Genomic DNA, 57,671 nt, shown 5'->3' on the forward strand with positions numbered 1-57,671 from the left:
TGATATAGGTGGAAAAACTCTTGAGTTTATGGAAACACCTTATCTTCATACAGAAGAAACTATGATAACTTTTGCTAAAGAAGATAAAATATTATTTCCATGCGATATATTTAGTACTCATATAGCAAATTATGAATATTTCAATGATAAGGCTAAAAAGGATATATTAGAAGATTTTAAAACATATTACAGCTTAATAATGCATCCTCACAGAAGATATGTACAAAATATGATAAAGAAAATAAGAAGCTTAGATATAGAAATTATAGCACCATCTCACGGGTTTATATTAAGAGAGAATGCTAAAAAGTTTATAGATATTTATGACGAAATGAGCAAAAATACAAATGTAGATAAAAAAGTCTTAATTTTATATTCTACAATGACAAACAATACTAAAAAGATTTCGGAATTAATCAAAGGACATTTTGAAAAAGACAATATAAATGCAGAATTAATTAATGTTAATAAGACATCAGATGAGGACATTCTGAAAAATGTTAAAACATCAGATGCAGTACTTGTTGGAACATCTACAAAATATGGAGATATGATTGGAAGATTAGAAGATGTCTTAAAAAGTTTAAAGGACATGAACTTAGAAAATAAGATAGCAGCAGCCTTTGGATCTTATGGATGGAGTGGAGAAGGTATTGAAGTTGTACAAGATTATTTAAAGGAAACAAACATGAAGGTTTTAAGCACTTCATACATTATAAAATCTACAGGAATGACAGATGTGAAATTTCCAATAAGAATTAAATTTTCACCAGAAGAAAATGATAAAGAAGAAATAAAGAAAGCAACTATATTTATAGCAGATTTATTATTAAATTCAATATAAGGATTATGATAAGTAATTATTAGAAATAAATTAGTTACTTTAATTTAGGAGGAATTGTTATGAAAAACACTATTAATGTAAATCAAAAGATTGGGGAAGTCGTTTCTATATTCCCAGGATCAAGTAGAATATTCAATGATGTAAAAATAGATTATTGCTGTGGTGGGCATGGTACTTTAGGAGAAGCTTTAAAGGAAAAAAGAATAAATTCAGATGAATTCATACAAAAACTTAATGAAGAATATGAAAAGTTTGTAGAATCCAATGAAGAGTATATAGATTGGAGAAAAGAAAGACCAGTAAATCTTATGAAAAATATAGTAGATACTCATCATGATTATACAAAAAGAGAGCTTAAAGAAATAGATGGATTATTATCAAAAATATTAAAAGTTCATTTTGGACATCATGGAGAAGAATTATTAAAAGTTCATAGATTATTTGGACTTTTAAAAATAGAATTAGAGGAGCATTTGATAAAAGAAGAAGAAAATTTATTCCCATTAATAGAAGAGTATGAATTAACTAAAGATGAAAATGTAAAAAAAGAAATAGACAAATTTATAAAAGAAACAGAAGATGAACATGATAAAGCCGGAGATATATTAAAAGAATTAGAAAAAATAACAAGAGATTTCAAAGCACCAGAAGGTGCATGTACAAGCTATAAATTAACTTATGATAAGATTCATAGCTTAGAAAAAGATTTGTTTATCCATATATACAAAGAAAATAGCGTATTATTTGAGATGCTTTAAAGCTGGTATAAAGGAGATGATTTAAATGGACAATAAAAAAATCCAGGAACTAAAAGAAATTTTAAAAAATTTAAATAAAGTTGGAATTAATGATGAAATAAGAAAAGAAGCTTTAGACCTAGTAAAAGATATTGATGCTATAGATTTATCCATAGCAGAACAACAACTTATAGAAGAAGGAATGGAGCCACAGGATTTAAGACATTTGTGTGATGTACACATGGAAGTTTTAAAGGACGAATTAAGTAAAGTAAAGGCCAATATAAGCAAGGGGCATGTGGTGTATACTTTAATAGATGAACATGATAAGATTCTAAGATTTTTAGAAGATTTAGAAAAAGTGAATTCAGATATTCAAAAGAGTAAAAGTTATGATGAAGCTAAAGAAAAAATTCATAGTATTAATAAATTAGCAGAAAATATATTAGATGCAGAAAATCATCATCAAAGAGAAGAAAAAGTTTTATTTGTAGAGATGGAAAAAAGAGAAATAACAGGACCTACAAGAATAATGAGAATGGAACATGATGACCTAAGAATCAGAAAAAGAGAATTAAAGAGACTTTCTGAAAATGCAGATAAAATGGAATTTGATGAATTCAAAAGTAAAGTAGATAAAGTTTCAAAATATATAATTTTTAATTTAAGAGATCATATTTTTAAAGAAAACTATATTTTGTATCCATCATCCTTAGAAGCTATAAAGGGGAAGGATATATGGGATGATATGAAAAAAAGATGTGATGAAATAGGATATTGTAGCTTTACATTTGAAAATTAAAAATAGCTTGATATTTATAAATTTAACAGATATTATATAATTGCATTGGGATAAACTAATGCGATTATTTTTTTATATATAAAAATTATTATATAAGGTATCGGCTGAAAGTATAAATCAAATTTGCCTATGGCTAAATAGGTTTGTATTAATAGCGTGGCTACTTTTAAGGCATTTTGAGCGAGTAAGATTAGAAAGTAGAAAAGATTAAAATGATAATTTATATAAAATTGAGGTGAGTGAAATATGGAAGAAATGCAGTATTGTGATTGGGCTCTAAAAAATGAGGCAGAAAAGAAATATCATGATGAGGAATGGGGTATACCGGTGCATGATGATAGAGTATTATTTGAATTTCTTGTATTAGAATATATGCAGGCTGGGCTCAGTTGGGACACGATTCTAAGTAAACGTGAAAATATGAGTAAAGCCTTTGATCAATTTAATCCATTGATTATAGCTAATTATTCTGAAAGTAAGATTGAAGAATTGATGCAAAACAAAGGCATAATCCGGAATAAGTTAAAATTAAAAGCACTTCCTGTAAATGCAAAAATATTTTTAGAGATACAAAGAGAGTTTGGAAGCTTTTCAAACTATCTTTGGAGGTATGTAGATGATAAACCTATTATTAATCAATGGAAAAAGAGTGAAGATGTGCCCTCTAATACAAAACTATCTGATATTATTAGCAAAGACCTGAAAAGACGGGGATTTAAATTTGTAGGTACAACAGTTATTTATGCATTTTTACAGGCAGCTGGCGTGGTTAATGATCATTTAATCTATTGTCATAAACATAAAAACTCTGCTATATCTGCCAGCCTGTAGAGAATATTTACTTTGATTATAAGGGGAATATATAGTAGATTGTATATAATTGTTATATTTAATTTCACAAACTATTATATAAAAAATACATCTCCAAAAGTTAGATTTTTAGGTCTAACTTTTGGGATGCATCTCATATTGGCTGTCTTATTTTTTATAATTTATATTTAAGCTTTTAAATTAGTTTTATTATTTGCATTAGGTTTCTTATGTACTTTAACTCTTCTTTTTGCCTTAGCTTTATTGTTTATATTTTTTTGGTTTGCATATCCTACGAATCCTAATATAATACTTGGAATAACAAAGAATATATAAGGAATAAACATAACTCCTGCAACAGTATATAATATAGATGCAGTTAAAGCAAATCCTGAACTGCTTAATCCGAATGCTAACCATCCAAACATAACGCTAATAGCTAAAACTACTATATGTGGTGTTACTAGTGCAGTAGCTAGTCCACTACCTATTTGTTCTGCTGTATCACCTTGACCTAGTATACCATAGAAGTATGATATTATATAAATTAAATATATAGTAGCTAAAATGATACTTGTAAAAAATGCTTTACTTCTTTTTTTAAACAATGATTCCACTTCCTTACTTAAATAATAATACCTTAATATATTACAATATATTACCTAAATTTTCAACTTGTTGTTACATATAATAGGTTTGATTGTCGTATTTTCCAATATCATTTTTTTAGCTATTCTTTTGTTTGTAAGTATTTTTTTATTTTAGAAAAGTAGATGTACATAGTGGATCATAAAAATTTTAAAGATAAGTCCAGATACAGAATATATTAGTCTATATTATTATATATACTGTAGTAAAGATAATCATCAAAAGAATATTTAACATTTAGTATAAGATAAATTAACCTGTTGTGCTAAAAGATAAATTTTCATTGCAAAATTTATTAATATCTAAGTTTATTTACTCATTCGCACAAATAATTTATATAAACTCTCTTGATTTATTTTTTTTATTTTTCAAAAAAATTTAATTTTATTTTTCTTATACTAAAATTTTTTCCATTTCTCATACTTTTATGAGGTTTTTATAAAAATTTTGTATTTTAGTAGAATATTTTTAGAAAATCCTATATAATATCCATAAGAATTTTATTTATAAATATGAAATGTTTATATAAATATATATTTGAATTTTCATATTTATGAATATTTTTTTTTATTTCTATCATAAGTGATCATATAAACATAATATTGATTACATTATAAGGGGGATTTTTTATGACACTAGAGTTTGATATGATTCAAACCACTACCTTAGCTATATTTTTCTATTACATAGGTGTATTTATAAAATCTAAAGTTTCAATTTTTGAAAAATTTTGTATACCTGCTCCAGTTGTAGGTGGACTTATTTTTGCTATTTTAAATTTAATCTTTACAGAAAGTGGTTTTATATCTATATCTCTAGACACAACTCTTCAAAAGCCTTTTATGCTAGCTTTCTTTACAACTATTGGCCTTGGGGCAAGTTTTAAGATGATAAAACAGGGTGGTCTTCATGTAATAATGTTTTTTATAGCGGCTCTTCTTTTAGTAATATCACAAGATGTTCTTGGAGTAGTTATGGCTAAATTTATAGGCGAAGATCCACTTCTTGGATTAATTGTTGGATCCGTAACCATGACTGGTGGTCATGGAACAGGAGCCACTTTTGGAGCCTTATTCGAATCAGAATACGGCCTTGTAGGCGCTTCCACTACAGCTATGGCTGCCGCTACCTTTGGGCTTGTATGTGGTAGCTTAATAGGTGGTCCGATAGCTAAAAACCTAATAAGTAAAAATAACCTAAAAAATAACTCAGATGAGTTTTTTGAAGCAAATTCTGATGATTGTGAAGAAGTGAGTTATAAAACGCTATTTAATACATTTTCTCTTATATTTATATCAATGGGACTCGGTTCTATTTTAGAGATGTTTTTTACAAACCTTGGTATAGTCCTTCCTTCATACGTAGATGCTATGATAGTGGCAGCTATAATACTTAATATAGGGGAACAAACAAATAAATGGAAAATAAATTCAAAATGTGTTGATATAATTGGAAATATAAGCCTTAATGTGTTTTTATCCATGGCACTCATAGGTCTTAAATTATGGGAATTAAAAAGCACAGCAGGTCCATTATTAATTTTATTAATAGGCCAAGCTATATTAATGTTTATATTTGCATACTTTATTACTTTTAGACTAATGGGAAAGGATTATGATGCTGCTGTTATGAGTTCTGGGCATTGTGGATTTGGAATGGGAGCTACTCCTAACGGTATAGCAAACATGGAAGCCATAACTTCTAAATATGGTGCATCACCAAAAGCATTTTTTATTCTTCCAGTTGTCGGGGCATTTTTAATAGACTTTTCTAATTCTTTAGTTATAACATTATTCGTAAATTTATTTAAATAATCCAATAAAAAATATAGCTAAGTAATATATAAATTAACCTGTTGTGCTAAAAGATAAGTTTTCATTAACAGGATTAATATACCATATCACATAGGCACTGGAGTTTCTTTTTGGTAGATAGTATCAATTATAAAATAAGTGACAGTAATAAAATCTTTCTAGTAATTAACTTCTAAAGATAGGTGCTAGGTATAGAAAGTATTAGGACATATTAACAGTATAACGAGTGCCGAATTTATTAAAGAATCATGAAAAATGTGAGTAGTAAATTGCATGATAAACAGTGAAGTTAATAAATTTAGAGATGTTTATAGAAATAAAGAAGAGTATCTTCCGTGGTTGAAGATACTCTTTTAGCGCTATAAAATACATTGACAAAAATAGGCGTCAATGATACAATTATCTATTATAAAACATACCATTTTAATCATAACATATTTTAATGTGAAAGTCAATACTTTTAGGAGGAATTCTTGAAAATGAAAAATTCTATTGATTTATTTGAAAGCAATTTACTAGATAAGAAAGTCTTTAATGACATAATTCAGTGCAATGAAATTACAAGAGAATATGGATTGAAACTTTCAGAAAAAGACGTAAAAGAAATTATTGATACAAGAAATATAGCACTTCAAAAAAGCGGAAGAATAGAATTAAATGGTCAAATTATAAATAAAATTGTTACGGCCTTTTGTGATTCACCATATATATCCCAATATAATTACAGTGAAACAATAAATGAACTTGTAGAAATTTTTTATAACTATAAAAATGAAACTTTAGATTATATAAGTGATGATGAATTAATAGAAATTATGAAAGAAAATTTTGATAACTATTGTCAAGGATCATTGGAAATCTTAGAAGGAAAAGCATTATATAGAATTGCTAACAATATAAAAAGCGGTTTTAAGGATTATACAAATCTTGATAATGAAAAGGATTGATGAGTTATGGGGAATAATATTCAAAAATATGACTGTTCTGTAGAGAATAAATTTAGTGAGGAAAGTTTTTTTAAAGATGTTTTAGTAACTTGTTATGAGAAAAAGTTACTAGATGATAATACTTTAGCTAGAATATATTATGAAAGAATGGAGCTTTTAAGAGTAAAATTAAAATATTACACAAAAGATGAGAGTAGTTCAGTTATGACAGAGGTGGCTGAAAGTATTTTACAATGTATTGATTATACCATAGGAATTTATTTAAAAAATTTTGAGAATATAGAGTTAATAATAGAAGAATTGAAGCATACCAGTTTAGCTGATATGTTAAAAATGGGACAGGATTTAATTAAGGATAAAAAATTAGAGTGTAAGAAATTATTTAATGATATTAAAGCAAATAAACTTAAGGTTGATAACTATTCCTATAACGATACTGTAGATGATGGCTTTTCTCTATTTTTCAAAGAATATGATGATTTTTTTGCACCTCATGAAACTCCAGGATGTTCAATAGATTATCAGCTTTACATTGATACTATGAACTTTATGGGTATTGAGTATGTGTATAATTATTTATATGATTTAAGTTTAGAAAATGAGTTTTGTAATAAATTTAATATTGATGAAATTAATAAATTATTAAAGGGTTATGATAAAAAATGTGAATTGTTGCTTATAAATATATTTGAACTAGTACTTATCAATTCACTAGGGTTAATCATATGTAATAAAGATTTAAACAGCCTTAATATTAATGATTTAGATAGAGAGATTATAAAAAATAAATTGGAGAAATTAGCCATAGAGGAACTGAAGGCAGAATTAATAAAGGATTCAGAAATGTGCTTAGAAGTTTTAGATATTAAAAATACAGAATTGATGACTTATATAAAGAAGGGTATTTTAAATATAGCTTTGCTGATAAATGAAAGGATAAAACTAAATAAATTAGAAACAGTATTTATATCCTTTAATGAAGAGGAGCCCAGTGAAATAATAGAATATATTGATGGTATAAGAATGGCCAATTCTAAATTTAAAAAGTTAACGGAAGAAATTCGAGAATGTTCTTTAGTGGAAGATAAAATTTTATTAATTAAAAATAACATTAAGAGCTTAGAAGATTTAATGGATATGTTAAATGCTGATTGTTTATTTGGAGATGAATATATTACGCTTTTCAAAAGTTTATCCAAAATGGAAATAGTTCTTTTATCTAAATATATATCAGATTTAAGTTTTGAAGATGAAAAGGATCTATATGTTGAGTTTAATAAATATATTTTGAGTTTAGGAAAAAAAGAACAGAGAGAAATAAGTGAATTAAAAGAAAGAATAAATTTATAATATGGTAGAAAATTAATGAGGATAAAGCATATGGAGAAAGCAAAGTGGTAAAATAGGAACTTGAAGAGAATAATTTAATAAGAATGGAAATAGAATAAATAAATCCCTAAAAATTGCATGGTTAAAATTACTTGCTAAATTTATATGTTGTCCAAAATTTAAACTGAAAATAAAGGGGCTGTCGCATTAAGGAATTTACACACAATATATTACTTTGCAAATTTAAAGCTAACACAATATATTGTAGGATTTATTTTTAGTGCAACAGCCCCTGTATTTTTTGCATTAGATAAATAAACCGTAATTCTACTTACAAGTATTCCATGTGGAGCTCCAATGACAGTTTCTGCAAACATAGTATATAGTACAGTTATCTATTTTCCAGCTATCTATGTTGGGATTAGGACAGCTACATACAGGACGAGCACTAACAGGATTGAAAAGTCCCATACCTAAAAGTAAACATAAGGACATAACACCGATAGAAGCTTTTTTTATTATCTTTTTCAATTAAAGCACCTCCATATAAAATAAAAATATTATTTAGTGGGTAATGTTTATTTCTATACTTTACTAATTATATTCAAGAACTTCATATAAATTACTTATATTTTGATTTAATAGACTATGGTTTTGTTGTGAACGACTTAAAAATTTATAGATATAACTTTTGTCTTTTACAGTTATAATATTTTCTACAATTTTAGAAATAGTTTACTGCCTTGTAAATCTACTAATCCATCAATTCTACTGGATAAATGATAAAAATTGTTATTTGAATATTCCATATTTTATAGCATTTAAGTGATTTTATACCCCGTGTTATTAGTTAAAATATTATTAAACAGTGTTTTATTTAAATGATACTAAATATGGGGTATACTATAAAATGTAAAGAAATTATTGGAAATGTTTTAGGGAAAAATAAAGCATAGTTTTAGTTGGTGTATTAATTTAGCTAAAGTTAAGATAAAATAATAGAAAGATTTATAAATAAGACTGATAACAGCTAAGGTAATAAGAACTTAGGAAGGAGAAAAAAATGAGAGAAACATATGAAAATATTTATTTAGAAGAACTTCCATTGCCAAATAATCCTTTAAAATATCTAAATTTTTATATTATTAAGGGAAAAGATAAATCTATGATTATTGATACAGGATTTAATCGTGAAGATACGAAAGAACGTATGATGGAAATTTTTAAAGAATTAGATTTAAAACCAGAGAACACTATTCTTTTTCTAACTCATTTGCATTCAGATCATACAGGATTAGCTACATATTTTCAAGATATGGGCTTAACTGTATATATAAGTAAGACAGATGGGGATTTGTTAAATGGTAGTGTGGAAAAATCCGGTCCTATGTGGAAAGGTACTATTCAAAGAGCAATGTGGCAGGGATTAGAAGAAGAACAATTAGATATTGAAGATAATCCAGGATTTAAGTTTAGACCCATATCTCATATAAATTTTGTTCCTGCAATTCCCGGGGAATATATTCAAATAGGAGAATATAATTTTGAAATCATAGATTTAAGAGGCCATACCCCAGGAATGGTTGGGCTTTATGAGAAAAAACATAAGATATTATTTTGTGGAGATCATATTTTGGGGAAGATTACTCCTAATATTACATTTTGGGGCTTTGAATATGGTGATATGCTAGGAACTTATTTTAAAAGTCTAGATTTTGTTTATAATATGGAGATTGATCATTTGTTTTCTTCTCATAGATTCTTGATAGAAGATCATCGCAGGCGTATTAATGAACTTCATCGTCATCATGAAAAAAGATTAGATGAGATTAGAGAAGTGTTAAAAAAATTTGGACCTTGTACAGTAAAACAAGTAACAAAAGAACTTCATTGGGATATTAAAAGTAAAGACTGGGATGAATTTCCCAAGAGCCAAAAATGGTTTGCAGCAGGAGAAGCTCATGCTCATTTAGAGCATCTTAGAGCTTTAGGGGAAGTAACAATGGAAGAAAAAGATAGGATTCTATATTATAAAATGCGCTTGACATAATCAAATTCACATGATACACTTTTATAAAAGTTTTAGGAGAAAATAATTATGGGAAAACTATTAGCATTAAAAATTAATGTAGTCTTTAATAGCCAATTTAGATAGGGTTTGTATCTTTTAAATTTAACATAGATACAAACCCCGCAATTCATGCATGTTAATGCAATTGAATGGTTTGTATCTATGTTGGCTAAGATAAGTTTTTCTATAATATATATAGAAAGCCACATAGATAATCTATGTGGCTTTTTCGATTCTCAGATATTATTTATTTGTATTTTCTAAAAGCCACATGGGTAACATGTGGTTTTTTTGTACCTAAAAATAGAGAGGAGAATTTTATGGAAGTAGTATCAAGTATATTAATGCAAAGTTTAATTTTATCAATTATGGTGATGGGGGTATACATAAGTTATAAAATACTAGATTTCCCCGATATGTCTGCAGATGGAAGCTTTACATTAGGAGCAGCTATAGTTGCTGTATTATTAACAAAAGGAGTGTCTCCAATTACTGCTAGTATAGTTGCTTTAATAGGTGGATTAGTGGCGGGATTACTTACAGGAATACTTAATGTAAAAATTAAAATATCAAATTTGCTTTCTGGAATTTTAGTAATGGGAATATTGTACTCATTTAATTTAAGAATTATGGGAAAGGCTAACATTCCGATATTTAGTGAAAAAAATATATTTTATGATTTTAATCCCCTAGTGATTATGTTGTTTATTGTAATACTAATTAAAATTTTAATTGATTTATTTTTAAAAACAGGATTAGGCTATTTACTAAAAGGAGTTGGAGATAATTCTCAAATGATTAAGTCTTTGGGTATAGAAGTTGGAAAAATTAAAATACTAGGACTTATGCTATCCAATGGACTTATAGCTTTTTCAGGGGGAATTATGGCTCAATATCAAGGTTTTAGTGATGCTTCTATGGGGATAGGAACTTTGATACTCGGAATAGCTTCAATAATTATTGGAACATCTATAATTAGAAGAAAATCATTTATTAAGGAAACTAGCATGGTAATTATGGGGACGATTATTTACCAAGGAACAATATATTTAGCTATGACTTTAGGTCTTACTACAGTGGATTTGAAGATGATAACATCACTAATTATCATAGTATTTTTGGCTCTTAGGGAAATTGATAACAAATATGAAGAAAAAAGTTGGAGGTGGATTAAAAATGTTAGAAATTCAAAATTTATCAAAAAGCTTTCATAACTCTTATATGGGTGAAAATAAATTATTTTATAACTTAAATTTGACTATTAATGAGGGAGATTTTGTAAGCATAATTGGAAGTAATGGCACAGGTAAGTCTACTTTGCTAAATATATTATCAGGAGTTGTTAAAGAAACTTCTGGAAATATTATTTTAAAAGGGGTGGATATAACTAAATTACCAGAACATAAAAGAACTAAAATTATAAGTAGGGTATTTCAAAATCCAGAGTTAGGTACATGTCCTTCTATGACAGTAAGAGAGAATTTATCTTTAGCCTTAAATAAAGGGAAACTTACTAATATTAAATATTGTCTTAGATATAAAGATGATTATTTGGAGTCATTATTAAATGATATATCCCTGGATTTTAAAAAAATGTTAGATATAGAAGTTAAATATCTCTCTGGAGGTCAAAGACAAGTTTTATCATTGATAATGGCCAGTGTGAATAATCCCAAAGTATTACTTTTAGATGAACATACTGCAGCATTAGACCCAAAAACATCTGGTGAAGTTATGGCGATTACTGAAAAAATTGTAACTCAAAAAAATATAACTTCATTAATGGTAACTCATAATTTAAGAGATGCTATAAACTATGGAAATAGACTCATTATGTTACATAAGGGAAAAATCATATTAGATTTAAATGAGAAAGAAAAGAGAAATCTAAGGGTAGAAGATATATTAAAGAAATTTGAATATGCAGTTTAAAAAATATAAATATTAAAGGAGATGTATATTATGAAAAAGATGGTAACAGTAATATTATTAACAATTAGTATTTTAACTTTAGCAGCCTGTGGAAAGACAACAAAAAAAGATAAGGTTTTGAATATAGGAATAAATCAAATAGTAGAATATGTAGCATTAGATGATAATAGAAAGGGATTTATAAAAGCTCTTGAGGAGGCTGGATATAAAGATGGAGATAATATAAAAATAGATTATAAAAATGCTCAAGGAGATATAGGGGTGTCCCAAACTATAGCTAAAAAATTTGCTTCAGATAAAAAGGATTTGGTTTTCGCCATAGGGACACCTGCTGCTCAGAGTGTATTTAATGCTACAAAGCAAACTCCTATAATAATTAGCGCGGTTACTGATCCAATAAAAGCGGGACTTGTTAATTCTTTAGAAAAGCCAGGTAAGAATGTGTCAGGAACTATAGATTATTTACCTGTAGAAAATCAGTTAAAATTATTAAAGAATCTTGTACCAAAAGCAAAGAAAATAGGATTTATATATAATACAAGTGAAGTTAATTCAGGAGTACAATTAAATGAATTAAAAAAAGCTGCAAAGGGATATGAGATTATAGAAACAGGGGTAACAAGTACTAATGAAATAAATAATGCTATAGCTAATTTAGTAAATAAAATAGATGTTTTATATGTACCAACAGACCAATTAGTAGTATCATCTATGCCTATAATAGCAAAACATACTCTAGATGCTAAAATACCTATAATTGCAGCAGAAAAGGGAAGTGTAGAATCTGGAGCATTGGCAACAGTGGGAATTGATTACTATCAATTAGGTTATGAAACAGGAAAAATGGCAGTATCAGTATTAAAAGGAGAAGATATTTCTAAAATGCCAATAAAAATGACAAGTAAAACAGAAATATATGTAAACAAAAATAGTTTAGAGAAATTAGGTATTGATAAAGGGAATTTAGGAAATTTAGGTAATGTTAAGTATGTAGAAAAATAAAGAACAAGCATCCCTGAGGTATGTAAATAAATTGTAAATACAATTTATTTTGCTAAAATATATAAAGGAAAGCGAAAAGGTACCTTAGGGTGCTAAAAAAGCACTATATTATTGTTTACTAAGATGATTTCTGTATTGAACAGGAGTCATCTTATTTAAGTTCCATTGATATCTATAATTATACAAATTTTAACTTGACAATGATGATTTACAGTTGTAGACTATCATTGTGGATCTACAATTGTAAACTTAAAATGGAGGAATAAGATATGAAAGATATGCCAAAAATCTCAGCGGCTGAGTGGGAAGTAATGAAACTTCTTTGGAAAGAAAGTCCTTTAACATCTGAAAAAATAATTAATTCACTAACAGAAAAAATGGATTGGTCAACACAAACTGTAAAGACATTTATAACTAGACTTTTGAAAAAAGAAGCAATAGGTTTTGAAAAAATAGGTAGAGCTTATAATTATTATCCATTAATATCCGAAGATGAATGTATAAAAGCTGAAAATAAATCTTTTCTTCAAAAGGTATACGATGGAGCTGTAGGGATGCTCTTTACAAGATTTTTAGAGGAAGAGACTTTGTCTGAAGAGGAAATTGAAGAGTTAGAACAGATTCTTAAAGATAAGAAAGAAGGAAAGTAAGGCTAGGCTTTTCTAGTTGAAAATGGGAGGATATTAAATATGGATATCTTAGTCAAAATTTTTTTATGGGTTCTACAGGCTTCATTAATAGCAAGTATTTCAGCCTTAGTAGTAATTTTAATTTTAAAATTATTTAATAGACATATTGGAGTAAGATTTCGGCATGCTTTGCTACTTATAATTATATTAAGACTTTTAATACCTGTGAATATTCCAAGCAATATAAATTTAATTCATATTTTATCTGATAAATATGAAAATAAACTATTAAATATTGAAAGCAAAAGTAATACTAAAGCTGCTTATGATGTTTTTACAGAAAGAGAAGGTTATTTAAATGATAAAACAAGAGATGATAAGATAATTTCAAATTCATCGTTAGAAAGTATAAGTTATAAGCAAGAAAATACAACAAAAGAAAAAGTAATCACTAATACTTTAAATATAGCTTCTTGTATATGGCTAGTTGGTGTATTTAGTATAGCGCTATTTTTTTTAATAATTTTGTGGAAATTCAAGATGAGAATTTCAAATTTAGAACAAATCAGAGACCCAGAAATTGTATCATTATTAGAAGAATGCAAAAAGAAATTAAGCATAAATAGAAGCATTCCTATTTATGCTTGTGATGACTTTAAAGCTCCCTGCATATTTGGAGTTCTAAAGCCAAAGATCTATATTCCCAAATATAAGTATAGTACAAATGACTATAAATATCTATCACATATATTTTTGCATGAACTGGTACATTATAAGAGAAAAGATTTGATCTATAATTTTCTTGGAACTATTACTATTTTGATATATTGGTTCAATCCAATAATATGGTTTATAGTAAAGAAAATGAAACTTCAAAGAGAGTATGCTTGTGATGCTTATGTACTTGAAATTTTAGACAAAGAAGAATCTATAGAATATGGGATGACACTGATTAATTTTTCAAAATTGATTTCAAGTAGCAAAAAAGTACCACAGTTAGCGATCTTTTTTGAAACAAGGAATCAAATTAAAAGGAGAATAAAAATGATAAAAAACTTTAAAAAAGGATCTTATAGAATGTCAGCAGCAGCAGTTATATGTTGTGTATTAGCTGGAGGCATTGTATTTACAAGTAATGTAACTGCTAAAAATAATAGTATTGTTACAGGAGTTAACAATAAGGAATCAATAAATAAGCAGCAAGGTAATAAGCTTCTTATTGATGCGCCAGTGAAATATTATCGTGACTTGAAAAAGGTAGAAAAGGGTGCAGGATTTAAATTTAAGGTGCCAGATTTTATTTCAGAAAACTATAGAGTAGGTGATATTGGTGTCATAAAAGTTTCTAACAAAGTTAATATGTTAGAGATATTGTTTAATGAGAATAGAGAATTTAAAGTATTTAGATTCTTAGCATCTAAAGAAAATATGGAGGATGTTTTAAAACAGAATGCACAACAAATGTACAAAGATGCAAAAGTTGAAATTAGCAAAGAGGCAAAAAATTTGTCAGGAATAAATGGATTTAATATAACTGTAAAAAGTAGTGGAGCACAGGAGCAAACATCTAAATTTTTTGTATGGCAAAATGAAGGTGTATGGTATGGAATAGAAACAGAAATGAAGTATAATAAATATTTCAGCGATGGCGAAGGTCAAGTTCATATGAATGGCATTGGTACAGCTAAGGTAGATAATGTGGGGAAAATTGCATCTTCAATAAAACCTGTTAAAGATATAAAGAATGTAAATTATTCTGTAGATGATAATCGTTATAAATTATTTGTTTATGATAATGAAGATCTAAAAAAAGCTGAAGAACTTTTAGAATTTGCTCCTAAATTACCATTAAATGTTGGCAAAGATATATCTATAGAAGATTCAACAGTAGAAAGCTTAGGAAATCTTAATTGCCAGTTTAATGTATTTTATAGGTTTAAAGGAGTAAATCCAATACACTTTACTCAAAGTAAAAATTCAGATATATATAAGAATTTAAAGAAAAAGGGATATGTTGAAGTTAAAGATGCATCTGGTAAAATACAACACAAAAAAGCCCAAACATTAAAAATTGGTAATAAAGAAGTTTTTAAATATGAAATTTCTTCTGAAGATGCAATAAATGAACAAGAAAAAGTAGAAAATTATATTTGGAAGGAAAGTAATTTTTATTGCAAAGTTTCAATATCTTCATTTAATGATAGCCAAACTGGAAATCCAGAAAACCCAGATGGAATAGCTAAGGAATTCGTTAATTCAAAATCAGTAAATTAGATTTAATTATATGTTAAAAAAAGGACAGCGATATAGTAAGATTATATATCGATGTCTTTTCTAACTTATTTGAAATACAGTAAAGAAATTATTTTTATTATTTAAAGGAATTTTTTAACATATGGAGAATATTAAATATAATAGTTTTCTATAAGTTACTCATAGACCTCCTTATTTCAAAAAAAGAACCCTGATAAACAGGGTTCTTTTTGCATGGAATTTTCTATATTGGTGCTATGTTTTGGTCATTTTTATTATATCCAGGTATGTATTTTTTAATCAAAGTTTTTATATTTATCTAAAATATATTAAATCAATAGTAACTACATATGAATGAGGGAATTAACATAAAAAAGTAGTATCAATTATAGTATATGTTGGTATTACTTTTAGTAATTTATAAGATGCAAATTTAGAGGAAAATGCAGCTAAAATATGATAGAGTAACTGCCATTTTATAAGAAAATAATGAAGTCAATTTGTGTTTTCCCTATTAATATTTAAAATATGTTATAATAAGTGCTATAAATATGAAGAGATGTATAAGTAAGTTTAAATATATAAAATGAAATTAAGGTGATCCATCTATGGAGAAAAATTTGTTTGATAAGAATTATATTAAAAAATTTATAAATATTATAGATAATGATTTTATTCCTAATTTAAAGATGAAAAGTATTAATCCTTCAGATCCAATAAAAGTAGAGTTTGTTCCAAAGCCTTGGATTCTATTAGGTTGTGGTAATTATGCAGGGGTTTTTACTCATCCAGACTTTGATGATTTAGCTATAAAGATTTATGCTACTGGAAGAGATGGTTTAAAAGAAGAAATAGAAGTTTATAAAACTATTGGGGATCATCCTGCTTATTCTAAGCTTTTATATAGCAAAAATAATTATCTAATATTAAAAAGATTAAAGGGTATTACTTTTTATAATTCCTTAATAAAAGGAATAAAAATTCCTAAGCATATTATAAAAGATATAGATAATGCTCTTGAATATGCTAGAAAAAAAGGGCTAAATCCTCATGATGTTCATGCAAAAAATGTTATGATAGTTAATAACAGAGGAGTAGTGGTGGACATTTCAGATTTTAAACACAAGGAATATTGTTCTTTGTGGCATGATTTTAAAAAAGCTTATTATAAACTCTATATTCCTTTTGTATATAAGCTGGCTATACCTATTCCTAATTTTGTATTAGATACTATAAGAAGAATGTATAAAAGATATAAAGGATTTACCAAATATTATGCTAAATAAAAATTATTTTGTATAACTTCACCAATAAATCCACGACAATTTTGTTGCGGATTTTTAGTTTGAGAAAAGTTCATTTTAAGTAGTTAATTTGTAAATTTTTTTGCTTAAGTAGTATACTAAAACCAGATAAATCATAATAATTAATGTTTAAATTAATGCTATAAAAAATTGGAGTAGATTTATATGAATAAAGATTATATTGTAGCTTTTTCCAGAATTATTGATAACAATACTGAAGCAGTTATATAATATTTATAAAGGAGTTATTACATGTTATCTTTAGTGATTATATTATAAGTATAACCATATAAGGTAAGTGTAGATGAAGCAGAAAGGTATATGCATTGCTTAAAATAGATGTAGAAAAGCTGTTGCACTAAGTGCAACAGCTTTTTATTATTTAACTTTTGGATCTAATTCTCTAGCTATTATATTTTCTGATTCTTCTGCTACTTTTTCAGTGAAATGAATGCATTATTCCATAGCATCTTTAGGTTAAACTTTACCAAAAAGTAAAACTAATTATTATTAAAAATTAGGGACTAAGTTTTCAAGGAAAAACAGTTAAAAATTATTTGATTGTTGATGGATCTATATCTATTTCAAAAGGACCAACTGAAGAGAAAAATGCATTCATTTCATTTAATTGTAATTTGTTACCTATGATGTTTTTTCGCTTCATAATCGTCTTAATAGTATTATCATCATTAAATGGTTTAGTAGAATCACAACCATTTTCTCCTAAAGTAGAGCTACTAAGCCGCATAGTTGAAGTTCGCAATTTTGAATTTTTGTCATTTACATAATTGTAAACTAATTCTATACTGCTATCTGATAAACGCTCAATACTAATAATTTTAAATTTAATTCCCTTATATTCACCTAATTTGTTCAATATGCTTTTACCTGATTTAGGAACATCTAATTCAAATTTAAAATCGTTATCTTTACTCCTGCCATCATTCTGAATGCGATAATTTACATTTAAAACAGTTAATTTTAATTTTTTACCAGTGAGTTTGCTCAAATCAAATAAAGATTCATTTTCTTGATCTAAATAATTATTATTGTTATGTCCATATACTGCGTTATTATATTCATCAGAAATAATAATACTAGGAGCTTCTGTAGGATTATGATTTATTAATTTTGTATTAATTGGTTCTTTAAAACCATATTCTTGTAAACTCCATTGTTTAGCTTCTTCAAAGGTTCCATAATTAAGTGTATCAATACTTTTCCATTTAAAATCAGGTAATTTATCTGTAAAATAATAATCTACTTTTAAAATATTTCCCTCCTTTTTTAATGAAGTTACGTTTAATGTAGTTATTCCATTAGTTGCAGTATATAAAATTTTTGTTTCAGGGGCTTCTTTAAAATCAGAATTTTTTAGTTTAAAAGTTGCTTTAGTAAGTTTTTTATCATTATCTATAATATTTAAAGTGTATTTATTAGCTTTTTTTACTTTACCATGGTATTCTGCTCTGTATGAACCTATGTGATTATCTGGCATCATAGCAAGATTGTCGCTTCTATTAAGTTCGTAGGAATTACCATGTTCGTCTTTAATGGTGTAATAAGATGGTTTAAGTTCTTCTGGCTCAATAGTTAAAGTAATTATAATTTTATTGTTATCTACATACATATTAGCTAAAGTTATATTACCTTTTTTAAGACTATTTTTAAGAATTTTTGGTTTATCTGAAGAAACCTTTACTTCTCCAATACCAGATATGACAGTAAGTTTTTCTAACATATTGGCTAAAACATTTTTGGGAGATATGAGTAAAGAGATACTTATTAAAATGATAACTGCAGCTGCAATAAAATTTCTTTTACTTTTAAATTTCTTAGGTTGTACTTTACTAATAATATTTTCACAGATTTTTTTATTTTCAATCTCATTAAGTTCCGCATTGCTAAATTCATTTTCGTTTATAGTAATATCATTTAAAAGCATTAAAATATCATCTTCATTTAAATTTAGTTTCATTTTGATACCTCCACTTCACTTGAAATATTTAATTTTCTTATAAGTGAGTTTTTAGTACGCCACAATCTATTGTAAACAGCGCCTTTGGATAAATTGAATTTTTTACATATGCTATCCATATCTTCATCTAAAATGTATTTTCTTATAAATAGTTCTCTGTCCAGTTCATGCTCACGTTGCAAAAGCTTTATTAATTCTTCCTTTTTCTCTTTTAAAATATATTCATTTTCAACATCAATTTTTGAAATTAATACTTGCTCTTCAATCTGAAGGCTGTCCACTTTAGATAAGCTTCTTTTATAATCTATAGCTTTATATTTACTTACAGCTAAAAGCCAATTTTTAAATGAAGATTTTTCAGGATCATATAAATGGTTTTTATTCCATATTAAAAGATATATATCATTAACACATTCTTTTACATTTTCATAGTTATCGGTTCCTAGTACGGTTAGTACAATTTTAAAAACTAAGTTGCAGTAAGTATTAATTATGAATTCTAAGGCCTTAGGATTTTTATTCTTAAGCTCTAATAAAAAGTTTTTATCGTCAATTTTCATTTTTAACTCCTTTCGTTTTGTTTTATCACTAATTAATACGGGTAATAGAATCAGTATTTCACAAAAATTATGCTTATATTTTAACATTTTTACTATAATAACCAAGATATTTATAATAATGAGAATTTAGTTAGAAGTTTTTATAGCACATAAATTAATATTGAGTAGATAATAAAAAAGAAGATTGATATAATATACTTTTTAGAATATTTATAAAGGAGTTATTAAATGAAATATTATTTAGCGCCAATGGAAGGGATTACGGGGTACATATATAGAAGTTCTTATGAAAAGTTTTTTAATAATATTGATAAGTACTTTACACCTTTTATTGTTCCAAATAAAAGTACAAGCCTTAAAACTAAAGAATTAAGAGATATTTTGCCGGAAAATAATAAAGGAATGAATATAGTACCTCAAATACTTACTAACGATTCAGAAGGTTTTATTATCACTGCTAGAAAGTTACAGCAATTAGGTTATAATGAGATTAATTTAAACTTAGGATGTCCTGCTGGAACCGTTGTTTCAAAAAATAGAGGCTCAGGATTTTTAGCTAAAAGAGAAGAACTTGATATATTTTTAGATGAAATATTTAAAATAGATGATATGAAAATTTCTATAAAAACCAGGATAGGAAAAGATAGTCCAGAAGAATTTTATGAGTTAATAAAAATTTATAATAAATATCCTATAGAAGAATTAATTATTCATCCTAGAACGCAAAAAGATTTTTATGGACATAAACCTGATTTAGATGTATTTAAAGATGCCTTATCTTTAAGTAGTAATCCTATATGTTATAATGGTGATATCTTTACTGTTAGTGATTATAACAGATTAATAAAAACTTTTCCTAAAGTAAAAACAATAATGCTAGGAAGAGGAATACTGGCAAATCCAGGGCTAATAAATGAGATAAAAAATAATACTACTATAGACAAAGAAGTATTAAAAGAATTTCATGATGAAATTTTAAATAAATATATAGAATTATATAATGAAGATAGAAATGCACTATTTAGAATGAAAGAACTCTGGGGATATATGATTCACATATTTTCAAATAATAAAAAATATGCTAAGAAAATAAAGAAGGCACAAAAGTTAAATTGTTATAATGCAGCTGTCTTAAGTTTATTTAGAGAGCAAGAAATTATAAAAGAGATAGAATTATTTGGGAACTAATATTAAAATTTAAGTAAGCTAAACTTAAGGTTTCGCTACCAGAGTTATGTCCTAGTGTAGTATAATATTTCATTAGTATTTTACTATATAGTGTATAATATTAACATAACATATCTTGGGGAGGATTATTTGTACATGAAAAACATATTGACAGAAGAAAATATGAATAAATTAAAAGAAGAATTAGAATATAGAATGACTAAAAAAAGAGCTGAAATAGCAAAGGAAAAATTAGAAGCAGCTGCTCATGGTGATAGGTCAGAAAATGCAGAATATAAAGAAGCCTGTGCCAATTATAGAGAAAATGACAATAGAATTCAATATTTATTAACTATGATTTCAACTGCAAGTGTAATAGATGAGAAAAATCAGAATAAGTCAGTACTAGGAGTTAATAGTAAATGTAAAATTAAATTTATAGAAGATGAATTTGAAACAAATGTATCACTAGTAACTACCATGGATGCAGACCCAGAAAAGATGCTTATAAGTGTAGAATCAGATTTAGGAAAAGCATTAATGGGAAAAAAAGTTGGAGATGTGGCTGAAGTGGATGCGCCAGGTGAAAAATATACAGTAGAAGTATTAGAAATTATATAATTATTTGTTAACTTATCAGTTTTGTATTCTTTCTGATTTAGATAGTAGATAACAAATAATGTGAAATAGAGGGACTGTTCTTAGATTCAAATAAAATTAAGAACAGTCCCTCTATTTTAGAATAATATATAAAGTAGAAGTATTTTTTAGAGGAGACAGTTATGTTTTATTGTCCTTATTATTTTTTTAGAAAAAATATGGGTAACAACGAAGTGTATATAATAGATAGAAAAAAAGGTGATGTAAATGGAGATAAAGTAGAAGACACTATACTTTTGATAGGAAATAAACCTTCAGGTACAGATAGTCCTTTTGTAAGTAACATAAGGCTTGTAATAAAGGATGGAAAAACAGGTAAAGGCATTACGGTACCTCTTAAAGAAAATTCAGGTTATAATCCAACTATATTTTTGGGAGACTTTACAGGAGATAAAATTAAGGATATATTAGTAAGCATAGATTCTGGAGGCAGTGGAGGATTTGGATTCTATTATATTTACTCTTTTGCAAATAATCAATTAAAACTAATTTTTGATTTTGAGAAATTTGGAGAAGAGTATACTTATGAGGTTAATTACAAAGATAATTATAGGGTTGAAGTTATAAGTGAAAATTTGAAAATAAAATATATAATTGATATTACTTATAAAGGTAAGGAATATTTAAATGAAATATATGATTTAAATGGAAAACTTAAAGAACCTATTTCAGGATTTGTTATTCCTTTAAGTAATTTGTATCCTATTGATTTTGAAAGAGATGGAACTTATGAACTATATGTATTTCAGAGAATAGCAGGTAGGTATAATGCGGATGGGCTAGGATATGTTCAAACTGCCCTTAAGTGGGAAAAAGATAAATTCACTACATTCTTCCAGAATGTTGGCATTCAAGGAAAATATATAGGGGGATAATACAGTGACGTAAACAAATTGAAATTTGAAATACACAATAGCTTAAAAATTATTAAAAAACAAACTCAATTTAATAAATAAATGAATTTAAAATGAAAATTATTTGATAAAAGCGTATAAAAAACAATATTATTTACTATTTTTATAGCTGAAATAATTATTTAATGTTTAATTGGTAAATAAGCTAAAATCAGAGTTTTGCAAGTATTCCTAAGAGCATTCATGCTTATATGTTGTGAGTGCTTTTAAAATTTTTAGTATTATTACTTGTTAGCTTATCCATTTATTTTGATGGAAGAGATAAAGTTAAAAAAGGAATAAAAAAGAATTAGAAAATATGACTACACAGGATTTATAGTATTTGTATCATGAAGAATATTAACATATATAAGAGAAAAAATATTGTAAGTCATAACTAACTTAGGTTATAATAAGCTCAATCATTAAGATTTTTATAAATGAGTGAGCTATTTTTTTAGAAAATATATTATGGGAAATTACTATAAAATTTAGTAAAAAAAGGGGAGCATTAAATGGAAGTAGACTTAATGGATATAGTAGAACATTTTGCACATACAGCTTTTAAAGTAGAAGGAGTATATAATTATAGCATTGAGCCAGGTCGTTCGGGCAATATGAAAACTTCTCCATTCCCAGGTTTTATCTTTCCTTTATCAGGTGAGGCGAATTTTATTTTTGATGGTACTCCTTACACAGCAGGCCTTGGAAATGTGATTCATGGTGGAGCCAATATGAGGTTGAGTAAGAGTGTGATTGGTAAAAAGAAATGGAATTATATTTTGGTTCTTTACAGTATTCGTAAGCCAGAACCAGAAGGGTTTTCCCTAGAGGACACAGATTTTGAACTTGTTATAGGACAAAGTCCTAGGCTGGTTGATCTGTTACAACGATTATGGAAAGTATCAAATCAACCGGGAGCAATTGCTATATTTCAAACGGAAACCATATTTCACTCTATATTAGATGAAATTTTTATATGTGCACGTAACCAATCAAGTGGTAATGATCGCATATTGTTTAAACAGGTTTCGGATTATATTCACGAATATTATATGGACACGCTTACTATTCGATCTCTTGCTGAATTACATGGAGTAAATGAGAATAGATTGTTTTACGTCTTTTCAAAATATTCAGGAATGGGAGCAGGAGATTATCTTATGATCCACAGGCTAAATAGAGCAAAGGAATTGTTGGTAACAGGAGATGCTCCTATAGTGGCAGTAGCCAAAAGTGTAGGTTATCATGATCCATATCATTTTAGTAAGAGATTTAAAAAGCAATTTGGTATTTCACCAAGTAAGTTTCGTGATAAATTTAGATATAAAGTACAATGATTTTATTATATTTTGTTTTACAATGATTTAAGTTAGATTTTAGTATTTTTCATTTTATTATAATTAAATAACCCTATATTAGTTATTAATTATATTTAAAATATATAAATAAAAAACCTATATGAAAATAAAATTATCCTTAATTTTATTTTATATTAAATAATAGTGTCTATAATATATGATTTTTAAGGGACTGTGGTATTAAGAATAAATTCTACAATATATTGTGTTAAATTTAAATTTGCCAAAGAATATATTGTGTGTAAATTTCTTGATGCAACAGTTCCTTAATTGTATTTTAGGAATAAATTAAAATATCTTTATTCTAATTTAGAATGTTTGTCTGATGTTGAAATATTGAATTAGGTATTTAAAGAATTCAGGAATAATACATCATAAATTCAGTAATTATCCATTTTCATATGATTTTTAATTTGATATATTAGTCACAGTTAAGTTAGTTATAACTAACTTAACTGATGTTGTTGTACTTAAATATTATTTAATTTATTGGTTATGTTAAGTAATTATAAAAAATAGTCTTAAAAATAATAGAATTATTTAATAAAAATTAAGAGTTATATAGCTTAACAGAACTAAATTATTACATAGGGGGAATGAAAATGAAAAAGTTTATGGGACTATTTGTCTCACTTATATTAATCATAGGTATACTATCTGGTTGTAGTGGAGCTAATAATAAGGATACTAAAAGCGAATCAGATAATAGCTCAAAAGAGCAAACAAAAGATGTTGGAAAGTCTCAGTGGCCAAGGACTATAAAAGATGCAACAGGAAAAGAGATTAAATTTGATAAAAAACCTGAGAGAGTAGTAGTTCTCCATTCATTGTTTTTAGATTATTTCTTTGCTTTAGAAACACCACCAACTGCTTGTGCTGGAGCAACATTTAGTAAAGAAAACAAGGTTTTAGATGGATTTGAAACCCTTAAGCCATATGTGGGTACCGCTAATATTATAGACTTAGGTGATGCTAGAGCATTGAATTTAGAGGCAGTTATTAATTCAAAACCAGATGTAATTGTGACATTTAAGGGTCACGTAGATAAGACCTATGATAAGTTGGTTAAAATAGCTCCTGTGGTTCAAATTGATATGAAGGATTCTCTACAAGATAAAACTATGCAATGTGCAAAAATTGCTGGAAAAGAAGAGTTGGCTACTAAAATTATAAATGAAACTGAGAAAGATATAGAAAATACTAGGAAACTTTTAGAAAATCATAAAGATAAAACTTTTGCTTTACTTAGAGTTGATGGCAAGGGAAATTTTGTTGCTGTTGGTTCAAGTAATACACTTTATTACGATAAAGCTCATGGCTTTAACCTGTCAAAGCCTAATGGTTATCCAGAGAAGAGTAAGATTATTTCCTTAGAGGGTTTATCTAAGATGAATCCAGATTATATTATATTCAGGCATTTTTCTGACAGTGTTAATTCTGCTGTTGAAAAACAAAAAACTTCTCCTGTATGGCAGTCACTTAATGCAGTAAAGAAGGATCAGATTTTATTTTTCGATAATTCTTTAAATAGTGAAAGTCCACTGGCGTTAAAGATTGCAGCTAAGAATTTAACAAAAGCCATATCAAAATAATAGTATATTCTTAAATTATATTTAATAAGTGGAATTTAATTGTAGATTTAGTGGATCTTAGTTTGTAGTAATTTTAATTATTGAATTGGATATTTAAAAGAAATTCAGGAATAATGCATTATGTATTCAGTAATCATCTATTTTCATATGATTTTTAATTTGCTATAGTAGTCATAGCTAAATTAGTTGTGACTAACTTAACTAATATAAATCGCGATTATATATTATTGAAAATATTAAAATTTGTTAAGTAATTATAAAAAATAGCTTTAAAAATAATACAATTATTTAATAAAAATTAAGGTTTATATAGCTTAACAGAACTAAATTATTACATAGGGGGAATGAAAATGAAAAAGTTTATGGGACTGTTTGTATCATTTATATTAATCATAGGTGTACTATCTGGTTGTAGTGGAAGTAATAATAAAGATACCCAAAGCAAATCAGATAATATATCAACAGAACAAACAAAAGACAATGAAAACTCTCAGTGGCCAAGAACTATAAAAGATGCAACAGGAAAAGAGATTAAATTTGATAAAAAACCTGAGAGGGTAGCAGTTCTTCATGCAGCGTTCTTGGAGTACTTTTTTGCTTTAGAAACACCACCAGCTGCTTCTGGTGGAGCAACAGTTGGTAATGCAATGAAAGCTTTGGATGAATTTGAAACCCTTAAGCCATATAAGGGTACCGCAAGTGTTATGGATTTAGGTAGTGCTAGAGATTTAAATTTAGAGGCAGTTTTAAAATCAAAACCAGATGTGATTGTAACATTTAAAGGTCATGCAGATAAGGTTTATGATAAGTTGGCTAAGATAGCTCCTGTAGTTCAGATAGACTTTAAGGATTCTTGGCAAAATAAAACTATTCAATGTGCAAAAATCGTTGGAAAAGAGGATTTGGCAAATAAAATTATAAATGAAACTGAGAAGGAAATTAAAAATACTAAAAAACTTTTAGAAAATAATAAGGACAAAACAGTTGCTTTACTTAGAGTTGATGGAAAAGGAAATTTTGTTGCCCTTGGTTCAAAGGATACTATTTATTACAACAAAGAAGATGGTTTTAACTTGTCAATACCAAAGGGCTATCCTGAACATAGTAAGGTTGTTTCATTAGAAGGTTTATCAAAGATGAATCCGGATTATATTATATTTAGACATTTCCCTGAAATTGTTAATTCAGCCGTTGAAAAACAAAAAACTTCTCCTGTATGGCAATCACTTAATGCAGTAAAGAAGGATCAGATATTATTCTTTGATGATTCTTTAAATAGTGAAAGTCCACTTGCATTAAAGATTTCCGCTAAGAACTTAACAAAAGCCATATCAAAATAATCTTTCATTGACAATTTAAATGTAATATAAATGGAAGTTACCCATTGGTTTGGCATAATAAAAATAGTTTATGGTAATGAGGAGGTAGCAGTTAGATGAAAAAGCCAATGGAAAAGGTAAGCATAAACACAAATAAAAAAGATAATATACGGAAGATGTGGTTTATTGTAGTGGGAGGATTAGGATTACTTGCTTTTGTTATGATGTTTTCTACAACTAAGGGGACAGAGAATATCCCCTTAGCTTTCTTATGGGATGCTTTGTTTCATTTTAATGGAAAAGAAATGAATCATCTTGTTATACTCAATTTACGTATTCCTCGTGTTATAGCAAGTGCCTTAGTTGGTGCAGCTCTTGCTGTTTCAGGAGCTATCATGCAAGGAACTACAGGAAATCCCCTTGCTGATTCAGGATTATTAGGGTTGAATGCCGGAGCGGCTTTTGCTCTTTCTATATGTTTTGCCTTCTTTCCTGGAATGAAATATATTCATATTATTTTATTTTCTTTTTTAGGAGCAACTTTGGGGGCTGTATTAGTTAATGGTATTGCTTCTATGAAAAAAGGTGGACAAACACCTATTAGGCTTGTATTAGCAGGGGCAGCTGTTAGTACACTGCTTGTGGCCATGAGCCAAGGAATTGCTCTTTATTTTAATGTGGCTCAAAGCATTATGTTTTGGACCGTTGGTGGTGTTGCAGGTTCTAATTGGGAACAGGTTAGAATAATGCTTCCGTGGATAATAGGAGGACTTATAGGATCAGTTGTACTATCACCTTATATTTCTATTTTAAGTTTAGGACAAGATGTTGCAAAGGGATTGGGAATAAATATAAAGCTAGTAAATCTATTATCTTCACTTATAGTTCTTATATTGGTAGGAGCCTCAGTATCTGTAGTAGGTTCAGTTGGATTTGTAGGATTGATTGTTCCTCATATTGCACGTTTTTTTGTTGGCATGGATTATAAATTAATTATTCCTTCTACAGCAGTAATGGGAGCTTTATTAGTAGTATTAGCTGACTTAGGAGCCAGAACTTTAAATCCGCCCTTTGAAACTCCCATAGGAGCTATAATTTCTCTTATTGGTGTACCATTATTCCTAAATTTGGCTCGTAGACAAAGGAGTGCAATGTAATGAAAGAACAACAACAAATAATTGAAGCATATAAACGTAAGGTAGCTATTCGAAATACATTAATTGTAATTGGATGTATGTTATTTTTAGGAGTTTCTTTAATCGTAAGTATGGATACAGGATATATTAAAATGTCTCCATTTGACGTTTTAAGGACATTATTTGGTAAAGGCACAGAGAAAGAAAAGCTAATTTTATTTGATTTTAGGCTGCCTCGTATAGTTATTTCAATGTTAGTAGGAGCTGGACTTGCCTTGTCAGGATGCATAATACAGAGTGTATCTAAAAATCCTCTAGCTGATCCAGGAATTTTAGGAATTAACGCCGGTGCTAGTTTGATGGTAATTTTATATGTACTGATTTTTAGTGCTGAATCTTTCCTATCTGTGTTTACTCTTCCTTTTTTAGCACTAATAGGGGCAGGCATTACAGCCGTTATAGTTTATATTTTTTCTTATAAACGAGATGAAGGTATTTCAACTATGAGGCTTGTTTTAACTGGTGTAGCAGTACAGGCAGGAATTTCAGCATTAACCACTTTACTAGTGGTGAAATTGGATGATACACAGTACAACTTTGTAGTTGCTTGGCAGGCAGGAAGTATTTGGGGGTCTAACTGGAAATTTGTGATTACATTACTGCCTTGGTTATTGATATTGATTCCATATATACTAACAAAATCTTCTGTTATGGATATATTGACTCTTAGTGATGATATAGCTTATGGTCTTGGTGCTTCAGTAGAAAAAGAACGTCGCAAATTGCTTGCAGCGGCAGTAGCTCTTGCTGCTTCATGTGTAGCAGTTAGTGGAAGTATCAGTTTTGTAGGTTTAATAGCACCCCATTTATCAAGACGACTTGTTGGACCACGCCACCGTATACTTCTATCCACTAGTATATTGATTGGAGCTGTATTAGTATCTTTGGCAGATACTATTGGACGTGTTATTATTCAACCTTCTGAGATTCCAACAGGAATTGTGGTAGCTATTATTGGAGCACCATATTTTCTTTATCTTCTTTCTAATAGTAAGAGTTGATTATAGGATTGTTAATAAAAATAAATATAATATATAAAAATTTTAATGGTATTAAATGCATTTTGAGTAAATCATGTTTGCAAATATTTTAATAATATTAAATGAATTCTGAGTAAATCAAGTTTGCAAGTAGTTTAATAATATTAAACATACCTTCAGTAAATTAAGTTTATAAAAATTCAAAGTTTAACAGTAGATATAGCAGTAGATAAAGGTATACTTCATAGAATTTTACTATGAATAAATTATGTATTTGATATAAGGAGTAAGGGCTTATGAACAGTATTACAACAACAAATTTAGCCATCGCTTATGAGGACAAACTCATAGTGGATGGTTTGAATATGAATATACCAAAAGGGAAGATAACTACCATAATTGGACCAAACGGTTGTGGAAAATCAACTGTACTTAAGACTATAGGCCGTATTTTAAAACCAAAAGAAGGATTAGTCTATTTAAATGGGGATGATATTAGAAATTTATCCACTAAGGAAGTAGCACAGAAGATGGCTATATTGCCTCAATCGCCTCAAGCACAAGGAGGACTTACTGTTGGTGAGCTTGTATCCTATGGTCGATTTCCACATAAGAAAGGATTTGGCAAATTGTCACCAGAGGATAAGAAAGTAATTCAATGGGCATTAGATATTACAAAGCTAACTGAACTTGAGGTTACAATGGTGGACAATCTTTCTGGTGGACAGCGTCAGAGAGTATGGATTGCAATGGCATTAGCTCAGCAGACTGATTTGATATTGCTAGATGAACCTACTACCTATTTAGATATGGCATATCAGTTAGAGGTATTAGAGCTTTTATACAATCTGAATAGGGAAGAAAGTTGTACAATTGTCATGGTACTCCATGATTTGAATTTAGCCGCACGTTTTGCCGACTACATGATAGCAATACGTAGTGGAAGTATTATAAGTCATGGAACTCCAGAAGAGATTATGACAAAAAAGGTTTTAAAGGATACTTTCAATATTGATGCGGAGATTGTGTGGGGTTCCAAAACAGGGCGTCCTACATGTATTTCCTATGAATTGATTAAATAATAGAAATAGTATTAAGAGGAGATGGTTATATGAAGAAAATTGCTATTTATGGGAAAGGGGGCATTGGAAAGTCTACTACAGTATCCAATGTATCTGCAGCTATGGCAAAAATGGGGTTAACAGTAATGCAGATTGGATGCGATCCTAAGGCGGACTCTACTCGAAATTTAACTGGCGGTAAAAATATTCCCACGGTATTGGATACTTTGAGAGAAAAGGGTGATATAGAGTTAAATGACCTTGTATTTAAAAGTAGTACTGGTGTCTTGTGTGTAGAATCAGGAGGACCAGTTCCAGGAGTGGGCTGTGCCGGCCGTGGAATAATCACTGCCTTTGAAAAACTGGAAGAATTAGATGCATATGAAATATATAAACCAGATGTTATCCTCTATGATGTATTGGGTGATGTGGTATGTGGTGGATTTGCTATGCCTATTAGAGGTGGATATGCCGATGAGGTGTGTATAGTTACATCCGGGGAAATGATGTCACTTTACGCAGCTACAAATATTGCACATGCTGTTAAAAGCTTTGGCAAGCGGGGATATGCATCCCTACGAGGATTGATACTAAACTCTAAAAAAATTGAAAATGAACAAGAGTTGGTTAGAAAAGTTGCAGAGGAAATTGAAACTCCAGTAATTCATTGTATGGCACGAGATCCTTATGTACAGAAGGCTGAAGCTTTAGGAAAAACTGTAGTTGAAGCCTTCCCTGAATGTGATATGTCAAAGCACTACGGTACTTTGGCAAAGATTCTATTAGAGGGAGGGAAGTGATAATGAAGAAATTAAAACATCTAAAACACTTATCTTCAGTTAAAACAAATGCCGGAGTAAAGTTTTTGACACCCGCAGCTTTTCCGGGAAATCATTGTCCCATGCATACTGCACTGGCACTTAGTGCAAGGGTTAAGGGGATGTCTACATTGGTTGTAGGAACACCAGAATGTGGAACCTATAGTCGTAATATTGTTTCGGGTATTAAAAGTGAGGAAGGGGAGCTACATTGGACATATATTTTGGATTCAAATGAGGTTGTATTTGGATGCCGCAGAGGATTAATTAAAACTATCAAAGAAATGGATAAGTCTGGTGCAAAAGCTATTATGATAATTTTAACTTGTGTTCCTGAGATAATTGGTGAAGATATAGAGGGCATTGTACATGAAATGCAGCCTCAGATTTCAGCACAACTTACATTTGTATTAATGGCACATTTTAAATGTAATAGTTATCCTTCAGGCTATTGGAAAACCTTAGTAGCATTTGGAAATCTAATGAAAAAAGGAAAAAGAAGCACTGATACAATCAATATTCTTGGTCGTAGTCCAAGAGAAAAGCATGTTCCTATGCCAGGATTATTAACAGCATTAGAAAAAAGAGGATTTTACCTTAGAATGCTTGCTCCAAAATCTGATGTTGAGGATTTTATTGTTTCACCGGATGCAGCTCTTAATATTGTACTTTCACCTTTCATGAATCCTTTAGCTGAAATGATGTGGGAAAAGTTTAAAGTTCCATTTATAAGTCTTCATGAAACTTATGATGTATTTGAAATTGATGGTCTTTATGAAGCTATAGAAAAGGCATTGAAAATCAGGTTTAACCATGAATTCGATGAATGGAGAGAAAAGGCTATTGCGCTGCAGAATCAGGCAAAAGATGTGTTTAAAGGGAAAAGTTATATTTCAACTCACATTGGTGCTATGATGCCTTTACCCCTTGCAGTATATCTAGCTAAATTTGAAATGGAGCCTATGCTTTTACATATGGATGAATTTTATCCTGATGATAGAAAGTGGGCAAAAGCTATTAAAGAGCAAGGGTATGATCCTATGATATGTCATATGGTAAATGATAATGCTGATATAGAGCTTTTGGAGGGTATTAAGGCAGATTTTTCTTTAGGAAAGCTTTTAAAGGATTCATCTTCAACTCCTTGTGTACCATATTTAGAGGATTTGTATGGACAAATAGGATATGAAAGAACAGTAGCTTTATTAAGTAGGATGTTAAAGGTTTATAGTAAAATAAATGTTAAAAAATAAGGAGGTAAAGTAAATGTCAAAAAATAAGGAGGTAAAGTTTTGGGAATTCATAAGTTTAAACCACCAATGTCAGGTAGAATGGGAGTATTATGGACTCTTGCTTCAATTCGTGATGCTGCTTTAATTGAATACGGATGCATGGGACATATGCAGTATGGGAGAATGTTTCTAAATCAAACTGGTATATCCAGAGGGTGCAAACTATATTCTACTCACATTGACGAAACAGACATTTCATTAGGAGATACTAGAAGACTCAATCGTACTATTGCTCAAATTGTAGAAAGAGATAAGCCTAAAATTATTTTTTTGTTGCCATCCTCAGTGCCAACAGTTATTGGAACAGACTTAGTGGCTATATGTGAAGAGCTACAACCGGAATACCCTAATACTTTTTTACTTCCATTTGGATGTGGAGGCTTTGATATAGATGGGCATCGTGGTGTAAAGGAAGCACTTTTACTTTTAGCAAAAACATTGCCAAAGGGTATAGAAAAAACAGAAGAGCCTACATTTAACATAATTGGATCTTGTGCTGATTTATTTCGTTTTCATGCTGATGCAGAAGAGATTATCCGCATAATGAAGGGTGCCTTTGGTATGGAGAAACTTTGCGTTATGACTTCTGATACATCTGTAGAGCAAATTGAGAATATGGGGGGTGCCCACATTAATTTAGTGATACGACAGGAAGGAGAGCCCGCTGCAAAACAATTGAAGAAGCAATTTGGAACCCCATATTTATTTGCTAGGCCTTATGGAATTGAAGGAACTTTAGAATGGATAGATAAGATAGCTAAGATCTCTGGATTAACTTTAGATAATAGTTTTATAAAATCAGAAAAAGAAAAAAGCATGATTCAAATTTCACCTGCAATTTCTGCTTTTCAACATGTAATACGAGAACATCCTGATGAAGCAAGAATTTCATTAGGAGGTCATAGAGATGTGGTAAAAGGTATTATTTCTTATGCAGAAGAAGAATTATCTTTAATTAGAGGAACCTGTTGGTGCAACTCGGAAGGTATGGCAAGTGAAGAAATTCCTTATTTTTCGGAAGATGAATGGGCACAGGCTATAGTATCTGAGGAAACAGGACTTCTAATGGCAAGCGGAGAAGCTTTGAAATGGGCAAAAAGAAATATAGATCTTCAAATATCTAATCCTGATATAAAATGGAGATTAAACCCTTATGAATCTCCATTTATTGGGTTTCGTGGATCTGTAAATTTAGTTAACTTATGGCTCAATGGCCTTTTAGAGCAAATAAATGATTAAATATATACTCTTAATATCTTATATTAGAAAAAGTTGTTGGATTTAAACCCAATGCTGAAATAATTATTTAATATTTAATTGAAATATTAGGACTTACTTTAAATAGTAAGTCCTTTTTATGTGTAATTGAGAAGTTGCATATAAAGGTAATAGATAATTGAATATTATTTTTTATTGATAATATTTATTAATATAGCAGATAAGTGTATAATTATGATATAGTATAATAATGAGATAAGTGTTATCAATTAGAATTAGAGGATAATTGTTACTTATATAGCATTAGAAGTGTATCTTATATTTTAAGGGAGGAGAGGATTTTTATGAAATCATTAAAAACTAGACTGATAACTATATTTACGGCGGTTATATTTGTGCTAACAGTAGTACTAGGGTTCATAGTAGTAAATAGAGTTGGTAAAAATCTAACAGATGATTATTATGATGATTTACAGAATTTGGTTGTAGAGAAGGCTAATTACATAAGATCTAAGATAGATAGTGAAATATTTTATATAGAAGCTATAGCTCAAGATGATAAGATAATTAATAAAGATATTTCTTGGGAAAAGAAGGCGGACTATTTTGAGAAAGAGGCTAAAAGAGCAGGGTATATGTACTATTCCTATGCAGATAAAAATGGAAACGCTACATTATTTAATAAAAAAAGAGATACTGTAAATGTTAAGGATAGAGATTACTACAAAAAGGCTATGTCAGGTAAGGGAGCTATATCTGATGTTATTATAAGTGCTGTAACAAAGAAGCCCACAATTATTGTGGCATCACCTATTATAAAAAATGGTCAAATTCAGGGAGTTTTTTATGGGGCAAAGGAAGCAACTTTTTTAAGTGATATTGTTAGTAAAATTAAATATGGGAAAACAGGTTTTGGTATTATTATAAATGATAAGGGCACCACAGTTGGACATGCTAATAAAAAACTTGTTTTAAGTCAAAGTAATACTGTAGAAATTGCCAAAAAGGATTCATCTTTTAAAAGTTTAGCAGATTTAATAGAGAATATAATTTCCGAAAAGAAGGTTGGTAAGGGAGAATATGAATATAAGGGAACAAAAAATGCAGCTGGTTTTTCTCCTATAGAAGGTACCAATTGGACTATGGTTTTTGGAGGAGAAATTTCTGAAGTATTAACTGATGTACATAGCATTAGAAATATTATTATAATATTATCTTTAATGACAATAGTCATTGGAGCACTAGTTACTTATTTTATTAGTGGAACAATAGCTAGTCCTATTATTGCTGTAACTAAAAGGATGAATGAACTGTCTAATTTGGATTTCACTATATATGGTAACGAAGATGCTATAAAATATCTTAATCGGGAAGATGAAATTGGTAGTATGGCAAGAGCCTTAAGAAAGATGCGAGATAACATTGCAGAGTTTATTACAAAGACCGATGAGTCAGCACAACAAATAGTAGCAACATCAGAGGAACTAACAGCTACATCACAGCAGTCAGCTACAGCCTCTGAAGAAGTAGCAAAGACTATAGAGGATATAGCAAAAGGAGCAGGTAATCAAGCACAGGATACAGAAAACTCTGCTTCAAGTGTAGAGGAAATGGGAAGTTTATTAGAACAAAATAAAGAATATGTAGAAGAGTTAAATAATGCAGCTAAAGATATAGGGGAGAGAAAAGAAGAAGGTTTTTCTATATTAAAAGAACTTATTGAAAAGACAAAAGAAAACAATGAGGCAGCTACAAATATATATGAGATTATATTAAGCAATAATGAAAGTGCAGAAAAAATAGATAGTGCTAGTTCAATGATCCAATCTATAGCAGATCAAACTAATTTGCTAGCTTTAAATGCGGCCATAGAAGCAGCTAGAGCAGGAGAGCATGGAAAGGGTTTTGCAGTAGTAGCAGATGAAATTAGAAAACTTGCAGAACAATCAAATAGTTTTACAGAAGAAATAAAAAAGGTTATAGGAGAATTAAAGATAAAATCCCAAAATGCAGTGGATAAGATGGAAAAAGTAAAGGAAATAAATCAGTATCAATCAGAAAGCGTAAAGGGAACAGAAGAAAAATTTGAAAAAATAGCATACTCTATAGATGTAACCAATAATGTGATAGAAAAGCTTAATAGGTCTGAAGAAAATATGAGCAAAAATAAAGAAAAACTTATGAATCTAATGCAAAATTTATCAGCTATAGCAGAAGAAAATGCAGCAGGAACAGAAGAAGCTTCAGCTTCCATAGAACAACAAGCAGCAAGTATAGAAGAAATAGCTAATTCCAGCGAAGGATTAGCCCGTATTGCAGAAGAATTGGATAGTTTAATTAAAAAGTTTAAAGTATAAAAATTAACTATTGGAAGGCAAGGATTATTCTTAATACCTGTAGTTATAATTTTGACCAAATTGTTAGCATTAGATGGAGTTATTTACACTCAGCCTGTGGCAGATATTATTTCTACATTAATAACAATTCCATTAGCTATTAAAGTTAAGAATGATTTAAAAAGTGCTTGAATATTGTGTTTTATTAGATGATATTGTTATAGAAAATATAGAATTAAATTTAGGATAATGAATAGTGAACCGTATCATAAATAAATGAGGTTTTTACTAAAATAAGATTATAGTAGTAAGGTATGCTTTGTTTAACCATTGAAATCCATGAAAAAGTAGTATCATAACATTATGGTAATATCTTTTGTTATATGAATAGATATTCGTTTATAAGAATGGTATAATAGGAAAAGAATATATAGAAGTATTTGTTTTATAATCTTAGGTGAATATGAAAAAATAGAGAGCGTAATTTAATTATTTATGTCTAAAATATTGACACAGATTCACTTATATATAAGAAATAATAAAGTTTAAGGAAGTATCTTAGAATGATAAAGAGAATTAAAAAGTTTAGGAATGTGGCAGTGTGAATTAAGTTAAGGGATATTTAAAAGATTAAATTTAGGAGGATAAAATGAATAATACATTTAATCATTGGACAGAAATAAAATATTTAAAGGATACAATAAAAAATCCCTTAATTGAAGTTGGAGAATACACTTATTATTCAGGATATTACGCAGGTGGAGATTTTGAAGATATATGTGTAAGATATATCTGGGGCGATGAAAAATCTAAAGAAATGTATAATCCTATAGAAGATTATGGGTGGACTTTAGATAGAATAAAAATAGGTAAATATTGTTGTATTGCTAGCGGAGTAGTATTTATGATGGGAGGAAATCACAATCATAATCCCAAATGGATAACTGTATATCCATTTAAAGATAAGTTAATAGATTCATATAAACCCAAAGGAGATACAATTATAGGTAATGACGTATGGATTGGTACAGAAGCAATGATTATGCCAGGAATTACAATTGGAGATGGTGCAATAATTGCATCTAGATCAGTAGTTACAAAAGATGTAGATCCTTATACTGTTGTAGGAGGAAATCCTGCAAAACATATAAAAGAAAGATTTGATAAAGATAAGATAGATATGTTACTTAAAATGAAATGGTGGGATTGGGAAGAAAATCATATTAAAAATAGCATGGATATATTGTCTAGTTCAGATATAAATAAATTGTATAAATACTATGAAATTAATATAATGTAATGTATATTTACTTTATTAAAGTGTGATGTAAGAATATAATTATAAAAACTATTACATTTTAAAAGACCAATAGCGAAAAAGTTATTAAATCAAGTATTAGCAAAACTTTATACTATTATAGCCTTAGCCATTGATATTACTTGGCTAAGGCTATTTTTATAAGTGAAAATACCCTGTCATAAGTAATGGCTGAGTTAAACTTTTAATAAATTAACTTATGGTTAAGTTAGTTAATTACAAATTAACTAGGGTTCAATTGTATAGGGCTATCTTACTTAATAAAATAGTAGTGTCAAAAGTTTTTGTTATTATTATCTAAATAGGGAGTATATATTAGAATGAAAATAAATGAAATTATCAAAGAAAAAAGAAGTTCTCAGGGTCTAACTCAAGAACAAGTTGCCAATTACCTTGGTGTATCAACACCAGCAGTGAATAAATGGGAAAAGGGTAGCTGTTATCCAGATATAACTATATTGCCAGCATTAGCAAGACTTTTAAGAGTTGATTTAAATACATTACTTTCTTTTAAGGAAGATTTATCAGAACAAGAAATAGGTAAATTTACAAATGAGTTAGTGGAAATAATAAGTACTAAAGCCTTCAAGATTGCTTTTGAAAAAGCTATGGATAAAATTCATGAGTATTCTACTTGTAATAAGTTAATTCTAACAGTTGCGACAGTATTACAAGGGAGCATATATATGTTTGGAATTGAAAAAAAGATTATTATGAAAATCAGATTGAAAAACTATATATTAAAGTTGCTGATTCTGATGATATAGAGGTGAAAAATCAGGCTATTTCGGTGCTGATTAATAAATATTTAGAGAAAGAAGACTATCAGAAAGCAGAAGAATGTATTAATAAATCGCCAAATATTACTTATGATAAGGAACAGTTACAAGGAAATCTTTATACTAAATCAGGTGAACTTACAAAAGCATCAGAACTTTTTGAGAAGAAGTTAATTTCTGCTACAACTGATATATTTACAGTTTTAATGTCTATGATGGAAATAGCATTAAAAGAAGAGCGTAATGAAGATGCTAAATATTTTGCACAGATTTTAGAAAAGACAACTAAATTATTTGATTTATGGGATTACAATGCTTATGTTGCGTATTTTCAGTTATATAGTGCACAAAGAGATGCAGATAATTTTATAATTGTCTTAAAAAAAATGTTAGATTCAATGAGTAAAAAGTGGGATACATCAAAATCTAAATCATATAAAAATATAAAAGTCAAAGAGAATGAAGATGGATTCAATCAATTGTTACTTTTTAATTTCATAAATATGCTAAAAGATGATAAGAATGATGAGTTAAGATTTTTGAAGGATAACAAGGAGTTTAATGAATTATTAAATAAAAACCTTAATTAATTATTAAAGGTAATAATGGATACAGAGAATACTTAGAAAAAGTGCTACTCTTTGAAGGATGGGGCACTTTTTTCTTTGATCTTAATTTCAATATCAAGACAAATAAACTTTATTGATATCTTTAAATAAAGAATAAAAAGATTATGTTTTAAAACTAATCTAACAATATAAACAACAACACAGCTTTTTATAATTAATTCTAGCATATCCAATACCACCCCCTAACTATGATGAAATATTCATCAATAGTCCAAGGGGGAGAAAACTTTCAAAGCCCCCGTAGCCATCCACTACGGAATTTCTAAATAATACTTTAGAATTATACCAAAATTATGTAGAAAATATAAATAAGAATAAAATGGAAAAATCTCATTTAGAATGGTTACGGAGAACCGTATCATAAGTAAATGAGGTCTTTACTAAATTTGGTTAATGAAGAGAAGTGGTGTATATAATTTATACAAGTTAAACTCACGATAGGGATTGTCGTGAGTTTTTTATACCTTAAATGAAATATTTTTCAATATATAGTATAATTTAAGCAATAAAATAAGCTTAGGAAGGATAAAAAAATGTTTAAGATAGGTGAATTTTCAGTACTTACATCTATAAGTATACATATGCTTAGAAACTACGATAAAATTGGATTATTAACACCTAAATATATAGATAAATCAACAGGATATCGATATTATGAAAGCGATCAATTGCCAATTGCAAATCAGATTGTGGCTCTAAAGATGATGGGATTTGGCTTAAAAGAAATAGCTGCATTACAACTAGAAGAAATGCAAATAGATAATTTGAAACAGATATTAAAAAATAAAATTGAAGACAAAGAACAAGAGGTAAAGGTAATTAGAAGACAGTTGGCTCAAATGGAAAGTGCACTGAAGGATTTAACTAGTGAGAAGGAACAGGCACTGTCTATAGTAATTAAAAGTATACCATATAGAAAAGTTGCTAGCTTTAGAATGAAAATTGAACAATTCCCAGATGAAGGAATTCTATGGAAAGCACTTGGAGATCAATGTGAAAAGTTAAGTGTTCAATTTTCAGATTCAAATTATTCTATTGCTATTCAACATGAAATAAATTTTGAGGAAAACTACATTGATGTTGAAGTTCAAAGATTAGTTGAAAATATTTATGAAAGTACAGATAAGGTGAAATTTTATAGTATACCATCTTGTGAGGTAGCTTCATTGGTATATCAAGGTGGTTACAGCAAACTTAAAGATATAAATATTTATTTGGCTAAATGGATAACGCAAAATGGACTTGAAATTTGTGGACCTGCATTTAATATTTATTATGTTTCTCCAGAGCACGAAGTAAATGAAGAAAAATTTATTACAGAAGTATGTTTTCCCATAAAAAAAAGATAGGGTATTGACTCTAGTATAATACGAAGGTATATGCTTTTTCTATAGAAACTAAATTTTTATAGAAGGAGTGATAAAAATATGCCTAAGAAGGTAATTGAACTAAGACATAAAGTTTGTGATTATACTTGTATGTGGAATGGTATTGAAGATTTATATCAAACAAGATTAGGTGAAGATATACCAGATTATTTTTTCTTTTGTTTAAGTGGAATAGGAGAATTTATATACTTAAAGTTTAGTAATGGAAATATGCGAAGAATGGCTTCATGGAATGATGGAAGAACTAAAAAAATGTATGCGTCAATTAATGATATTGTAGGATTTAAATATAAGCATATAGAAGGTAGAAAATTTGATTATATAATAAAAAGAGCAAAGAAACAGATTGATAATGAAAGGCCTGTTGTTCTTGGATGTTTAGATATGTATTATTTAAGTTATTATCCAAAGTTTTATTATAAAGAACATATACCAATTCATTATATACTAATGGTAGGATATGATGATGAAGAGCAGTGTGCATATATATACGATTGCGGAATTGAAGAAATACAAAAAATTAAATATGAAACTCTTAAAAAGGCTCTTAATATTGAAAAGACCTCTCTATCTGATAAAAATTCAATGTGTCTCATAGAGTTTGATGATGAAATTAAGAGTATTAGAGAAATTGCTATAAAAGGATTTTATGAAAAAGCAAACCAAATGCTTAATCCTAAGGTGGGATTCTGCGGAATTCCTGGTATGCGAAAGCTTAGCAAAGAAATTCTTAATTGGAAAGAGGAATTAACCGTTCTAGAATATGAAACAGCTCTTAGAAACATTGTTATGTGTACAGGTACTGTTCCGATTATTCCTAATAGATTGCTTATGATAGAGGAAAAGGATGAAATAGAACACCAAGCAGCTCGAAAAGAGTATGGAGCATTATTAATAGAATTAGCAGAAAAATATGGTTTTCAGGAGTGGAAAGAAGCTGGCAACCTTTTTAGTAAGAGTGGTATTATTATTCAAGAGATGACGGATTTAATAGTAAAATACTTGCTTAAAGAAAGTAAAGAACTTAATGGATTACCCAATATGATTAATCAGATAGCAGATCTTGAAGAAAAAGCATATCAGAATATTTTGGAGGGAATAAAGTATGAAGCATGAATGGAGAAAGCATGAAAAAGAACTATATGCACCTAAAGAAATGCCACAGTTAATATGTGTTCCAAAGCAAAAGTTTTTTATGATTAAAGGAAAAGGTAATCCTAATGATGAAGATTTTTCAGATAGAATAGGCGTTTTATATTCTCTATCATATGCTGTTAGAATGATGCCTAAAAGTGGATTTGTACCAGATGGATATTTTGAATACACTGTATATCCACTTGAAGGAATTTGGGAGGAATGTGATATAAGTGATAAGTCTACATTTTCCTATACAATCATGATGAGACAACCAGATTTTATTACAGAAGAGGTTGCAGAGAAGGCCTTTGAAATAGCAAATGTAAACAACCCAAATCCACTTCTAAAAGAAGCTTATTATGGTGAAATTGAAGAAGGACTTTCAGTACAAGTTCTTCATATAGGTGATTATGATGATGAACCAAAAAGCTTTGAAAAGATAATAAAATTTATGAATGAAAATAATTTAGAAAGAAGAGGGAAAACCCATAGAGAAATATATTTGTCAGATGCAAGAAAAGTAGAACGTAGTAAATTAAAAACAATATTGCGATACAAGGTTAAGAACATTATATAAATGCAATTTTAATAAATGAAAAAGAGTAAAGAAAAATAGCAAACTTTATTTTAAAGATTTGCTACTTTTCTTTATTAATTTATATAACTTAAATCAAATCATTTAAGCCATTGACTGTAGTTTGTTCATTCTCATCAATAGGAATAACTATGCATTTTTGACCATCAATTATTTGAGCTTTGATTTTAGGTATTTTTTCAGGCTTTACTTGAAGTATAACATCATAGTCAGGAGTAAGGTCATTATCCTCTGGATTGGCATCCGGAGATTCTTCTAGATTATCATCTAAGGAATCATCTTCAAAAGCATCATCTAAATCATCCGTTAAATTATCATCTAAAGGTACATTGTCCTTATCGTCTTTTTTAGAATCCTCAGATTCCTTATCAATAGCGGCCTCTTTCTTTACTTCTTCAAGTCTATGTTGTAGAATTTCCACTTGCTTTTCAAGCTGTTCTTCCTTTTTCTTTTGAGCATTTGCCTTAAGTACTTTTGAGTCAATTAAATGTTCTGCTAAAGGCAGGTCCTCACCAAAGTTTTCTACATAAGATTTTTCAATTTTATAAGTAGCTTCTTCAGGAACCCCACTTTCTAGTAAAAGATTTTGTATGTCCTTTTGTTTTAAGGTTATAGGTTCATCATCTTTATCATCATATATTGAATTGTACTCATCTATCATAGTATTTAGATTTTCTTGTATTTCCATAAAAGTTTTTTCAGCTTTTTTTTCATCGGTGCTAATAGAATCTTTAATAATTGTTTGAAAGGTTTCTTTTTGGATAGTGGCAGTTTGTTTTGAGAAGCAACCTAAAGTCTCTTCCATTAATTCAGGATGTGGATCCTTTGCATTTTTAGTGTAGTACATAACAGAATTAACATCTGAAGTACGATCAATAAAAGCAGGGAACACAAAGCCAAGGGTTGGAGTATTCACCACCCAATCTCTAATACGTGCCTTTATTTTCTTTTCTTCTTCAAAGTATCTAAGTCCAGGATCTGAAAGTGAAACAGGACATATTGCACATAGTATATACTCATATATTTCTTCAGATTCATCTACTTTAGAATTATCAGTAGTTTTAGTAATAACATCATAAGCATCATGAAAAACTAGGATTAAAAAATTACCAGTATAATCATAACTATCTATTATAGATTTATAAAAATCTTCAAGTAGAGCATCGTCTTTTAATTGGCTTTTTTTAAGCTTAACAAGAGAAAGTTGTTTTTCATTTTCAAGATTTTCATTAAGTGGAAAGTTAAGTTCTAAAATATTATTTCCAATGGTTCCAGATAGTACTTTCTTAGCAATTTCTAAGTACTTAAAATACTCATCCTCATCTAAATTTAAAAAGGATTCTCTAAAATTTAAAATAATATTTTTTTCACCATTAACATAGCAACCACATATTTTAGTGAAGGTGCAATGATCTTTTTTAAAACGTTTTTTTAACTCAAGTATATCTTTTTTTCTCATATATAAACTCCCCAATCTAGTCTTTTATATTTGTAGGTATTAATTAATATATTATAGTATTTTTTTTGTATTAATTAAAGATTTTATTAGTTAAATTTAAAGCAGATAATATGCAATATCATGGTAATTATACAAAACTATCTGAAAAGGTGAAAATGACAACTATATTTATATCAGATAGCTAAAATCAAATTTGGGATGAAGAAAAATATATTAAGGAAGTGAATTGACTATAATTTTCCATGTAAAAGATTTACAAACAAACAAGAAAAGGTTATTATAATATAAAGGAAGGTTTTGGAATTAAAATAAACCTTATAACTTGGTTTTACACTAAATAATTTTCATAATTTTATTAAAACATATATATAAATATTTATGGGTAAATAATTTTAATTGGGGGTAAAACACATGGAAAATTTAAAAGTTACGCCTTTAAGAGGGGTGTATGAAGAGTATGGCGGAAAAATTGTAGATTTTGCAGGATATGAACTTCCAACACAATTTAAAGGTTTTTTACATGAGCATCATACAGTAAGAGAAAAAGCAGGTCTTTTTGATGTTTCTCATATGGGAGAAGCGATGGTAACAGGAAAAGATGCTGGAAAATTCATTCAATACTTAATGACTAATGACATAAATGTTCTTAAGGATAATGAGGTTTTGTACACATTTATGTGCAATGAAGATGGTGGAGTGATAGATGATTTATTGGTTTATAAATTTGCAGAGGATGAGTTTTTCTTAGTTATTAATGCAAGTAATAAGGATAAAGATGTTAAGTGGATAATGGATCATAAAGGGGATTTTAATGTTGAAATTGTTGATGAATCAGATAATATTGCTCAACTTGCATTACAAGGACCCTTGGCAGAGGAAATACTTCAAAAAATAGTAGATATAGATTTACAAGAAATAAAATTTTTTAAATTTAAAAGAGATGTTTTGGTTGATGGGAAAAAATGCTTAGTATCACGAACTGGTTATACTGGAGAAGATGGTTTTGAAATTTATTGTAAACCAGAGGATGCAAAGGGACTATGGCACGCTATATTAAATGCAGGAAAAGAAGAAGGAGCAGAACCAATAGGATTAGGTGCTAGGGATACTTTAAGATTTGAAGCTAGTCTTCTTTTATATGGAAATGAAATGGATGAAACAGTTACCCCATTAGAAGTAGGTATGGGATTCTTTGTAAAATTAAAAGTTCAGGAAGATTTTATAGGAAAAGATGCTTTAATAAAACAAAAAGAAGAAGGTGTAACTAGAAAATTAGTAGGATTTGAACTTTTAGATAAGGGTATTCCAAGGCATGGTTATGAGGTTATTAAAGATGGAAAAGTTATTGGTCATGTTACAACTGGATATAAATCTCCTACATTAAACAAAGCAATTGGATTAGCTTTAGTAGAAGAACAATATTCTAAAATAGGAACAGAGTTTAACATAAAAGTTAGAAAAAAAGAATTAAAAGCTGTTGTTATAGATAAGAGATTCTATACTAAAAAAACAAAATCTAAGTAATATGTACAATAAAAAATTAAATGTAAACCTGTAGAGCATGTCTTAATATATATAAATTCACACTAATATTTAGTTTTTATGTTAAAAGTTATCGTTAATAAAGAGTTTTTTCACTTCAAGAGAAGTTTTTACTTCTGCTAAGTATAAAAATGGTTATCTGAGGACATAACCACTTTTTACTACCGCTTTAAAATAAGATGGGAGTATTGGAGTGGATAGCAATGAAATAAATATATAATGATTGAAAAAATGGGGGTTAGTAGAATGAAGGTTTTAAATAATTTACTTTACACTGGTGATCATGAATGGGTAAGGGTAGAAGATAACAAAGCATATATAGGAATCAGCGATTGTGCACAACGTATGTTAAGTGATATAGTTTTTGTTGAATTGCCAGAGGTTGATGATGAAATAGCAAAGGGTGAAACTTTTTCAACTATAGAATCTGTTAAAGCAGCATCAGACAGTTACATGCCTGTTAGTGGAACAATTGTAGAAATTAATGAAGAACTAGAAGATAATCCAGCAGCATTAAACGAAGACCCATATGGAAGCTGGATTGCTGTAGTAGAAATGTCAGATAAAAGTGAATTAGAAGAATTAATAAAACCAGAAGTTTATGAGAAAATATGTGAAGAGTTAGACAAGGAGGCATAATTATGTTTCCATATATTCCAAACACAGAAAAAGAAACAAAAGAAATTTTAGATTTTCTTTCAATAAAATCTGTAGATGAATTATTTAGTGATATACCAGATAATCTGAAGTTAAATAGGGAATTAAAACTAGAGAGTTCTTTATCAGAACTAGAGGTTGAAAAAAGATTAAAAGCTTTAGCTTTAAAAAATAAATCTATGGAAGACATGACATGTTTCTTAGGGGCTGGAATTTATGATCATTATATACCTTCTGTAATTAAACATATAACAGGAAGATCAGAATTTTATACAGCATATACACCTTATCAACCAGAGGTAAGTCAAGGAACACTCCAAGCTATATTTGAATATCAAAGTATGATTTGCGCTTTAACAGGCATGGAAGTTTCAAACTCTTCTATGTATGATGGAGCAACAGCAACAGCTGAAGCAGCTATACTTTCTATTGTTAGTACTAAAAGAAATACTATTATAGTTTCTAAATCAGTAAATCCTGATACAAGAAAAGTGCTTAAAACTTACTTAAAGTATAGGGGTTACAATATGATAGAAGTTGATTTAGAAGAGGGTACTACAGATGTAGATAAAGTTATTAATAGCTTAGATAAAAATGTAGCGGCGGTTATAATTCAAAGTCCAAACTTCTTTGGCTTAGTTGAAGATGCCCAAAATATGGTAGATGCTATTCATAAAAATAAGTCACTATTAATAATGAATGTAGATCCAATATCATTAGGTATATTAAAAAGTCCAGGAGAATTAGGTGCAGATATTGTTGTTGGTGATGGGCAATGTTTAGGTGCTAACATGAGTTATGGTGGCCCAGGTTTTGGATTTATGAACACTACAAAAAAACTTATGAGAAAAATGCCAGGTAGGATAGTTGGTGAAACTGAAGATGTTGAAGGAAAACGAGGGTTTGTCTTAACACTTCAAGCTAGAGAACAACATATAAGAAGAGAAAAAGCAACTTCTAATATTTGTTCAGACCAAACAGCAGTAGCTATAGGTGCAGCTGTTTATATGGCTACTTTAGGAAAAGAGGGAATAAAGGAAGTAGCAAAACAATCTGCAGCTAAATCACACTATGCATATAATGAGTTAATTAAATCTGGAAAATATAAGCCTGTATTTAATAAACCATTCTTTAAGGAGTTTGCAGTAAAAGGAGAGACTTCACCTTGTGAAATTAATGATAAATTATTAGAAAATAATATTTTAGGTGGATATGATTTAGGAAAAGTTTACTCAGAATATGAAAATTCTATGCTACTTTGTGTTACAGAAAAAAGAACAAGGGAAGATATAGATAATTTAGTAAAAGTGATGGGGGCGATATAAGATGAAAGATTATAATAAAGTTATATTTGAGCTGTCATCAGAAGGTAGAAAAGGCTATAGACTTCCTAACCTAGATGTACCAGAAGTAGAACTTTCAGAATTACTACCTAAAAACTTATTAAGAGAAGATGAAATAAATCTTCCAGAGGTAAGTGAAGTTGATGTTGTAAGACACTATACAGCTCTTTCAAGTAAAAATTATACTGTTGATAACGGATTTTATCCATTAGGATCATGCACTATGAAATATAATCCTAAAATAAATGAAGATATGGCTGCATTGAGCGGATTTTCAAAAATACATCCACTTCAAGATGAAAATATCTCACAGGGTGCATTAGAATTAATGTATGATTTAAAGACTAGATTATGTGAAATTACAGGATTAGATGATTTTACTCTTCAACCAGCAGCAGGTGCACATGGTGAATATACTGGCCTTTTAGTTATAAAAGCTTACCATAAAAAAAGAGGAGATACAAAAAGAACAAAAATTATAGTTCCTGATTCAGCACATGGTACAAATCCTGCCAGTGCATCAGTAGCTGGATTTGATATTGTAGAAATAAAATCTGGTAAGGATGGCAGAGTTTCTATTGAAGAACTTAAAAAAGTATTAAACGATGAAATAGCAGGGTTAATGCTTACAAATCCAAGTACTTTAGGATTATTTGAAAAAGATATAAAACTTATAAGTGAGTTAGTTCATGAAGCTGGTGGATTATTATATTATGATGGAGCTAATCTAAATGCAATAATGGGAATTGCAAGACCAGGGGATATGGGATTCGATGTATGTCACTTAAATATGCATAAAACATTCTCAACTCCACATGGTGGTGGCGGACCAGGATCAGGGCCTGTAGGAGTTAAAAAGCATTTAGCTAAATTCCTTCCAGTACCAACAGTTGAAAAAGAAAATGATAAATTTATATTAGATTATAATAGACCAGATTCCCTTGGAAAAATTAGAAGTTTATATGGAAACTTTGGTGTTATGGTTAAAGCATACACTTATATCTTAACAATGGGTAAGGAAGGATTAAAAGCAGCTTCTGAAAATGCTGTTTTAAATGCAAATTATATAAAAGAATCTTTAAGAGAGTATTATAATATTGGAAAAGATGATATTTGCAAACATGAGGTGATTTTAAGTACTCTTAAGGAAAATCCACATCATATAGCTACATTAGATATTGCAAAGAGATTAATAGATTATGGTATGCATCCACCTACAGTTTATTTTCCATTAATAATTGAAGAGGCACTTATGATAGAGCCTACTGAAAGTGAAAGTAAAGAGACCGTTGATGAATTTATAGATGCTATGAAAAAAATAGCTGTAGAAGCTAAAGAAAATCCAGAGCTTTTACATGAGGCACCAGTAAATGCACCAGTAAGAAGATTAGACCAAGTAAAAGCAGCTAGAAAACCTATATTAAGATGGAAAAAATAAGTAAGGATATGTCTATGCAATCCAATATCACATAGTTTAGTGTATAAAATATAGATATAAACAGAGTTCTTGGCTTCAGATGGAGTTTTTACTCCCACTAAAGCTTATTAACAGAATTCTTAGGAGTTTTACTCCTTAGAAGTCGTTATCCTTTAGGGGAAATCGTTATCCAGGGACATAGCCGCTCTTTACTCCCACTTTGAAGAAGATGGGAGTATTAGAGCGGGTAGTCATCGGATAAATCCTAAGAACTTTACAACTTTAGTGGTGCGAGATTCAGAAGAGTTAAGATTTAAGAAAAGTAAAAATACAATTCTTATTTCTTAGCTCTTAAATTTTAAAATTGATTAAATCATAGGGGGAATAATTTTGAAGGATATTATAGTTATAGGTGGAGGTCCTGGTGGATATGTAGCGGCTATAAGAGCTGCACATTTAGGTGCTGATGTATCAGTTGTTGAGATGGATAGCTTTGGTGGAACATGCCTTAATAGAGGTTGCATACCAACAAAGACTTTATATAGAACAGCAGAAATAATGAATATATTAAAACATATAGAAGACTTTGGAATAGATGCTGAAAACTATAATCTAAATATAGAGAAGGTTCAGGAAAGAAAAAATAATGTAATAAAAGAATTAGTAGGTGGAGTTGAGAAATTACTAAAAGGAAATAATGTTGAAATTATAAGAGGCAAGGCTTTCTTAGAAGATAAAAATACTGTTTTAGTAGAAACGAAAGATGGCCAAGTTACATTAGAGGGAAAAAACATAATTATAGCAACGGGCTCAAATGCTGAAATACCAGCTATAAAAGGTATAGAGAATAAAAACATAATAGTAAGTGATGATATTTTAGAATTTGATAGAATTCCAAAACATTTAGTAGTTTCAGGTGGCGGTGTTGTGGGAATGGAGTTTGCTAATATCTTTAAAGCTATGGGAAGTGAAGTAACAGTAATAGTTGCTAGGGATTCTATATTATATGATATTGATAGAGAAATAAGTAAAAGGTATAAAGTTATAGCGAAAAAATCAGGAATAAATATATTAACATCAACTAAGATATTGGAGTTTGCCGAGGCTGATAATAATGTAATTATTAAATGTGAAGGTAAAAAAGGTAAGCTTGAGTTAAATTGTGATATGGTTCTTATGGCTAAAGGTAGAAGAGGAAACTTTACAGGTATGAACTTAGAAGAACTAGGAATTGAACATGATAAAAAGAAAATAATTGTAGATGATAATTATAAAACTAATATAGATGGAATATATGCAATCGGAGATGTAAATGGAATTTGTCTTTTAGCTCATGCAGCATCACATCAAGGAATAGAGGTTGTAGAACATATAATGGAAAATAAAGAATGTCATAAATCTGTGATTCCAAATTGTATATTTACATTCCCTGAAATAGCTACTGTAGGTATGACAGAGGAAGAAATTAAAGCAAAGGGTATAGATTATATAAAAAATAAATTCCTATTTGGAGCTAATGGAAAAGCCTTGGCATTAGGTGAAGGTGAAGGGGTTGTAAAAGTTATATGTGAAAAGGAAAGTAAAAAGATTTTAGGTATTCATATAATGGGACCGCATGCTTCAGATTTAATACATGAAGGTGTGGTAGCAGTTGAAAAGGGTATGACAGTAAATGATTTTAAAGAAGTAGTACATGCTCACCCAACATTAGGTGAAGCATTCTATGAAGCAATAATGGGATTAAATAAGGAAGCTATTCATAGCATAAACAAAAAATAAAATATTTTTAGTTGTTAATTTTAAAGTAGATATACGGCGGAAAAAGAGGATATAATAAGAGCATTAAAATTAGCTAAATGTTTATAAAGTAGATAGATGGGGGAAAAAATTATGAAATATATTGATAACTCAAATACTGATCCATATTTTAATTTAGCAGCTGAAGAGTATTTTTTAAGATATAAAAATGATGAATACTTTATTTTATGGAGAGATGAGCCTTGTGTTGTAGTTGGAAAAAATCAAAATACATTATCAGAAATAGATATGGATTATATAGAAACTAATAAGGTTAAAGTAGTAAGAAGACAGACAGGCGGTGGCGCTGTATTTCATGATTTAGGAAACTTAAATTATACTTTTATAGTTAAAGATGATGGGAAGAGTTTTAATGATTTTGAAAGATTTTGTAAACCTATAATAGGAGTTTTGAAGACATTAGGAGTTAAAGCAGAATTCTCAGGACGAAATGATTTATTAATAGATGGGAAAAAAATTTCTGGAACAGCTCAATGTAAGTATAAAAATAGAGTCATGCATCATGGAACACTTTTGTTTTCATCGGATATAGTAAACTTAAGTGGTGCCCTAAAACCTAAAAAGATAAAATTTCAAGATAAGGCGGTTAAGTCAGTTATAAGCAGGATAACTAATATTTCCCAACATTTAAATTCAGAAATTGATGTTTTAACCTTTAAAAATAAGATATTTGATTATATTCTAAAAAGTGAAAAAGATGCAAAGGTTATGCCATTAACTCAGGATGAAATTGATGAAATTGAAAAAATTAAAAAAGATAAATATGAAACTTGGGCTTGGAACTTTGGAAGCTCTCCTAAATATGATTTTTACAATGAAGGAAAGTTTACAGGCGGAACTATAGAGTTAAATCTAAAAGTAGAAAAAGGGATAATTACAGATATAAAGATATTTGGAGATTTCTTTGGTGTTAAGGATATAAAAGAAATAGAAGATTTATTAAAGGGTACTGAACATAAAAAGGAAAAAATAAAGAATGCAATAAAGAATGCTAATATAGATGAATATTTTTCTAGAATAACTATGGAAGAATTTTTAAGTTTATTTTAATACAATAAAAAGGTATAAAAGAATATATTTTTGAAGTGGTTAGAGATGTTAAATACTTGAAAGTAGATTCTTTTTTATATTTAATAGTTAGAAAAGTTTAGAATATGATATGGAGAAGCGTATCTATGGAGAGCCAAAATTAGCAGGTAATTTAAAAGAGAGTAGGTTTATTATTTGATGAATTCGGTATATAATATTATATAAATAACTTTCTTTTAGGAGGTACTTTATATGGAAAATAAGGATATTAATTTATATGATATTTTTACAAGATATTCCTATAATGATATTATGAAATTACTTCAAAGCTCAAAAAGCAAAGAAGAACAAGATTTTTATGCGAATTTATCCAACATTATATTACAACGAGAACAAATGAAAGTTATAGGTAAGTAATATGAAAAATTACACTATATTTGCAGGAGTTAATGGAGCAGGAAAAACTTCTATATATAAATCTATTTATTATAATGAAAATATAGATGAGAAAAGAATAAACACTGATGAAATGGTTGCAAGAATAGGTTCTTGGCAAGATAATAATATTCAAATTAAATGTGCAAGAGAAGCTGTAAAATTAATAAAAAAATATATACTTGAAGGTATATCATTTAATCAAGAAACTACTTTATCAGGGAAGAGTATAATTAGTAATATAAAGCTGGCAAAGGAAAAAGGATTTTATGTTACTATGAATTATATAGGGGTTGAAAGTGTTGATATTGCTAAAGAAAGAGTTGCAATACGAGTGAGCAAAGGTGGTCATGGAATACCAGATGAGGCTATAGAAAGAAGATATGGTGATTCATTAGCAAATTTGAATAAAGTAATCAGTATGTGTGATAAAATTAATATATATGATAATACGGAAATGTTCAAATTAGTAATGGTTGTTAACAATGGAGAAATAATTTGGAAAGATAGGAATAGGCCTAATTGGTTAGATATGGATTCGAAGAATAAGTAGTAGAAGTTGAGTAAATTTTACTACTTATTTTTTGCTGAAAATTAATTAGGACTTGAAATTGAAATATTATTAATTATATTGTATATGGATCTAACCTTTTTTACTTACGATTCGGTGAACCATACCACAAGTAAATGAGGTTTTTAAGCAGTATAGTATCAATACCATATTAAGGTTTAAAGCGAGAACTAAATATTAAAAAGACAGTTGACTTTAAGTTACATATAATAGTAAACTGTCTATATTTTTTTTATAAGTAACTTTGGCAGAAAATCAATTTTGGTTTCAGCCAATATTTTTAGTTAGTTGATTAACTTTGATAAAGCAATTATAATTAACATACTGATATAAGTAAAATTAATATCTAATATAGGAGGCATACTATTATTTATTTGAACTGTATTTTTAAGAGGCGATAAGTATGGACAAAAATATTGCATGTTATATTGAAAAGCAAGTTGAGAGAACTATAAAAAATGCCTCTGTAGATTAGTGCAGTGGCATTTTTGAGTCTAAATTTATTAGTTAAATTAGTTGGCTATCTAATCTAGAATTTACTATAGAATATTGCTAATCTTCTTTTTTTGAGCATATATTTCATTGAAAAAGGTTGCCCCAAGTATCAGAATACCACCAATTATCTGTACAATCGTCATTTTTTCATGCAGAAATATGGATGCTAAAAGGATAGCGACTACCGGATCAATATAACTTAAAGCTGCTACGCTCTGAGCAGAAAGTTCTCGCATAGATGAAAAATATAATAGATAAACAACTCCAGTATGTATGACACCTACAATCAAAAGCAATACAATCGGTGTTACTGTCATTTCGTCAAGCTTAAATCCTTCGCTCATAAGTACGTAGGCAAGCAGTGAAATAGCTGAAACCCCTAATTGTACAATAGAGCTTTCAATTCCTTTAATATCCTTCAAGCACTTATTTAAGAATATTACAGTTGCATAAAGAACCGCTGATCCAAGACCGTATAGAATACCTACAAAATCATTGGCACCGGCTTTTTTGCTTACCCCTGCAATACAAGCCAGTCCCACTAAGGCAGCAACGATACACAGTACCTTTAATACACTTAATGGCTCCTTCAAAATGAGTGGAGATAGAATCATTACAAGTACAGGAGCGAAGTAGTAACATATGGTCGCATTGGATATGGTTGTGTACTTATAAGCTTGAAAAAGAAGAATCCAGTTTACACTGAGTGCAATACCTGAAGCAATCAAAATCCATAGGTTTGCCTTTATATTCTTTCCACTTATCTTCTGACCTGACATTAAACTAAAAACAAAGACAAACGCACAGCCCAATATGCCTCTTACCAGTGCAATCTGCGCAGATGAGAACGGAATACTCCTAACGAACAAACCAATGCTTCCTACAATCAACATTGACAAAAGAAATTGAATCCTTGCTATCTTCATTATTATCCTCCTTTAAACTGCCTTTTGCCTGCAATCGCAATGGCAATTCGATAAAATATATTTTACAACTATTCGTTTTATTGAACGTTAGTTATATTTTACGATTGTACTATATATTTGTCAATAGGAGGATTACTATGAACTTGAATGATATAATTTCAGCAAATTTAAAGAAGTTAAGAACAGATCGTAATCTTAGCCTAGGTCAGTTATCCGAGTTATCCGGTGTTAGTAAGGTAATGCTCTCTCAGATAGAGAAAGGAGAATCCAACCCAACCATCAACACAATTTGGAAGATTGCCAACGGACTACAGGTCACATATACTAGTTACATTCATTGTATAAATGAATCCAGTTGGTATTTTATCTTGTAAAAGACTTGAGCGATGTGTATCATAAGCTAAATATTCCTTAACGTAAGAAGGAATGACATTAGTACCAATTCTTGAACTTATGAGCAAATGGGGAAACGAACATATTAAAAGATAGGATTTTTTGTTAACTAAGTATTATCACTTGCCACTGATACGGTGGACCCTACCACAAGTAAAGGAGGTTTTTACTAAAATTGTAAGTCCAGTATCACTATGAAATCTACAAGAATCATAATATTATGATTTTCGTAGGTTAATTTTATATTTATATATAACTAGAATAAAGGGCTAAATTACTTTTACATTTAGTCTAATAGTAATTGTAAATGAATCATCTGTTTTTTTAGTATATAAATTACCATTATGCATTTCTATGATTTTAGTGCATGTTTTTAATCCTATTCCTGATCATAAGTAATGCTACATTTACAAAATATGCTATAATTAAGTGGAAAAAATAATTTTTTAGTGTAAGATAAATAGTAATTTGAAAGAAAAGTGGAGGTGTACAATGGAACTAAAAGTAATTAAGTTATCAGAAGAATATTTGGAAGAATGTGTAGATTTATTTATAGATACATTTTCAAGAGCCCCCTGGAATGACGAGTATGATTCCAGACAACAGGTAAAGAATTTTTTCATAAATCATATGAAAAATAATTATTTTTTAGGATATATAGGATTAATAGATAAAAAAGTTGTAGCATTAAGTGTAGGAATGAAAAAGCCTTGGATTTGTGGTATGGAGTATTACATAGATGAATTTTGCATAGGGGATGGTTTTCAAGGAAAAGGTATTGGTAGCCTATTTTTGAAAGATATAGAAAAGTTATTATATGATGAAAAAGTAGAAGGAATGATACTAAATACAGAAAGAGATTATCCGTCTTGTAAGTTCTATGAAAAAAATGGCTTTCAAGTCTTAGGAAATCTGATTGTTTTGGGCAAATAAAAAATTGTGAGAACAGACAAATTCCAATTTGTGGTAATTTATATAGGAGTTGAGTAGTTATGTTTGATGATAATATATTGAAAAATCTTTGGGATGATTGTGATTATTCATATAAAGAATATATATCTGACTATCCTACAGATGAAATAATAAAACAGGTAGAGAAGGAAATATTGTACAAATTGCCTGAATCATATATAGAGTTAATGCGTATTCATAATGGAGGACTTCTCAAGAAAGATGCTATTCGTACAGAAACTCCTACAAGCTGGGCAGAAGATCACATAGGCATAACAGGATTATTTAGTATTGCTTTAGAGAAATCATGTTCATTGTGTGGAGAATTTGGAAGTAGATTTTGGATTGAAGAGTGGAAATATCCTGACATTGGGGTTGCAATAGCTGATTGTCCATCAGCTGGACATGATATGATATTTTTAGATTATAGGGAATGCGGACCTAAAGGGGAACCAAGTGTTGTACATATTGATCAGGAATATGATTATGCAATAACTAAATTAGCAGATAATTTTAAAAAGTTTATTTGTAATTTAATTAGTGAAGAGGAATTTGATTTAGAGGATGAGTCATTAGGAAATGGCTCTTAAATATCATAGCATGGAGAATGGCAACGGTGCAGACAAAAATTTCTTTGATAGAGGTATTAAAAACCTCATATTGCAGGCCAGACGTAAAGATGCAGAACTTAAAAGAGAAAAATGAAATAACAGCAAGTAAAATCAAGCAGTAATCTCTTTATTTCTTTATAATAAATGTAGAACGGTTGAAACGAGGTGAACAGACGAATGTACGAGTGGCAGAAGCAAATTCAAATAATCGTTGATGAAATTGACAAATGTATTAAAACTTATAATGATGAAGCCTTGACACTACGCTTTCTTTCTCGCAGGCTGGGTTATTCCAAATTTTATACAACGAGAAAATTCAAAGAAATATCGGGTATGCAATTTAGGGATTATCTGCGGTATAGAAAATTAGCCTTTGCACTAAAAGAGGTTCGGGATAGTGAAAAAAGCATTTTGGATATTGCCTTTGATTATGGTTTTTCATCACATGAAGCTTTTACCAGAGCTTTCAAGGGAACATATGGTGTAACTCCAAGTGAATACCGAAAAAAGCCTAATCCTGTCGTTCTTCGTACAAAAATAAACCCTTTCGACCGCTACTTTTTAGGATTGGGAGAGATTGGTATGATGAAATCTACAGATGATGTTAAAATTTATTTTGTAACCATTCCCGCACACAAATTTTTGCACATTAAAAACTATGAGAGTAATGGGTATTGGGATTTTTGGCAAAAGCAAAGTCTTATTCCGGGACAGGACTGCGAAACAATTTGCGGTTTACTCGATAGTATCAAGGGCAAATTGGATGATGATGGTGGGAGCGAATCTAACAGCGGCAGCGGTCAGATTATGGCGTACATTAATGACCCGGACGGCAGACTCTGCGATTGGGGTATTCCACGTACAGAGTGTTATGGTGTACGTCTTCCTTTTGATTATAAAGGCGAAGTACCACCACAAATGCTTATGGTTGATGTTCCCGAAGCCGAGTATATTGTTTTTGAACATGGGCCATTCGATTATGAGCAGGAAAATCGTAGTGTGGAGGAAAAGATTGAAAAGGCAATGGCAACTTTTGATTTTGCAGGCACTGGTTACTGCTTTGATACTTCCCCCGGTAGAATAATTTACTTTTATTTTAATCCGGAACGGTTTTTTAAGTATATCAGACCAGTGCGGAAGTAAATAAAATCAACTGCCTATCCACTATTGTTTCTAACGAGAAAACCAAACAGGAAATAACAAATTCCAATTTGAAAGGAAGTTTTTTATGGGAGAATTATCAAAATTACCTAATATAGGAAAAGAAGTTGAAAGGCAGTTGAATAAAATAGGTATACTTACTTATGATGAATTAAAGGATATTGGCACAGAACAAGCATGGCTGAAAATACAAGAAATTGATTCTTCTGCGTGTATTCATAGATTGTTAGCACTGGAAGGTGCAATTCAAGGTGTTAAGAAAACAGCCTTACCACAGGAACGGAAAGCAGAGCTAAAAGATTTTTATAATTGGCATAAATGTAAGTAGTAATTTGAAATATAGGTTATTTATATAACCTATACTAGGGAGTATGTAGGTAAATTTGTTTTTACACAAATATACCTATATACTCATTTTAGAACAAAAAAGTTTATATCTTACTTTGTGTTTTAATATTAATATCTAAGTAGTATACATGAAGCAACCACACCAGCTCCAACCGTCCATAAAATAACATAATCTCCAGACTTAAGGTTACCATTTGAAACAGAATCGGCTAAGGCAATAAATGGGCTCGTAACACCTGTATATCCAAATCTGTCACCTACGAATGGAAATTTATGCTCTGGTTCTTCTAAGGTCTCTCTTATCATATCAATATTTTTCTTTGCAAACTGAGATAAGCAATATAATTTAACATCATCTTTACTTAGATTATTTCGATCTAGTATTTCATTTATTGAATCAACAGAACTTGCAAATGCCTCATCTGTATTAAAATCTGTCCATTCTATTATTCTATTATCCTTTGGAGTATCTTCATCTATTGGTAATACTTTAGAAAATCCATCAGGAGGAAATTTTATATAGCTGCTTAATGAGCTATCTACATAAGATGAACTATCTATGAAATCTGATATGTTATCTTCAGTGTTTTCTAATAAAACAGCACATGCAGATTCTCCAAAATTAGAATAAGTAATAGGCTCTGATCTTCTTGAATATCTAACTACTAAATCTGAGCCTACAAGTAAGCTATATTTAATTCTGTTATTACTTTTCATTGTTCTACAGATTTGATCCATTGCAATGATCATTCCCGCACAATTGCCATTCATATCATATGCATTTGTATTCTTAGATAAACCTAAAGCATCATGAATTTTAACAGCATTTGTAGGAGATAGATATTCTGGGGTAGAAGATACAAATACAACTAAATCTATATCTTGTACATCTATATTTGCAGTCCTTATTACTTTTTTACAAGCTTCTATAGCCATAGTTAAAGAATTTTCATGAAAATCTTCAGAAACATATCTCTGATTTCTTCCAGTAACATTTAATAATCCGGAAATATCTACGTCTTGCTTTGAAAAATGTTTTAAAAAATATTCATTAGAATAGCTTGTTTTAGGATGGTAATATTCGATGTTTTTAATTTTTATATTCATTTTATCTCC

55 protein-coding genes and 1 pseudogene (1 of these 56 cut by a window edge) are annotated in these 57,671 nt (G+C 29.1%); 47 read left to right on the top strand and 9 right to left on the bottom strand.

The genetic code is table 11. The features are described from left to right. The 4 genes from ACYUDJ_RS08475 to ACYUDJ_RS08490 form a co-directional block, all read left to right on the top strand. A protein-coding gene (locus tag ACYUDJ_RS08475; protein WP_003488738.1) for an FprA family A-type flavoprotein crosses the window boundary here: on the top strand, positions 1-844 show its 3' portion. It extends 389 nt beyond the left edge of the window; the window shows 844 of its 1,233 coding nt (coding positions 390-1,233); its start codon lies beyond the left edge, outside the window; its stop codon occupies positions 842-844. Between the two features lie 59 nt (positions 845-903). Beyond that, positions 904-1,602: an iron-sulfur cluster repair di-iron protein gene (gene ric / locus ACYUDJ_RS08480; protein ID WP_003488739.1), complete on the top strand. Its 699-nt coding sequence runs from the start codon at positions 904-906 to the stop codon at positions 1,600-1,602. Positions 1,603-1,627: 25 nt separating this feature from the next. Continuing rightward, positions 1,628-2,383, top strand: coding sequence for a DUF438 domain-containing protein (locus ACYUDJ_RS08485; RefSeq protein ID WP_003488740.1), 756 nt, complete (start codon positions 1,628-1,630; stop codon positions 2,381-2,383). A 246-nt stretch (positions 2,384-2,629) separates the two neighbouring features. Next, the gene (locus tag ACYUDJ_RS08490) at positions 2,630-3,214 is read left to right on the top strand and encodes a DNA-3-methyladenine glycosylase I (protein WP_003488741.1); all 585 of its coding nucleotides are present in this window, start codon (positions 2,630-2,632) and stop codon (positions 3,212-3,214) included. A gap of 167 nt (positions 3,215-3,381) precedes the next feature. Here the strand turns inward: ACYUDJ_RS08490 and ACYUDJ_RS08495 are convergent, their stop codons facing one another. Further along, a complete protein-coding gene (locus ACYUDJ_RS08495) occupies positions 3,382-3,801 on the bottom strand; it encodes a hypothetical protein (protein WP_003356458.1) in 420 nt (139 codons plus the stop codon). A 669-nt stretch (positions 3,802-4,470) separates the two neighbouring features. Between ACYUDJ_RS08495 and gltS the strand changes: the two genes are divergently transcribed. The 3 genes from gltS to ACYUDJ_RS08510 all read left to right on the top strand — a co-directional run bounded on the left by gltS (position 4,471) and on the right by ACYUDJ_RS08510 (position 7,952). After that, positions 4,471-5,655, top strand: a complete 1,185-nt coding sequence (gene gltS, locus ACYUDJ_RS08500) for a sodium/glutamate symporter (RefSeq protein ID WP_043031467.1) — start codon at positions 4,471-4,473, stop codon at positions 5,653-5,655. Between the two features lie 479 nt (positions 5,656-6,134). Then, positions 6,135-6,602 (top strand): DUF6323 family protein, encoded by a 468-nt coding sequence (locus ACYUDJ_RS08505; protein ID WP_043031469.1) that lies wholly within the window; start codon positions 6,135-6,137, stop codon positions 6,600-6,602. 6 nt (positions 6,603-6,608) lie between these two features. Beyond that, the gene (locus tag ACYUDJ_RS08510) at positions 6,609-7,952 is read left to right on the top strand and encodes a DUF6179 domain-containing protein (protein WP_043031471.1); all 1,344 of its coding nucleotides are present in this window, start codon (positions 6,609-6,611) and stop codon (positions 7,950-7,952) included. A 306-nt stretch (positions 7,953-8,258) separates the two neighbouring features. Here the strand turns inward: ACYUDJ_RS08510 and ACYUDJ_RS08515 are convergent, their stop codons facing one another. After that, on the bottom strand, positions 8,259-8,462 hold the full coding sequence (locus ACYUDJ_RS08515; RefSeq protein WP_042386203.1) for a hypothetical protein: 204 nt from the start codon (positions 8,460-8,462) through the stop codon (positions 8,259-8,261). Between the two features lie 532 nt (positions 8,463-8,994). Here ACYUDJ_RS08515 and ACYUDJ_RS08520 point away from each other — a divergent pair. From ACYUDJ_RS08520 to ACYUDJ_RS08535, 4 genes are all read left to right on the top strand, one after another. Next, a complete protein-coding gene (locus ACYUDJ_RS08520; RefSeq protein ID WP_043031473.1) occupies positions 8,995-9,981 on the top strand; it encodes an MBL fold metallo-hydrolase in 987 nt (328 codons plus the stop codon). Positions 9,982-10,322: 341 nt separating this feature from the next. After that, positions 10,323-11,216, top strand: coding sequence for an ABC transporter permease (locus ACYUDJ_RS08525; RefSeq protein WP_043031475.1), 894 nt, complete (start codon positions 10,323-10,325; stop codon positions 11,214-11,216). Next, entirely contained in the window at positions 11,179-11,934 is a 756-nt protein-coding gene (locus tag ACYUDJ_RS08530; RefSeq protein ID WP_025774531.1) for an ABC transporter ATP-binding protein, read from the top strand. The genes ACYUDJ_RS08525 and ACYUDJ_RS08530 overlap by 38 nt, the downstream gene beginning before the upstream one ends. Before the next feature lie 30 nt (positions 11,935-11,964). After that, positions 11,965-12,936 (top strand): ABC transporter substrate-binding protein, encoded by a 972-nt coding sequence (locus tag ACYUDJ_RS08535; RefSeq protein WP_003488751.1) that lies wholly within the window; start codon positions 11,965-11,967, stop codon positions 12,934-12,936. A gap of 108 nt (positions 12,937-13,044) precedes the next feature. On the opposite strand, the gene ACYUDJ_RS08540 is transcribed toward ACYUDJ_RS08535, so the two are convergent. Then, positions 13,045-13,122 (bottom strand): IS3 family transposase, encoded by a 78-nt coding sequence (locus ACYUDJ_RS08540; protein WP_341387373.1) that lies wholly within the window; start codon positions 13,120-13,122, stop codon positions 13,045-13,047. A gap of 83 nt (positions 13,123-13,205) precedes the next feature. Between ACYUDJ_RS08540 and ACYUDJ_RS08545 the strand changes: the two genes are divergently transcribed. The 3 genes from ACYUDJ_RS08545 to ACYUDJ_RS08555 all read left to right on the top strand — a co-directional run bounded on the left by ACYUDJ_RS08545 (position 13,206) and on the right by ACYUDJ_RS08555 (position 17,104). Beyond that, positions 13,206-13,586, top strand: a complete 381-nt coding sequence (locus tag ACYUDJ_RS08545) for a BlaI/MecI/CopY family transcriptional regulator (protein ID WP_043031477.1) — start codon at positions 13,206-13,208, stop codon at positions 13,584-13,586. A gap of 39 nt (positions 13,587-13,625) precedes the next feature. Beyond that, positions 13,626-15,839: a M56 family metallopeptidase gene (locus ACYUDJ_RS08550; protein ID WP_043031479.1), complete on the top strand. Its 2,214-nt coding sequence runs from the start codon at positions 13,626-13,628 to the stop codon at positions 15,837-15,839. Positions 15,840-16,426: 587 nt separating this feature from the next. Next, positions 16,427-17,104, top strand: a complete 678-nt coding sequence (locus ACYUDJ_RS08555) for a protein kinase family protein (RefSeq protein WP_043031482.1) — start codon at positions 16,427-16,429, stop codon at positions 17,102-17,104. A 571-nt stretch (positions 17,105-17,675) separates the two neighbouring features. Here the strand turns inward: ACYUDJ_RS08555 and ACYUDJ_RS08560 are convergent. After that, positions 17,676-19,100: a hypothetical protein gene (locus ACYUDJ_RS08560; RefSeq protein WP_043031484.1), complete on the bottom strand. Its 1,425-nt coding sequence runs from the start codon at positions 19,098-19,100 to the stop codon at positions 17,676-17,678. Further along, positions 19,097-19,660: a sigma-70 family RNA polymerase sigma factor gene (locus tag ACYUDJ_RS08565; protein ID WP_042386210.1), complete on the bottom strand. Its 564-nt coding sequence runs from the start codon at positions 19,658-19,660 to the stop codon at positions 19,097-19,099. Before ACYUDJ_RS08565 ends, ACYUDJ_RS08560 begins: the two co-directional genes overlap by 4 nt. Positions 19,661-19,888: 228 nt before the next feature. Here ACYUDJ_RS08565 and ACYUDJ_RS08570 point away from each other — a divergent pair, with 228 nt between their 5' ends. From ACYUDJ_RS08570 to ACYUDJ_RS08645, 16 genes are all read left to right on the top strand, one after another. Further along, positions 19,889-20,848: a tRNA dihydrouridine synthase gene (locus ACYUDJ_RS08570; RefSeq protein WP_003488761.1), complete on the top strand. Its 960-nt coding sequence runs from the start codon at positions 19,889-19,891 to the stop codon at positions 20,846-20,848. Positions 20,849-20,983: 135 nt separating this feature from the next. Continuing rightward, the gene (locus tag ACYUDJ_RS08575) at positions 20,984-21,448 is read left to right on the top strand and encodes a GreA/GreB family elongation factor (protein ID WP_003488762.1); all 465 of its coding nucleotides are present in this window, start codon (positions 20,984-20,986) and stop codon (positions 21,446-21,448) included. Positions 21,449-21,609: 161 nt separating this feature from the next. Further along, a complete protein-coding gene (locus tag ACYUDJ_RS08580; RefSeq protein WP_011948399.1) occupies positions 21,610-22,362 on the top strand; it encodes a hypothetical protein in 753 nt (250 codons plus the stop codon). A gap of 533 nt (positions 22,363-22,895) precedes the next feature. Beyond that, positions 22,896-23,720 carry a helix-turn-helix domain-containing protein gene (locus ACYUDJ_RS08585; RefSeq protein WP_003361470.1) on the top strand — a complete coding sequence of 275 codons (825 nt, stop codon included), beginning with the start codon at positions 22,896-22,898 and terminating at the stop codon, positions 23,718-23,720. Positions 23,721-24,343: 623 nt separating this feature from the next. Further along, positions 24,344-25,333 (top strand): ABC transporter substrate-binding protein, encoded by a 990-nt coding sequence (locus ACYUDJ_RS08590; protein ID WP_460289541.1) that lies wholly within the window; start codon positions 24,344-24,346, stop codon positions 25,331-25,333. Positions 25,334-25,683: 350 nt separating this feature from the next. Beyond that, positions 25,684-26,673, top strand: coding sequence for an ABC transporter substrate-binding protein (locus tag ACYUDJ_RS08595; protein WP_043031488.1), 990 nt, complete (start codon positions 25,684-25,686; stop codon positions 26,671-26,673). Between the two features lie 95 nt (positions 26,674-26,768). Further along, positions 26,769-27,809 (top strand): FecCD family ABC transporter permease, encoded by a 1,041-nt coding sequence (locus ACYUDJ_RS08600; RefSeq protein WP_003488766.1) that lies wholly within the window; start codon positions 26,769-26,771, stop codon positions 27,807-27,809. Beyond that, positions 27,809-28,849, top strand: a complete 1,041-nt coding sequence (locus ACYUDJ_RS08605; RefSeq protein ID WP_003488768.1) for a FecCD family ABC transporter permease — start codon at positions 27,809-27,811, stop codon at positions 28,847-28,849. The genes ACYUDJ_RS08600 and ACYUDJ_RS08605 overlap by 1 nt, the downstream gene beginning before the upstream one ends. Before the next feature lie 275 nt (positions 28,850-29,124). Beyond that, a complete protein-coding gene (locus tag ACYUDJ_RS08610; RefSeq protein ID WP_003488769.1) occupies positions 29,125-29,910 on the top strand; it encodes an ABC transporter ATP-binding protein in 786 nt (261 codons plus the stop codon). A 29-nt stretch (positions 29,911-29,939) separates the two neighbouring features. Then, a complete protein-coding gene (locus ACYUDJ_RS08615) occupies positions 29,940-30,689 on the top strand; it encodes a nucleotide-binding protein (RefSeq protein WP_003488770.1) in 750 nt (249 codons plus the stop codon). Between the two features lie 2 nt (positions 30,690-30,691). Beyond that, a complete protein-coding gene (locus tag ACYUDJ_RS08620; protein WP_003488771.1) occupies positions 30,692-31,960 on the top strand; it encodes a nitrogenase component 1 in 1,269 nt (422 codons plus the stop codon). A 39-nt stretch (positions 31,961-31,999) separates the two neighbouring features. Further along, positions 32,000-33,238 (top strand): nitrogenase component 1, encoded by a 1,239-nt coding sequence (locus ACYUDJ_RS08625; RefSeq protein WP_042386222.1) that lies wholly within the window; start codon positions 32,000-32,002, stop codon positions 33,236-33,238. A gap of 323 nt (positions 33,239-33,561) precedes the next feature. After that, a complete protein-coding gene (locus ACYUDJ_RS08630; RefSeq protein WP_043031489.1) occupies positions 33,562-35,574 on the top strand; it encodes a methyl-accepting chemotaxis protein in 2,013 nt (670 codons plus the stop codon). Positions 35,575-36,202: 628 nt separating this feature from the next. Next, positions 36,203-36,853 carry a CatB-related O-acetyltransferase gene (locus ACYUDJ_RS08635; RefSeq protein ID WP_003488774.1) on the top strand — a complete coding sequence of 217 codons (651 nt, stop codon included), beginning with the start codon at positions 36,203-36,205 and terminating at the stop codon, positions 36,851-36,853. 338 nt (positions 36,854-37,191) lie between these two features. Then, positions 37,192-37,638 carry a helix-turn-helix domain-containing protein gene (locus ACYUDJ_RS08640; RefSeq protein ID WP_242850910.1) on the top strand — a complete coding sequence of 149 codons (447 nt, stop codon included), beginning with the start codon at positions 37,192-37,194 and terminating at the stop codon, positions 37,636-37,638. 2 nt (positions 37,639-37,640) lie between these two features. Further along, positions 37,641-38,240: a tetratricopeptide repeat protein gene (locus tag ACYUDJ_RS08645; RefSeq protein WP_265202418.1), complete on the top strand. Its 600-nt coding sequence runs from the start codon at positions 37,641-37,643 to the stop codon at positions 38,238-38,240. A 44-nt stretch (positions 38,241-38,284) separates the two neighbouring features. Here ACYUDJ_RS08645 and ACYUDJ_RS08650 read toward each other — a convergent pair whose 3' ends face one another. After that, positions 38,285-38,446 (bottom strand): hypothetical protein, encoded by a 162-nt coding sequence (locus ACYUDJ_RS08650; protein ID WP_080333587.1) that lies wholly within the window; start codon positions 38,444-38,446, stop codon positions 38,285-38,287. Between the two features lie 366 nt (positions 38,447-38,812). On the opposite strand from ACYUDJ_RS08650, the gene ACYUDJ_RS08655 reads away from it, so the two are divergent. The 3 genes from ACYUDJ_RS08655 (at position 38,813) to ACYUDJ_RS08665 (ending at position 41,381) form a co-directional block, all read left to right on the top strand. Beyond that, positions 38,813-39,628, top strand: a complete 816-nt coding sequence (locus ACYUDJ_RS08655) for a MerR family transcriptional regulator (RefSeq protein WP_003488777.1) — start codon at positions 38,813-38,815, stop codon at positions 39,626-39,628. Between the two features lie 78 nt (positions 39,629-39,706). Further along, complete coding sequence (locus ACYUDJ_RS08660; protein ID WP_043031491.1) at positions 39,707-40,783, top strand: BtrH N-terminal domain-containing protein; 1,077 nt, start codon at positions 39,707-39,709, stop codon at positions 40,781-40,783. Further along, entirely contained in the window at positions 40,773-41,381 is a 609-nt protein-coding gene (locus ACYUDJ_RS08665) for a GyrI-like domain-containing protein (RefSeq protein ID WP_043031493.1), read from the top strand. Before ACYUDJ_RS08660 ends, ACYUDJ_RS08665 begins: the two co-directional genes overlap by 11 nt. 88 nt (positions 41,382-41,469) lie before the next feature. On the opposite strand, the gene ACYUDJ_RS08670 is transcribed toward ACYUDJ_RS08665, so the two are convergent. Then, positions 41,470-42,858: a DUF4317 domain-containing protein gene (locus ACYUDJ_RS08670; protein WP_043031496.1), complete on the bottom strand. Its 1,389-nt coding sequence runs from the start codon at positions 42,856-42,858 to the stop codon at positions 41,470-41,472. Positions 42,859-43,269: 411 nt separating this feature from the next. On the opposite strand from ACYUDJ_RS08670, the gene gcvT reads away from it, so the two are divergent. The 8 genes from gcvT (at position 43,270) to ACYUDJ_RS08710 (ending at position 51,652) form a co-directional block, all read left to right on the top strand. Continuing rightward, positions 43,270-44,382: a glycine cleavage system aminomethyltransferase GcvT gene (gene gcvT / locus ACYUDJ_RS08675; protein WP_003488785.1), complete on the top strand. Its 1,113-nt coding sequence runs from the start codon at positions 43,270-43,272 to the stop codon at positions 44,380-44,382. 264 nt (positions 44,383-44,646) lie between these two features. After that, positions 44,647-45,039 carry a glycine cleavage system protein GcvH gene (gcvH, locus tag ACYUDJ_RS08680; protein WP_043031499.1) on the top strand — a complete coding sequence of 131 codons (393 nt, stop codon included), beginning with the start codon at positions 44,647-44,649 and terminating at the stop codon, positions 45,037-45,039. A 2-nt stretch (positions 45,040-45,041) separates the two neighbouring features. Continuing rightward, positions 45,042-46,382, top strand: a complete 1,341-nt coding sequence (gcvPA, locus tag ACYUDJ_RS08685) for an aminomethyl-transferring glycine dehydrogenase subunit GcvPA (protein WP_003488790.1) — start codon at positions 45,042-45,044, stop codon at positions 46,380-46,382. Between the two features lies 1 nt (position 46,383). After that, the gene (gene gcvPB, locus ACYUDJ_RS08690; RefSeq protein ID WP_043031501.1) at positions 46,384-47,838 is read left to right on the top strand and encodes an aminomethyl-transferring glycine dehydrogenase subunit GcvPB; all 1,455 of its coding nucleotides are present in this window, start codon (positions 46,384-46,386) and stop codon (positions 47,836-47,838) included. Between the two features lie 369 nt (positions 47,839-48,207). Next, on the top strand, positions 48,208-49,596 hold the full coding sequence (gene lpdA, locus ACYUDJ_RS08695; RefSeq protein WP_043031503.1) for a dihydrolipoyl dehydrogenase: 1,389 nt from the start codon (positions 48,208-48,210) through the stop codon (positions 49,594-49,596). A 111-nt stretch (positions 49,597-49,707) separates the two neighbouring features. Further along, on the top strand, positions 49,708-50,685 hold the full coding sequence (locus tag ACYUDJ_RS08700; protein WP_042386233.1) for a lipoate--protein ligase: 978 nt from the start codon (positions 49,708-49,710) through the stop codon (positions 50,683-50,685). Positions 50,686-50,916: 231 nt separating this feature from the next. Beyond that, the gene (locus ACYUDJ_RS08705) at positions 50,917-51,081 is read left to right on the top strand and encodes a hypothetical protein (protein WP_003361493.1); all 165 of its coding nucleotides are present in this window, start codon (positions 50,917-50,919) and stop codon (positions 51,079-51,081) included. 1 nt (position 51,082) lies between these two features. Continuing rightward, positions 51,083-51,652, top strand: a complete 570-nt coding sequence (locus tag ACYUDJ_RS08710) for a zeta toxin family protein (protein WP_043031507.1) — start codon at positions 51,083-51,085, stop codon at positions 51,650-51,652. A gap of 557 nt (positions 51,653-52,209) precedes the next feature. Here the strand turns inward: ACYUDJ_RS08710 and ACYUDJ_RS08715 are convergent. Next, complete coding sequence (locus ACYUDJ_RS08715; RefSeq protein ID WP_003357143.1) at positions 52,210-53,091, bottom strand: DMT family transporter; 882 nt, start codon at positions 53,089-53,091, stop codon at positions 52,210-52,212. A 137-nt stretch (positions 53,092-53,228) separates the two neighbouring features. Between ACYUDJ_RS08715 and ACYUDJ_RS08720 the strand changes: the two are divergent. The 6 genes and pseudogenes from ACYUDJ_RS08720 to ACYUDJ_RS08745 form a co-directional block, all read left to right on the top strand. Then, positions 53,229-53,426, top strand: a pseudogene (locus tag ACYUDJ_RS08720) (helix-turn-helix domain-containing protein); the annotation flags it as partial. 550 nt (positions 53,427-53,976) lie between these two features. Then, positions 53,977-54,417 carry a GNAT family N-acetyltransferase gene (locus tag ACYUDJ_RS08725; RefSeq protein WP_003488804.1) on the top strand — a complete coding sequence of 147 codons (441 nt, stop codon included), beginning with the start codon at positions 53,977-53,979 and terminating at the stop codon, positions 54,415-54,417. Positions 54,418-54,476: 59 nt separating this feature from the next. Continuing rightward, the gene (locus ACYUDJ_RS08730) at positions 54,477-55,025 is read left to right on the top strand and encodes an SMI1/KNR4 family protein (protein ID WP_043031510.1); all 549 of its coding nucleotides are present in this window, start codon (positions 54,477-54,479) and stop codon (positions 55,023-55,025) included. After that, positions 55,015-55,140 (top strand): hypothetical protein, encoded by a 126-nt coding sequence (locus ACYUDJ_RS08735; protein ID WP_257791563.1) that lies wholly within the window; start codon positions 55,015-55,017, stop codon positions 55,138-55,140. Before ACYUDJ_RS08730 ends, ACYUDJ_RS08735 begins: the two co-directional genes overlap by 11 nt. A gap of 83 nt (positions 55,141-55,223) precedes the next feature. Then, positions 55,224-56,189: a helix-turn-helix transcriptional regulator gene (locus tag ACYUDJ_RS08740; protein ID WP_003488808.1), complete on the top strand. Its 966-nt coding sequence runs from the start codon at positions 55,224-55,226 to the stop codon at positions 56,187-56,189. An 85-nt stretch (positions 56,190-56,274) separates the two neighbouring features. After that, positions 56,275-56,535, top strand: coding sequence for a TfoX/Sxy family protein (locus ACYUDJ_RS08745; protein ID WP_003488810.1), 261 nt, complete (start codon positions 56,275-56,277; stop codon positions 56,533-56,535). A gap of 128 nt (positions 56,536-56,663) precedes the next feature. On the opposite strand, the gene ACYUDJ_RS08750 is transcribed toward ACYUDJ_RS08745, so the two are convergent. Next, entirely contained in the window at positions 56,664-57,662 is a 999-nt protein-coding gene (locus ACYUDJ_RS08750; protein ID WP_043031513.1) for a ketoacyl-ACP synthase III, read from the bottom strand. Positions 57,663-57,671: the final 9 nt, after the last annotated feature.

It is taken from the genome of Clostridium sp. CTA-6 (genome assembly GCF_054768115.1).

Bases quoted from the DNA above. Each gene is read 5' to 3' on its own strand.
- ACYUDJ_RS08750 (WP_043031513.1), bottom strand. From the start codon at position 57,662: ATGAATATAAAAATTAAAAACATCGAATATTACCATCCTAAAACAAGC.
- ACYUDJ_RS08550 (WP_043031479.1), top strand. From the start codon at position 13,626: ATGGATATCTTAGTCAAAATTTTTTTATGGGTTCTACAGGCTTCATTA.
- ACYUDJ_RS08520 (WP_043031473.1), top strand. From the start codon at position 8,995: ATGAGAGAAACATATGAAAATATTTATTTAGAAGAACTTCCATTGCCA.
- ACYUDJ_RS08715 (WP_003357143.1), bottom strand. From the start codon at position 53,091: ATGAAGATAGCAAGGATTCAATTTCTTTTGTCAATGTTGATTGTAGGA.
- ACYUDJ_RS08510 (WP_043031471.1), top strand. From the start codon at position 6,609: ATGGGGAATAATATTCAAAAATATGACTGTTCTGTAGAGAATAAATTT.
- ACYUDJ_RS08655 (WP_003488777.1), top strand. From the start codon at position 38,813: ATGTTTAAGATAGGTGAATTTTCAGTACTTACATCTATAAGTATACAT.
- ACYUDJ_RS08650 (WP_080333587.1), bottom strand. From the start codon at position 38,446: ATGCTAGAATTAATTATAAAAAGCTGTGTTGTTGTTTATATTGTTAGA.
- ACYUDJ_RS08580 (WP_011948399.1), top strand. From the start codon at position 21,610: ATGTTTTATTGTCCTTATTATTTTTTTAGAAAAAATATGGGTAACAAC.
- ACYUDJ_RS08525 (WP_043031475.1), top strand. From the start codon at position 10,323: ATGGAAGTAGTATCAAGTATATTAATGCAAAGTTTAATTTTATCAATT.
- ACYUDJ_RS08605 (WP_003488768.1), top strand. From the start codon at position 27,809: ATGAAAGAACAACAACAAATAATTGAAGCATATAAACGTAAGGTAGCT.
- ACYUDJ_RS08660 (WP_043031491.1), top strand. From the start codon at position 39,707: ATGCCTAAGAAGGTAATTGAACTAAGACATAAAGTTTGTGATTATACT.
- ACYUDJ_RS08710 (WP_043031507.1), top strand. From the start codon at position 51,083: ATGAAAAATTACACTATATTTGCAGGAGTTAATGGAGCAGGAAAAACT.
- ACYUDJ_RS08735 (WP_257791563.1), top strand. From the start codon at position 55,015: ATGGCTCTTAAATATCATAGCATGGAGAATGGCAACGGTGCAGACAAA.
- gcvPB (WP_043031501.1), top strand. From the start codon at position 46,384: ATGAAAGATTATAATAAAGTTATATTTGAGCTGTCATCAGAAGGTAGA.
- ACYUDJ_RS08745 (WP_003488810.1), top strand. From the start codon at position 56,275: ATGGGAGAATTATCAAAATTACCTAATATAGGAAAAGAAGTTGAAAGG.
- gcvPA (WP_003488790.1), top strand. From the start codon at position 45,042: ATGTTTCCATATATTCCAAACACAGAAAAAGAAACAAAAGAAATTTTA.
- ACYUDJ_RS08610 (WP_003488769.1), top strand. From the start codon at position 29,125: ATGAACAGTATTACAACAACAAATTTAGCCATCGCTTATGAGGACAAA.
- gcvT (WP_003488785.1), top strand. From the start codon at position 43,270: ATGGAAAATTTAAAAGTTACGCCTTTAAGAGGGGTGTATGAAGAGTAT.
- ACYUDJ_RS08530 (WP_025774531.1), top strand. From the start codon at position 11,179: ATGTTAGAAATTCAAAATTTATCAAAAAGCTTTCATAACTCTTATATG.
- ACYUDJ_RS08565 (WP_042386210.1), bottom strand. From the start codon at position 19,660: ATGAAAATTGACGATAAAAACTTTTTATTAGAGCTTAAGAATAAAAAT.
- ACYUDJ_RS08705 (WP_003361493.1), top strand. From the start codon at position 50,917: ATGGAAAATAAGGATATTAATTTATATGATATTTTTACAAGATATTCC.
- ACYUDJ_RS08725 (WP_003488804.1), top strand. From the start codon at position 53,977: ATGGAACTAAAAGTAATTAAGTTATCAGAAGAATATTTGGAAGAATGT.
- ACYUDJ_RS08670 (WP_043031496.1), bottom strand. From the start codon at position 42,858: ATGAGAAAAAAAGATATACTTGAGTTAAAAAAACGTTTTAAAAAAGAT.
- ACYUDJ_RS08620 (WP_003488771.1), top strand. From the start codon at position 30,692: ATGAAGAAATTAAAACATCTAAAACACTTATCTTCAGTTAAAACAAAT.
- ACYUDJ_RS08635 (WP_003488774.1), top strand. From the start codon at position 36,203: ATGAATAATACATTTAATCATTGGACAGAAATAAAATATTTAAAGGAT.
- ACYUDJ_RS08595 (WP_043031488.1), top strand. From the start codon at position 25,684: ATGAAAAAGTTTATGGGACTGTTTGTATCATTTATATTAATCATAGGT.
- ACYUDJ_RS08490 (WP_003488741.1), top strand. From the start codon at position 2,630: ATGGAAGAAATGCAGTATTGTGATTGGGCTCTAAAAAATGAGGCAGAA.
- ric (WP_003488739.1), top strand. From the start codon at position 904: ATGAAAAACACTATTAATGTAAATCAAAAGATTGGGGAAGTCGTTTCT.
- ACYUDJ_RS08555 (WP_043031482.1), top strand. From the start codon at position 16,427: ATGGAGAAAAATTTGTTTGATAAGAATTATATTAAAAAATTTATAAAT.
- ACYUDJ_RS08485 (WP_003488740.1), top strand. From the start codon at position 1,628: ATGGACAATAAAAAAATCCAGGAACTAAAAGAAATTTTAAAAAATTTA.
- gcvH (WP_043031499.1), top strand. From the start codon at position 44,647: ATGAAGGTTTTAAATAATTTACTTTACACTGGTGATCATGAATGGGTA.
- ACYUDJ_RS08575 (WP_003488762.1), top strand. From the start codon at position 20,984: ATGAAAAACATATTGACAGAAGAAAATATGAATAAATTAAAAGAAGAA.
- ACYUDJ_RS08615 (WP_003488770.1), top strand. From the start codon at position 29,940: ATGAAGAAAATTGCTATTTATGGGAAAGGGGGCATTGGAAAGTCTACT.
- ACYUDJ_RS08630 (WP_043031489.1), top strand. From the start codon at position 33,562: ATGAAATCATTAAAAACTAGACTGATAACTATATTTACGGCGGTTATA.
- ACYUDJ_RS08740 (WP_003488808.1), top strand. From the start codon at position 55,224: ATGTACGAGTGGCAGAAGCAAATTCAAATAATCGTTGATGAAATTGAC.
- ACYUDJ_RS08535 (WP_003488751.1), top strand. From the start codon at position 11,965: ATGAAAAAGATGGTAACAGTAATATTATTAACAATTAGTATTTTAACT.
- gltS (WP_043031467.1), top strand. From the start codon at position 4,471: ATGACACTAGAGTTTGATATGATTCAAACCACTACCTTAGCTATATTT.
- ACYUDJ_RS08600 (WP_003488766.1), top strand. From the start codon at position 26,769: ATGAAAAAGCCAATGGAAAAGGTAAGCATAAACACAAATAAAAAAGAT.
- ACYUDJ_RS08570 (WP_003488761.1), top strand. From the start codon at position 19,889: ATGAAATATTATTTAGCGCCAATGGAAGGGATTACGGGGTACATATAT.
- ACYUDJ_RS08730 (WP_043031510.1), top strand. From the start codon at position 54,477: ATGTTTGATGATAATATATTGAAAAATCTTTGGGATGATTGTGATTAT.
- ACYUDJ_RS08545 (WP_043031477.1), top strand. From the start codon at position 13,206: ATGAAAGATATGCCAAAAATCTCAGCGGCTGAGTGGGAAGTAATGAAA.
- ACYUDJ_RS08560 (WP_043031484.1), bottom strand. From the start codon at position 19,100: ATGAAACTAAATTTAAATGAAGATGATATTTTAATGCTTTTAAATGAT.
- ACYUDJ_RS08700 (WP_042386233.1), top strand. From the start codon at position 49,708: ATGAAATATATTGATAACTCAAATACTGATCCATATTTTAATTTAGCA.
- ACYUDJ_RS08665 (WP_043031493.1), top strand. From the start codon at position 40,773: ATGAAGCATGAATGGAGAAAGCATGAAAAAGAACTATATGCACCTAAA.
- ACYUDJ_RS08590 (WP_460289541.1), top strand. From the start codon at position 24,344: ATGAAAAAGTTTATGGGACTATTTGTCTCACTTATATTAATCATAGGT.
- ACYUDJ_RS08640 (WP_242850910.1), top strand. From the start codon at position 37,192: ATGAAAATAAATGAAATTATCAAAGAAAAAAGAAGTTCTCAGGGTCTA.
- ACYUDJ_RS08585 (WP_003361470.1), top strand. From the start codon at position 22,896: ATGGAAGTAGACTTAATGGATATAGTAGAACATTTTGCACATACAGCT.
- ACYUDJ_RS08505 (WP_043031469.1), top strand. From the start codon at position 6,135: ATGAAAAATTCTATTGATTTATTTGAAAGCAATTTACTAGATAAGAAA.